Origin of the sequence: Acinetobacter sp. G11 (assembly GCF_049808495.1) — a bacterium.
Classification (GTDB): Bacteria; Pseudomonadota; Gammaproteobacteria; order Pseudomonadales; family Moraxellaceae; genus Acinetobacter; species Acinetobacter kookii.
The window spans coordinates 115,343-163,261 of the sequence record NZ_JBNCAT010000004.1; the positions used below are offsets into that span (position 1 = coordinate 115,343).

Sequence of the window (47,919 nt, forward strand, 5' to 3'; positions counted from 1 at the left end):
ACTCTGCTTTGGGTTGGGTTATTGGGTTGCCCAGTCCAAGCCTGAAGCGGAACCGACTGTTTCTGAGCGCCATCAGGATATTGCTGTGGAAAATTTTATTCACACCATTCAGCAAAAAGCACAAACTCAGCCTGAAGATCGTCCTGCATTGCAGCAACAGCTCAAAAAACAGAAGACCCAAGTCAATAGCGTTATAGATCAAGCCAGCCCTGAACAGATTGACATGTATCTGGCGCAGGCCTTTCCAGACTATGATTTATCTGGTATCCACAACAAGCGCACGTTTGCCAAGCGTCTGGTCAATGAATTTGTCGATGCAAAAAATGATCCGCATGAAGCCATGACCGGTCAGGCCAGCGTCACGGCGCAGCAACAATATGTAGCCAATCAGGTGCTGCCGAGACAGATTTATGCCGGACAGCAATTATTTGCCCATTTTGATACTTTGGGAAAAATACCGAATCATGAACAGGTTTTTGTTCGCTGGAGCAACCAGTCCACAGGTGAAGTGCTGTTTTTTATGCCGCAGCGTATCAGTGCCAGTCGGGAACAGAACTGGGTCGGTTTTAATCCTGCGAAGGGCTGGAAAGCAGGCATATATGATGTTAAATATTATCAATTGAATGATCAGCTGGCACCGATTGCCCAGACCAGTTTTAGAATTGATCAGGTCATTGATTAAACTTATAAAAATATTTGAGCATCGTTAAATGAAAGATCTGTTTTCTGAGGGTAGTCAGCGTTATAAACAGGCCCGTCCGGCTTATTCCACTCAAATTATCAAAGAAATTTTAAAGCATGTGCCTGAACGGAATTTTGCCTGGGATTGTGGGACAGGCTCAGGTCAGTTTACCCAGCTTCTGGCGCCGTATTTCGAGCATGTGGTGGCCACCGATATCAGTGGAGCCCAGTTGCAACAAGCGCCTTATTTTGAAAATGTCAGCTATCAGCTGCAAGCAGCAGAGCAGACGACGATTCCGGACCAGTCCATTGATTTGGTGACGGTAGCGCAAGCCATACACTGGTTTGACTTTGACGCATTTTATAAAGAAGTAACACGAGTACTTCAACCTCAAGGGGTGCTGGCCATCATTGGCTATGGTCTCATTCAGGTTCAGGATGCTGCAATCAATGCTTTGGTTCAACAGCTGTATGCTGAAACCCTAAAAGATTATTGGGATAGCGAACGGCGTTATATTGATGAGCTGTATCAAACCATTCCATTTCCCTTTCATGAACAGGCGGTTCCGGAGCTGCGTCTGGAATATCAATGGACAGGACAGCAACTGCTCAGTTATTTAAAGACCTGGTCAGGCCTGAAACATTACCAGGAACATAACCGGAATGACCCGCTACAGCCGATTTCAGCGGCTTTGCAAACGGCAGCTGAATATTTAGATGTAACATTTCCTGTACTTCTGCGCGTCGGAATACGAGAAAAATAAAGATTATGACGGAATTTTATGTCAGCCGAGCAATAAGTCAGGAGAAGATAAAAATCTGATTTATAGAAACATGATCCAGCATAGAACTTTCTTATCGAAGCAATTCTCATGTTTTTTAAGCGGTGAAATGAGCAGTTTTTTTAACGAAAGTTAGAATGTTCGGCCAGACCACTGGTCTGTGGCAACTGGCTGAAAGGCGCATAAACTATACAATTATAGGTGTCGACGGTTGTTTGTTTACTTCAATTCATTGTTGAGTAGAACTGCCATGAAGATCCTAAAAAAATTGTCCTGTGCAATCGTAGCGATTGCCGCAAGCTTTTCTATTTCCTCTACTTTTGCCGATATAGCAGATGCACCTGGATTAGCTCCCTTAACAGACGCCGAGTTAAGCGCTGAAACCACCCCTGTGATTGAATATCGGACTGATCCTCAAAATGAGCGAGTTTTGCAGCATAGAATTATGCAGATCCAGATGGATACGCAAAACTTTGTGGTTGATCCCACTATTTTGATGACCATCGATCTGGTTCCTGAAGCCCCTATGCCGGATATCAACAGCTTGCCATTGGCATTGCAGCAATATGTTCTGGCCATTGCCCGAGGTTTGCAGTCACCTGATCCAAGAGAAGGCCTGTATGTGCTGCTTGAGCCTTTCGGTATAGACCGTCGTGCCACCAATGTGCAAATTGCCCGAGAGCAAATCTCACTAGGGGTTTTGGAAAATGTCCCGCAAAATTAATTCATTAGGTGATTGCAACTACAGCAAAAAACTTCTTTGAATAGGAGGGTGTACCCAAGTTTGATCGCTAAAATAGCAATAAAAAAGGATGCCTGTTAATGGCATCCTTTTTTACGGTTAAAATCCGTTATGCAGATTAAGCCGCAGATTTTTTAAACCAAGAGAAGAAGCCTTTTTTCTCGGCTTTTACTTCAGTTTTAAACGCATCCGTTTTTTCAGCCACGGCTTCTTTGACTTCAGCTGTTTTTTCTACAGTAGCATCTTTTGCAGCAACTGTTTTAGCCGCAGCGGTATCTGTTACTTGTGCAGTTTTAGCAACGGTTGCATCTTTCGCTTCAACTGCTTTTGCTACCGCTGCATCTTTAGCTGCTACAGTTTTGGCTACAGCAGCTTCTTTAGCGACTTCTGTTTTGTGAGCAGCAGTTTGAGTTGCAACGACCGCTTTTTCTTTAGCTGCTACAGTTTTAGCTACAGTGGCATCTTTTGCATGAGCTGTTTTAGTTAGGGCTGCATTTTTGGCGGCTCCAGTTTTATGGGCAGCAGTTTTAGACATGGCAGCCGCTTTATCTTTAGTTACAGCAGCAGTGTTTTGAACTGCAGCCGCTGTTTTTGCCACATCTGCTTTTACATGTGCTTTTGCAGCAGCAACTTTAGCCGCCGGAGTGGTTTCTACAGCAGTAGCAGCCATAGCCGATGTTGTACCGGCAACTAAAGCGATAACTACAGCAGTTTTAATGGTATTCATGTTGGTTACTCAATCGTGAGAATAAAGAGGTTTTTTGTACGGGTTATTTTAACGCTCAAGAGCCTTACTTTTTCTGGCTGAACAGCTTGTAGATGTTTAATTGTGTGAATATTCCACTAAATTTACAGAGTGATAACATGATGTTGCGAATGGGTTACATTAATGTTGAGTTTTTTGTCCTATTCCGGTTTAATTCAATAGAAATTGATATTTTTAACATTTGTAATCATTGAGTTTTTCTTGGGTTTTACCGGTTAAAGCGAGCATGCTGTTGAACAAAGGAATCTTATCTTTTGAAGCATGACAGTTTTGCAATAGAGTTGTCATTTGCCTTTCAAATTCGTTTGCTAGATTAAAACAGTCGCAAAGATCACGACATGAAATCTAGGCAGGTGAGTCATGAAAACCCTACATGTTTTTGATGATATTCAGCATGTATACAGTGAATTTGTTGAAAATAAAAAATACCCGAAACTGGAAAGCCTGAACAATTGGGGTAAAAACCTTCTTTTCTTTAACCAATATTTCCAGATGATAGAAGACTGGCATCATACCGAACAGATTGTGATTCAGTTCAATCAGCAATATTTTAGTCTGGATACGGGCAGTGCACCTGATTTTATGGATAAAGAAAAATATATGGAATGGCTGCGCGAACAACTGTCGCAGTAAAAACCGAAGTATCTTTATTTTTCTTTTTTTAAAGACCGTCAAACTGTCCGTACCGGGCAGTTTTTTGTTTTTTAATAGGGTGCTTGGTTTGCCTGAATGGAATGCGATTGGCTTATTTTAATCTGCTGTTGAACGGGCTATGCTAAAACATACATCATCAACTGATTAATTTCAGCCCGACCACCGATGCTTTGGAGCGCAGTCTTTTATGCAACAGCTTATGTATTATAAAGAACTTCCTGTCTGGACACAGCAGACTATTCCGCAAGGGTTTAAAAAACAGCACAATACCAAAGCCGGTACCTGGGCAAAACTGACGGTATTCAAGGGCGAGCTGCATTTTGCCATGCTGGATGAATTTGGCAACGTACAGTCCGAGCATGTCTTTAGCCCAGAGCAGCAGCCTCCGTTTATTGAACCGCAGGCGTGGCATAAAATTATTTCTGCCAGTGATGATGTGCAATGTCAGCTACGGTTTTACTGTCTACCACAGGATTATTTCACTAAAAAGTATCAGCTTTCACCCACGCACTCGGAAATTTTAGCTGCTACGCCGTATTTACAAGGTGGTCGTGCTTTGGATGTCGGCTGCGGGCAGGGGCGAAATGCGCTGTATTTGAGTCAGCATAGTTTTGAGGTGGATGCCTGGGACGTCAATGAAAAGAGCCTGCAAACCTTAAAGCAGATTATTCAAAGCGAGCGAATTGATAACATTCAGGTACAGCAGCGTGATTTAAATGCAGACCCAAGTATTAGTGGCCGTTATGACTTTATTTGCTGTACCGTGGTGATGATGTTCTTGCAGGCCCAAACGGTTAGACCTTTGATTGCACAGATGCAGCAAGCAACCGAAATAAATGGCTTTAACCTGATTGTCTGTGCGATGGATACCGATGATATTCCTGCGCAGCCTGACTTTCCTTTTACGTTTAAAGCAGGCGAGTTAAGTGCCTTGTACGCGGGCTGGAAGATTGTGAAATACAATGAAAATGTCGGTGAGTTGCATCGGGTAGATGATGAAGGGAAGCGTATAAAACAGCATTTTGCAACATTGTTGGCGCAGAAAGTAGATGATTTATGAATAAAATAGTTGATAGATATTTCCATAAATTTTTGATTATTAAATTCTATCTATAGAAAATCGTATAGTTGGATGATATGTTTATTTTATTAAATACTTATTTTTAATTAATTACTTAAATTTATTGAAATATATATGAAGACTAACGAAAGAATCGAAAAAATTTTACAGCACTTGTCTGAAAATATGTATGAACGTGAACATATTATTGCCTTAACTTTCTTGGGAGCTCTTTCAGGAACTAATACATTCTTGCTTGGTTCACCAGGTACAGCTAAAAGTTTAATATCTAGAAAAGTTGCGCAGGCTTTCCATAAGCCTAAATATTTTGAATATTTAATGAATCGTTTTAGCACGCCTGAGGAAGTCTTTGGTCCAGTTTCTATCAAAGCACTAAAAGAAGATAAATATACGCGTAAGATCGAAAACTATTTGCCAAATGCAGACTTTGCATTCTTGGATGAAATTTGGAAATCAAGTCCTGCAATTCTAAATGCCTTATTAACCTTAGTAAATGAAAAAATTTTTAAAAATGGAGATGAGATTGTTAATGTGCCATTAAAGGCGTTGGTTTCTGCTTCAAATGAGATACCACCTGAAAATCAAGGTTTAGAAGCTCTTTATGATCGTTTTATTTTAAGAATTATTGTTAATCCTATTGAAGATAAAGACAACTTTCTAAATCTAATTGGTAGTAAACCGAGTTCATCAAATGTTGATATTGATCCACAGTTATTGATTAAAGAAGATGAGTGGAAAACATGGTTAGATGAAATTCATGAGGTGATTTTCAGCTCAGAAATTAATAATGTCATTTTAATGATCAGGAAGTTAATTTCAGAATTACCTGAAGATCAAAAAATTTATGTGTCTGATCGTCGTTGGCAAAGAGCTGCATATTTGTTAAAAGCAGCAGCCTTTTTTAATGGACGTAAAGAGGTTTTATTAAGTGAAATTTTTCTACTTAAATACTGTCTATGGAGTAAAGAAGAAAATTTTTCCAAAATTAACCACATTATTGAAAAATCAATTGGTCTAATGGGTATAGATAGTGGGGTTGAGACAAGTTCATTAATAGAACAAGTACAAAAATTAGAAAAAGAAATTACAGAGGAACTTTATTATTCGGAAGATATATATTTGACATACACAATATCAGGTAAAGACTATTTTAAATTCCAGTTTTCTAATCAAGACATATATATCAGCATTGATTTGAAAGGACAGGATAAAGATTTTCATCCAATTGATATTAATGGAAATGAATTTAGACGTTATTCATGTAATTTTAATAAATCTGGTACATGTACAATTAAAGAACCTGGGTATTACAGTAGAGAAGAAAAGAAAACACCTAAAGTACAATTTAAAAAGGGAACTAAAAAGAGTCAAGTGAATGCTAGGTTAATTGAGGCTTTAGAAACTGAAGTAGATAGTAAGTTGTATAGCTTTAAGAAAGCCTTGAATGCAGTAAATAAATGTAATGAAAAATATAAAGAACAATATGACTCTATGTTTATTACAAGTAAGGAGTTAACTTTTTTATTGCAAAGTATCAAAAAACAAATTGAAAGCCTTGAAACCCATATTCAAGATTGTGAGCGTTTAAAATCATTATGCGACAACTAGACCTATTTCAAGATACAAAGCAAAGCATTGAAAAAGAGTTGGTGCATAAAAAGCTAGACCATTGGTTGGATCATCAAAAAATTCAAATGAATTTAGATGATCAGACCAAGACTTGGGTAACAGATGCTAGGCGTAAACTTCAGCTTGAAAATCCTTTTAAGCCATATTCTGATGTCTATGACAAATTGTTAAATCAAGAGGACATAGAATTAAATCAGGCAATCGACTTATATCGTGATTTTTTTAAATTTTCGGGTCTTCCTGATTCTAGTCACTTTTGGAGAAAACAATCTCAAGATGCCGACAAAGATCGCAAAAAATTAAAAAATCACTTGTTCAAAGATTGGAAAAAGAATCTAGATGAGCAGATTGCTGATTGGGAGCTAAAAAAACTAGATGAGCTTCGCCATTTGTTATTCGAGCAATTACTAGAACAAATGAGAAATTTGGAAGAACTCAAAAAAATTACTGATCAATTAGGTTTGGAGCCAGGTATTTTTTTAGATTATTCGAATGGTCGGCTTACTGCTCAAGACATGCAGCAGTTTAAGAGTTGGGCTGAGTATTTAAGGAACAACGATACACTCAAAATAATTCTAGATGTATTAGGTAAGATTCAAGACGCTCATATTGCTCAAGAAAAAATTGAAATTTCACAGCAACAAAAGATCGAAACCCTTGTCACTGATATTTATTCTTGTGAAGAAATAGTCGGCATTCGTATGGGGCGAGATTTAGAGTTTGTGTTGCCATCTGAGCTCGCATTGCTTTCAAATACAGAGACCGAAGTGTTGTTTGATTTAAAGTATATTGAAGGCAATTTGATGTGCTTTGAAATGCAGGGCTTGCAATCTACTAGTCAGAATATAGAGTGTATTTCTTACGGTAGTATCAATAGCAAAGGACCAATGATCCTTTGTATTGATACAAGTGGTTCAATGCAAGGTACACCTGAATTTATTGCAAAGGCTGTTGCTTTATATTTTGCTAGTGAAGCAATGAAGGAAAAAAGAGCATGTTTTCTCATTAATTTTTCTACTTCAATTCAAACTTTGGAATTAACCCGACCACAAGGACTCAACACTTTAATTGAATTTTTAAAGATGTCATTTCATGGTGGAACTGATGTAGCTCCAGCTCTTGATTTTGCTTTAGGTTTATTAAAAAAGAAAAACTATAAACGTGCAGATTTGTTAGTGGTTTCAGATTTTGTAATGGCAACTTTAGCTCAAGAACAACATCAAAAAATTCAGTCTGCGAAAGAAAAAGGAAACCAATTTTATTCTTTAGTGATTGGTAACTCTCCGATTAGTCAATTTTCTCGTGAATATTTTGATCGAGAGTGGTTATTTAATCCTAGAAATAGTTCAGTGTCCGAAATAATTAATTTATTGAGATAAAAGAAACCCCGCAATAAGCGGGGTTTCTTTTTATCGCAGTATTTAATTAAGCATTAAACACGTTCGATAATAGTCGCGATACCTTGACCTAGACCAATACACATGGTCGCAAGACCGATTTGTGTATCTTGCTGTTCCATTACGTTCAACAACGTTGTTGTGATACGCGCACCAGAACAGCCCAATGGGTGACCCAGCGCAATCGCACCACCGTTCAGGTTCACACGGTCTTGCTGGTCATAAATGCCTAAGCCTTTAAGAACCGACAAACCTTGTGCAGCGAACGCTTCGTTTAACTCAAAAGTTTGGATGTCAGCAATCGACAAGCCCGCACGTTTAAGCGCTTTTTGCGTTGCAGGAACTGGACCAAAGCCCATGATCGCAGCATCACAGCCTGCAACCGCCATAGAGCGGATTACAGCACGTGGTTTAAGACCAAGCGCTTGAGCACGTTCAGCAGACATAAGCAACATAGCAGAAGCACCGTCAGACAGTGCTGAAGATGTCGCAGCAGTTACTGTACCGCCTTTCGGGTCAAATACAGGACGTAACGCCTGGAACGCTTCAAGGTTGGCATCCGGACGAATCACTTCGTCAACGTCACACAGGATTTTGAAGCCATTTTGGTCATGGCCTTCAACACCAATAATTTCGTTTTTGAAACGGCCTTCTTGCGTTGCAGCCCAAGCGCGGCGGTGTGATTCCACACCAAACGCATCCTGTTCTTCACGAGTAATGCCGTTCATGCGACCCAACATCTCAGCGGTTAAGCCCATCATGTTAGACGCTTTTGCATAGTGTTTAGATGCTTCCGGGTTAATGTCGATACCGTGCATCATGCCCACGTGGCCCATGTGCTCAACACCACCGATGATGAAGATATCACCTTGGTTAGTCGCAATTTGCGCAGCAGCCGTGTGGATGGCCTGCATAGAAGAACCACACAGACGGTTGACGGTTTGACCTGCAACAGTCTTCGGAAGATCGGCCAGTAACGCGATGTTACGGCCAATGTTCATGCCTTGTTCAAGCGTCTGGTTGACACAGCCCCAGATCACGTCTTCAACTTCGTTGACATCAAACTGGTTACGAGCAACCAAAGCGCGAACCAATTCAGCAGACAAGCTGTCAGCACGTACATTGCGGAACATACCGTTTTTGGTTTTACCCATTGCTGAACGTACGCCATCAACGATGACAACGTCACGCGGATTTAAAGTAGCCATTCACGTTGCTCCTTAACCGTAGAATTTTTTGTTGTTAGCAGCCATGTCGCGCAACATTTGTGGCGCTTCATAAGCCTTACCTAAGTGAGCGTATTTGTCGCAAAGTGCAACGTATTCAGCAACACCAGTTTGGTCGATGTAACGGCATGGACCACCGCGGAATGGAGGGAAACCTACACCCATAATCATCGCCATATCTGCTTCAGACGGCGTTGCAACAATGTTGTCTTCCAGGCAACGAACCGTTTCGTTACAGAAAGTTAGCATCATGCGGTCAATGATTTCCTGAGCATCAAACTCGCGTTTTTCCGCAGTTGCAACGGATGCCACAAGTTCGTACGCAGTTGGATCAATCACTTTGGCTTTCTTGCCTTTTTTGTCCAGTTCGTACTTGTAGAAACCAACATCGTTCTTTTGACCCAAACGTTTTGCTTCATACATGGTCTGGATTGAACCTTTGAAGTCCGGCTTCATACGGTCAGGGAAACCTTCCGCCATCACTTCTGCACCGTGAACGCCTGTATCAATACCAACAACGTCCATCAAGTAAGCAGGACCCATCGGCCAGCCGAAGCGTTCCATCACTTTGTCGATTTGCTGGAAGTCAGCACCATCTTTAAGTAATAGGTCAAACGCACCGAAGTAAGGGAACAATACACGGTTGACCAGGAAGCCCGGGCAGTCATTCACCACGATTGGCGTTTTACCCATTTTCTGAGCAAGAACCACAGTGGTTGCAATCGCTTCAGCCGAGGTTTTTTCACCACGGATCACTTCGACCAATGGCATCATGTGTACCGGGTTAAAGAAGTGCATGCCCACGAAGTTTTCAGGACGTTCCAGGTTTTCAGCCAGACGCGTGATTGAAATTGTAGAAGTGTTGGAAGCAATGATCGTGTTTTCACGAACTTTTGCTTCAGTTTCTTTCAGAACGATGCCTTTGACTTTTGGATTTTCAGTCACAGCTTCAATCACGATGTCGACGTCTTTGAATTCGTCATAGCTTAAAGTTGGACGGATGCGCGCAAGTGTTTCACCCATTTGCGCAGGTTTCATTTTCTTGCGTTCAACTTGTTTCGTTAAAAGACCATTGGCTTCTTTCATACCCAAAGCAAGTTGTGGGTTGCCAATATCTTTCATGATGATTGGTGTGCCTTTGCTTGCCGCCTGGTAAGCAATACCACCACCCATGATGCCCGCGCCTAGAACGGCTGCCTGGTTAACCGGGTGCGCACCTTTTTCATATTTCTTGGAAGTTTTCTTCACGATCTGGTCGTTGATGAATAAACCGATCAACGCGCCCGCTTGTGGCGTAATCGCAGCTTTTGCAAAGCCTTCAGCTTCTACTTTTAATGCTTCATTACGTGGAAGGCTTGCACCTGCCTGTAATGAATCAAGAAGAAGTTTAGGCGCAGGGTATTGAGCCGGATTTGCTTTCGCAAGCACCGCACCTTTTGCCGTGTTGAATGCCATCATTTGTTCAAGCATATTCAACTTAACAGGGTCCAGTTTTTCCTGACGTTTTGCTTTCCAGGCCAAACGGCCAGCAATCGCCTGTTTCACCAGGTCAATTGCAGCGTCCGTAAGTTTGTCCGCAGCCACAACCGCATCCACAGCACCGTCTTTCAGCGCAGCAGCAGGTTTTTTCGGATTCGCCATCGCCATCCATTCAACCGCATTGTCGATACCGATGACACGGCTTAAACGAACCGTACCGCCGAAGCCCGGGAAAATGCCGAGTTTGATTTCAGGCAGGCCGACTTGAGCCGCTTCTGACATCACGCGGTAGTCACACACCAGGCACATTTCAAAGCCGCCGCCCAATGCCATACCATTGATTGCAGCAACTTTAGGAATCTCTAAATCTTCAAACGCATTGAAGATGTCGTGAACAGGCAATGCCCAATCCACAATCGCTTTTTCGCCTTGTGCGAAGTTGTCACCGAATTCAGTGATGTCAGCACCAACGATAAATGTTGATTTACCTGAGGTAACGATCAAACCTTTAATGGCGCTATCTGCTTTTACAGCTTCGATAGCAGCCTTAAAATCTTCAAGCGTTGCACGGTTAAATTTGTTGACCGACTCACCTTGTAAGTCAAAGCGGAATTCTGCAATTCCGTCCGAAAGCATTTGGACGGTAATGGCATTGCCAGCGTGGATCATGCCTGATCTCCTTTATTTTGGAGGACTTCTAAGTTGATGTTGTGAAGCATGTACGCCTTTTTTCCTGCGTACATTTATGCTTCGCCAATCTTACGATAACTATATCCAAAAAGAACATAACAAGTTGTATCAAGCCGTGACGCTAGGGTCATCAATTTTTTTCAACAAATCCTGAGGCTTGGCAACCCTATTTTTACTGTAGCTATTAAAAATGTAATGAACTTTTTGTTTAGATTAAGGTTTTCTAATAATGTCGTGCTTATTTATAGCGGGTACAAGTGTGCTATTTCAAGTTTTTTATGGCCTTGTTTTGGTCAAAATAGTCAATCGATCCCAATTTTCAGTGCAGCGGAGGGAGCTTGAAACTGAAGTAAAAGTGACATATTTGTAGTCAAATACCTGTTTGAGTATTTGACTACAAGCATTAGGATAACAAGGATTATTCGGGCTGAATGATCAATTGCCCATCTGCATAGCTTAAAGTGAGCTGTGTTTTTTCCGGATAATTTAAAAAATACACCGCCAGAATCGGTTCCAGTTCAGTGCGCATTTTGCGGGCCAAATGGCGTGCACCAAAACGGATATCATGATCTTTATAAAAGTGTGCTTTGGCGGCTTCGGTCAAAACCACCTGACGTTTTTGATGCTGCAGGCGCTGATTCAGTTTTTGCAGTTCAATGTCCACCAGTTTCGGTAGGGCATCATCCTGTACCGCCTGATAATGGAGGGTGCGGTCAATCCGGTTTAAAAACTCGGGATCAAACTTGCGGTACATGACTTTTTCAATAATGCTCCGGGTCGGCATTTTTTTCAGACACAAATCCTGCATTTTCTTCGGCAAGAAATTCAGTTTATCCAGATATTGCTGCGCGGCTTGCGCTCCGACATTGCTGGTCATAAAGATCATGCAGTTACGAAAGTCGATGGTTTTGGTGCCTGAAGTGAGGGTGAGTTTTCCTGTATCCAGAACATTCATTAAACCGCGAATCACTTCTGTGGAGGCTTTTTCCAGCTCATCAAACAGCACAATGCCCGGACGGGTATGGCTACCTGCAATGGCAGTTTCATCAAACAGGCTATGACCTTCTTTGGAGCCGACATAGCCCGGAGGGGCACCGGTAATGGCAGCGGCATAATGTTCTTGCGCCAGGGTGTTCATATCGATGCGGCAGAAGGCATCCGGACGGCCATAGATGGCTTCACTGATTAAACGGACCGTTTCGGTTTTACCGACACCGGTCGGGCCGAGCATCAAGGTCACGGACAAGGGACGCTCGGGGCTGGAAAAATCGGCTTTGACCACATGCAGCATTTTTTCAATTTCATGCAGCGCGGCATCCTGTCCAATAATACGCTGCTTCAGCAGCTGCATGACTTCAAGCGGTTCAAAATGAAAACGCGGCTTGCCAATCAGTTTATCTTTTTCAGATGTGCTATGCGTTGCAGTAACGGGTTTGACAATATGCATGGCGTGACTGGTGGTCGTCATTCAGTTTGATCCAAATTATTCAGATGACTTGAGCATAGCAAAATAAGCGCAATTGACTTATAGCTTTTAGCAATCATGTGATTGTTGGAACTTTGCATGATGGTGATAAAAATAGGACATTGGCTTGAAAATGGCGTGAAAACCATCACATCATGTAGCAAAGCTTATCCAATTTAAATCAGGCTGAATGTGAACGAAAACGCACGAGAACATATTGAAAAGATTCTGGCCCATATGACTACTTTACCGGGCGTTTACCGCATGCTGGGCAAAGACGGCGAATTGCTGTATGTGGGCAAGGCCAAAAATCTGAAAAACCGTGTGTCGAGCTACTTTGTCAAAACCATCGAACATCCGAAAACACAGGCTTTGGTGGCGCGGATCTATGACATTGAAACGCTGGTGGTCCGCTCGGAAACCGAAGCCTTATTGCTGGAACAGAACCTGATCAAGCTGCATCGTCCGCCGTACAACATCATGCTGCGCGACGACAAATCCTATGTCTATATTTTTGTTTCCAGCGACAAGCCTTATCCGCGTATTGCCGCCGGTCGTGGCAAAGGCAAACATCAGGTCGGCAAGTTCTTCGGGCCTTATCCGAGTGCCTATAATGCGCGGGATACTCTGGTCGTGCTGCAAAAACTGTTTAATGTGCGGCAGTGTGAAAACAGCTATTTTGCCCAACGCAAGCGTCCGTGTTTGCAGTATCAGATTAAACGCTGTAGCGCGCCCTGTGTCGGTCTGATCTCGCCTGAAGATTATCAGGAAGATGTCAAAAACTCGATTCGCTTTTTACAGGGAGATACCAAAGAACTGAATCAGGAACTGATTCAGAAAATGGAAGAGGCCGCTGAAAAGCTCGAATTTGAAAAAGCCGTGTTTTATCGTGATCGCATGGGTTTATTGCGTGATGTGCAAGCCAATCAGGCAATTTATAAACTCAAAGGGGAAGCCGATATATTGGCGATTGCCTATCATGCCGGGGTGACCTGCGTGCAGATCATGCATGTGCGCAATGGCAAAATGCTGGGCGGTAAAAGCTATTTCCCGGATATGCTGGGGGATGATCTGGGACAAATGCTTTCGGACTTCATGGCGAACTTCTATTTTCAGGTGGCCGATGAAGTGCCAGCCGAGCTGATTGTCAATGTCGAGCTTGCGGACCGCAAAGAGCTGGAACAGGCATTGCAACAGGAATTCGGCAAGAAGGTGCAGATCAAGCACAATGTTCGCGAAACCCGGGCCGAGTGGCTGGAACTGGCCAATATGAATGTGCAGCATGCCATTAAAGGCCAGCTGGCCAATCATTTTGAACTGAATGAACGCTTTCATCAGCTGGAACAGGTGGTCGGCCGTCCCGTCGACCGGATTGAATGCTTCGATATCTCGCATACCATGGGCGAAGCCACCATAGCCTCTTGCGTGGTGTTTGATTCGGGCGGTGCACGAAAACGCGATTACCGCCAGTTCGCCATTGATGATATTACCGGCGGTGATGATTATGCGGCTATGCGTCAGGCACTGACCCGCCGTTATAAAAAAGCCATGCTGCCGGATTTACTGTTGATTGACGGCGGTAAAGGTCAATTACATATGGCAATGGAAGTGATGCAGGAGCTGGGGCTGGATGCTTTTATGGTCGGGGTATCCAAAGGCGAAGGGCGTAAACCCGGTCTGGAAACCTTGCATTTCACTGATGGCACAAAAATCCAGTTGCCAGAAGACCATAAAGCCCTACATCTGATTCAACAGGTACGCGATGAAGCACACCGTTTTGCCATTACCAAACATCGGGCCAAACGCGACAAGAAACGTGGCTCATCGGTACTGGAAGTGATTCCCGGACTGGGACCGAAACGCCGCCGTGATCTGTTGACCCATTTTGGCGGCATTCAGGGCGTACTGAAAGCCTCGGAAAATGACTTGAAACTGGTGCCCGGTCTAGGCGATGTCATGGCTCGTACTATCTATAAGGTATTGCATGAATAAATTCGGACAGATTGGCCAAAGTGCTCACTGACGCGGCAGTCATTGATCATTCACAATAGTTGAAAATAAGTGAAAGATAGAGCCAATAAAAAACTCCAAAGGACGAAGGATGTCACTGCGCCAATTATTCACAACAATAGAACAGGATGAATGGGTTAATATTCCACCAGGCTGGCTACAGGGGCGTACCATTTATGGCGGACTGGTGGCCGGGATGATGATGCAAAAAGCCTTGCTCGCGGTTGCCGATGCGGAAAAACAGCTGTTAAGTACCAGTGTGACTTTTGTTGGTCCAGTACAAATGGCACCAGTCCGGTTGAGTGCTGAAATCTTGCGTCAAGGCAAATCCGTGACCACGGTTGAAGTTCGGCTCTGGCAGGACGATGCCGTACAAAGTATTTTGATTGCCAGTTTTGGGACGCATCGCCAGTCTGCGATTTCAGTGCAGCAGGAGCGACTTGCACCTGAGTTTCCAATGCCTGAACAATTAACTATTGCACAGCATCATCCTTTAGCACCGGAATGTTTTGGCCAGATGGACCTGGTCTGGGTGGATGGGCAATATCCATGTAGCGGCAGTGTCAAACCTGATTTTAGTGGCTGGATGCGTTTTAATCCGGACCGACATGACAATCGGGACATGAGCATCGCCGACTTGATGGTGGCTTTCGATATGTGGCCGCCTGGCGTCTTGCCGATGTTTAAGGCATTTGCACCGGCCAGTTCGCTGACCTGGCATGTGACCTATGTGCATCCTTTAAAAAATCAGCTGCATGATTGGTTTAAATATAAAGTATTTACCGATTATGCCGCAGAGGGTTATTCGACCGAGTATGCTCATCTTTGGGATGCAGAAAATAGACTGATTGCGATTTCCAGACAGACAGTTACCGTGTTTGCCTAGTGACACTTTATGGCAATTCGTATAAAGTGACTCTTATTAACGATGAATCCATCCTCAAAATATGTGTGGTTTTTCATTGTACATAAAGGGGAAAAATTGGCGGTGTCTATGACTACAGGTCGCATCCTGAATATTCCGAATATCTTGACTTTGGCGCGTATTGCTTTAATACCGGTTTTCTTGCTGGTGGCATACTGGCCACCTGCGGTTGGTGTTGCAGGTCATGATGCAAATGTGACTCGTCACATTATTTTAACGGCCATTTTTGTCATTGCTGCTGTAACTGACTGGTTTGATGGATATTTGGCGCGCTCACTCAATCAAACCTCCGCATTTGGCCGTTTTTTGGACCCTGTAGCGGATAAGCTCATGGTTGCGGCTGCATTGATTGTTCTGGTGCAATGGCAACCGACCATTTCTATGGCGTTTGCAGCCATTGTCATTATTTCCCGTGAAATTACGGTTTCTGCCTTACGCGAGTGGATGGCAGAGCTGGGGGCTCGTACCAGTGTGGCGGTATCGACAGTGGGCAAATATAAAACCGCTTTTCAGATGATTTCGATTTCAGTGTTCTTGCTGAACTGGCAACCGCTTGAAACGCTTGCTTATCTTCTGCTTTATACCGCAGTCATCCTGACTTTGTGGTCAATGATGATTTATTTAAAGGCGGCATGGCCTTATTTAAAACAGCCTTAGGTTCAGATTCAAAGAATTCAAAAAACGTCCTGGATGGGCGTTTTTTTATTTATCGGCTACTTTTTCAGAAGATATAGCAACGAAAATGACAGATAAAAAAAATCCTAGATTTTGGGGGAAACCTAGGATTGAAATCGGGGATATTTATATTTGTAATAAGATGGAAACCATCTACTTGAGACTAAGTATAGGGGAGGACAACAGTCAAATCATGTGTGTTATTGTATTGTAATGTATAGTTTTATTGAGAAATGTATTTTTGAATTACAGTTATTTCTAAATGTTTAAAAAGATTTATGGGATAAGTAGAATTTTTAAAATTAAAAATAAAATAGAAAATTAAAGTCGTATTCGGGTTTTTTAGGAAAGCTTAGATGAGCATTTGAAGTGCAACACCCTATTCTGGCCATCTAAAGCATGGCTTCTCGTCTTGCGGCGTGGCGGAGCAGCGTTCTTAAACTAAAAAAGGAGTCTACTGAGAGACTCCTTCATGACATTTAAAACTACGCGCTTCGCTTGTCTTGCGTAATTTTTAGAGCAGCTTAAAAAAGAAATCCCCAATAAAGGGGATTCTTTTTAGATTAAAGCCTGCGCGAGCAAAGCTCTTGCCTTGCGGCGTGGCGGAGCAGCGCTCCGCTTTATCACGCCTCAGGCTTTAGGCCTTCAGCTTTTTCCAGTGACTCATCATTATTGAAGAATTTTTCACGTTGTTCTTCAAGAAATTTCTTTGCATCTGGTTCAAACACGTTTAGGCGTTTCTCGTTAATGAGCGTCGTTTGATGCTTGAGCCACTCTTGCCAGGCCTGTTTAGATACAGTGTCAAACAGCTCCTGACCTTTTGCACCCGGGAAGGGAGCAAAGTCTAAACCTTCCATTTCTGTTTGATACTTACGGCAAAAAACTTGTCGAGACATATCCGGTTTCCTTAAGCGTAAAGTTTTTCTAAACGAGCGTAGGCACGAGCAATCGCTGCTTCAACCTGTGCAGGAGCAGTCCCACCAATGTGGTTACGCGCATTTACAGAGGCTTCAAGCGTCAATGCTTTTTCAAATACGTCCGCTTGAATCAGGTCAGAGAACTGTTGCAGTTGCTCAAGGGTCAATTCAGACAAATCCTTGCCTTCCTGAACGCCAAGTGCAACCGCTTTACCGACAATTTCATGCGCATCACGGAAAGCCACGCCATTTTTCACCAGGTAATCGGCAAGGTCAGTTGCAGTTGAGAAACCGCGTAATGCAGCTTCACGCATGATTTCGATGTTTGGAACCAGTGCAGGAATCATGTCGGCAAAGGCCATGAGTGAACCGCGAACGGTATCAATCGCATCAAATAATGGCTCTTTGTCTTCCTGGTTGTCTTTGTTATATGCCAATGGTTGACCTTTCATCAGGGTCAACAGGCTCATCAGGTCACCGTATACGCGGCCAGTCTTACCACGGATCAACTCAGGCACATCCGGGTTTTTCTTTTGCGGCATGATTGAAGAACCGGTACAGAAACGGTCTGGAATGTTGACAAATTTGAACTGCGCAGAGGTCCACAGGATCATTTCTTCAGACATACGCGACAGGTGCATCATAATTAAAGAGGCAGCAGCGTTAAATTCAATGCCAAAGTCACGGTCAGACACAGCATCCAGCGAGTTCTCACACACGGCTTCAAAACCTAAAAGCTGTGCGGTGTATTCACGCTCGATCGGATAGGTGGTACCTGCGAGTGCAGCAGAACCTAACGGCAGGCGGTTCACACGTTTACGGCAGTCGATCAAACGCTCAGAGTCACGTACCAGCATTTCAAACCACGCCATCAAGTGGTGACCAAAAGTTACCGGCTGGGCAGTTTGCAGATGGGTGAAGCCCGGCATAATGGTGTTGGTGTTTTTAGCCGCCAAGCCCAAAATACCTTTTTGCAGTTTTTCTAATAATTGAAGAATGGCATCAATTTCATCACGCACGTATAGACGGATGTCTGTTGCCACCTGGTCGTTACGGCTACGGCCAGTATGTAATTTTTTACCGGTGATGCCAATACGACTGGTCAAGCGCGACTCGATATTCATGTGCACATCTTCTAGATCAATGCGCCATTCGAAATCGCCTGCTTCAATTTCAGCTTTAATGGTGTTTAAACCGTTAATGATGTCATCACGTTCTTGTTCAGTTAAAACACCGACTTTGGCAAGCATGGTTGCATGCGCAATAGAACCTGCAATATCTTGTTTATAAAAGCGTTGGTCAAATTGAACAGATGCTGTAAATTCAGCAACAAATGCGTCAGTAGCTTCAGAGAAACGACCGCCCCACATACCCGAAGTTTGGGCTTGTGACGGATTTGAGGAATTAGAAGATGTGGTCATATCGGCTCAATAAAATAAAAAGCAGTAATTTGAACAAGAGTATAGCAAATTCAGAATCACTTGCCGAAAAACAAGTCGATCCAACTTCGACGTATACAGATGATCGGAAAAACAATGACGCCTATTTTTTTACGAAAATAGGGCATTGGCAACATCTAATTGAATTATTTATTGCCAGCAATATTTTGGCCGTCATCCTGGCACTGGCAGAGGCACAATCCTGGACGGCATTAAGCCTGAGCCGCGTATTGCAATATATGTTGTTCATTGACTGGGTTTTACTGGCTTTTGTGGCGTTGACCGAGCGTTTGCAGAGCAAAATCCAGCACTTCAGTTTTGGCCAGACCCTGGTGGTGGGCTTTATTTTGCTGCAGATGATCGTGCTCGTGACCACGGTGGTGCTGAATGGGGTTATTTTCTTTGGGCAAAATTTTCAATTCGCTCATATCACTGCGGCGGTTTTACTGGATGGCGTGGTGTTGCATCTGAGTTATGGGGTACTGATTGGTGCATTTTGTTTTCGCTATCTGTATATGCGAGAACAATGGGCACGTCAGCAAAACAGTGAATTGAATGCACGTATTCAGGCCATGCAAGCCCGGATTCATCCACATTTTTTATTTAATAGCCTAAATACCGTGATTAGTTTGATTACCATTGATCCAGATAAAGCTGAACAAATGTTACTGAATTTATCCCAACTATTTCGTGCAAGTTTTAAGGAACTTAAGCTGGTCCGCTTAAAAGATGAGATTGAGCTGTGTCAGCGTTATCTGGCCATTGAGCAGATTCGCTTGGGGAATCGCTTACAGGTAGAGTGGAAATATGAGGATGAAGTTCTATTTTCTCAGATACAAATTCCGTTATTAACTTTACAACCTTTAGTGGAAAATAGTATTTTTCATGGAGTTGAAAAAATTCTAACAAAGAGTACGATAAGCATATTGATTGAAATATTGCAAAATCAAGTCAATATAGTCATTACTAACCCTTATGCACAGGATAAAATAAATTTACGACAGGGACATGGTATTGCAGTTGAAAATGTGAAGCAGCGACTAAAGGCTTATTATGGTCGTTCTGCAACTTTTCAGACATACGAGGGGAAGGGAATATTTACCACAGTTGTGCAATATCGATATAAATAAAAAGATCATGGTTAACCTATAAAAAAAATGATGTTGACTGTGAAGGAGGAGAAATGGACATCCTGATTTGCGATGATGAACCTCTCGCTGTGGAGCGTTTGTCACGTTTAGTTACGCAACTGGGACATCAGGTGGTTGCCACTGCAAGTTATGGGCAGCAAGCAATTGAAATGACCCAATTCTATGAGCCGGATGTGGTGCTTCTGGACATTCAGATGCCTGAAATGGATGGCTTGAGCTGCGCCGAATATTTGCGCCAGCTTGATCCTATGCCCGCCATTGTTTTCTGTACTGCTTATGATGAACATGCTTTGGAGGCGTTTAAGTCGCATGCAGAAGGCTATTTGCTAAAACCGGTGATGCAGCAGGAATTGCAACAGGTATTAGATCATTTAACAAAACTGACTCAAGCACAAATGAGCAACTTAAAACAAAAAGAAGATATGGACGAACTTAATATAAAACGCCATCAGATTGTGGCAAAAACCTATCGTGGCGTAGAGCTGGTTCCTGTCGAAAATATTTATTATTTTTTGGCAGATCAAAAATATGTCACGGTACGGCATAAAAATGGCAGTGTACTGATCGATGAAACTTTAAAAGATCTGGAAAATGAATTTGGTGACCAGTTTATTCGAATTCATCGCAATGCCTTGGTTTCCGTACATTTTCTGGATGGTCTGGAAGTGATCAGTTCGGGACAGTATCAGGTGCGCTGCCGTGAACTGGAAGAGCGCCTGGCGGTCAGCCGACGTCATCTGCCCAATTTAAGAGAACGCATCCAAAAGATGTAAATCTGTTTTCATGAATTTAGGTCACATCGGCAGTGCAAATTTACTTGCATTTTCCAGTCAGCGCGTTAAGTTTACACTAATGCACTTATAGACTGTTTCTTGGATTTATGAAAATTTTGAAGATTGCAACTCGACAAAGCCCGCTTGCTTTATGGCAGGCGGAACATATTCGTGCCCGTTTGGAGGCATTGCATGCAGATCTTAAAGTTGAGTTAGTGACCTTCGTCACCCAGGGCGACAAGATTCTGGATACGCCTTTAGCCAAGATTGGTGGAAAAGGGCTGTTTGTTAAAGAATTAGAAGCAGCTCTGCTGGATGGCCGTGCCGACCTGGCGGTGCATTCAATGAAAGATGTGCCGATGAAGCTACCTGCCGGTTTGTCCCTCGCCGTGATTTGTGAGCGCGAAGATCCGCTGGATGCCTTTGTGTCGAATACTTATGCAAGTTTTGATGACTTGCCACAAGGCGCCAAGGTGGGTACATCCAGTTTGCGCCGTAAAAGCCAGATTTTAAAAGCCCGTCCTGATTTGGAGATTATTGATCTGCGTGGCAACGTGGGTACGCGTTTATCCAAACTGGATGCAGGCCTGTATGATGCCATCATTCTGGCCAGTGCCGGTTTAAAGCGTTTAGGTCTGGCAGAACGGATTCGCCATACCTTGCCAGCGGAAGTGAGTTTGCCTGCAGTTGGGCAAGGTGCACTGGGTTTGGAATGCCGTGCAGAAGATCAGGCAGTGCTGGAGCTGATTTTGCCGCTGCTACATAGCGAAACCGATGTGTGCGTACGGACAGAACGTGCCTTCAATGCCTATCTGGAAGGTGGCTGTCAGGTGCCAATTGCAGGTTATGCCATCCTTGAACAGGGTCAAATCCATATCCAGGGGCGTGTGGGAAGTGTCGATGGCAAGACCTTACTCAAGGCCGAACAAGTCGGTGAGACCGCCCAAGCTGAGCAAATTGGAGTGGCTTTGGCTCAAGAACTGTTAGCCCAGGGCGCGGGTGATTTGCTGAAAGCCCTCTATTAATATGCTGTTTATCAATACACGTCCGCAAGACCGTGCAGAAGAGTTGAGCCATGCATTACGTCTGGCTCACATTGATGTGGTGGATTTACCCTTGCTGGAGTTGCTGCCACAGGCCTGGTCAGAAGATTTATCTGCACTTTACCGGCAATTGCCGGATGCGCAGGTAATTGTGGTGGTTAGTCCCACGGCCGTGCAAATTGGCATGGCGTATTTAAAACAGTCGGGTATTACCCTGAATCAACTTCAGCATATTCAGTGGATTGCGGTCGGGGATCGCACTGCTCAGGCTTTGGCGCAATATGGTATTGCTGCGGAAGTCCCCAAAGTTGAAACATCGGAAGGAATGTTACAGCTTCCAGTTTTACAAACGCTTGATTCAGGCCAGTGTCTGGCTTTCTGGCGTGGTGAAGGGGGACGGATGTTTATGATGGACCAGTTAAAACAGCAAGGCATGCAAATTCTAAATTTTGTTTTATATGAGCGCCGTTGTCCTGTATTTACTCAGCAAGATTTAGCTAACATATTCTCTTTATTAGAAAAACAAAAACAGTATGCTATGGTGGTGAGTAGTGAAGCGGGTTGGCTAAACTGGATTCAGCTCATGCGACATCAGAAGCACCTTATTGCAAAAGGACATTATCTGGTTTTGGGGGAGCGCTTGTATCAAGTTGTTTCGAATTATAAAAAAAATCAGGCAACATGTTTTAATATCACGCGACTCACTGATTTAAAAACAGATTCAATTCTGCAGAAGCTTGTTGTTGTGCAAGGGAACACATGAAGAAAACACTCATTTTATTATTTATTTTAAGTCTGCTCTGGATTGTTAAATTGAGTTATGACTTATTTAATCTTGCTGCACAACAAACAGAATTAAATACCAGTCTGCACCGGATTGAACAGAATAATGCAAATTTAAATGATCAATTTGTTGCTTTACAGCGCAAAGTCATGCTGACAGGAGAATCGGCACCGGCCAATTCACAGGCTGCAGAGGATTTAAAAAGCATTCAGGCGACAAGTATTGATCCTGTGGTCGTGATTAAACAGCAACTTGAATTGATTGAATTTATGTTGCAGCAACAACAGTTTACTGCTGCCCTGGATAAATTAACCCGTTTAGATCAAAATCTTGAGCAATATGCCCTGGCGGCACCATTGAAGCAAAGTTTGCATCAGGTCATTGCCAAAGATCATCAGGTTATTCAGCATTTTGTCGGTGAGCGAATGGCTCAGCAAGTCAAGGTGGATAGGCTGATCCAGCAACTGGATGCTGCCTTGGCCCAGGAATTACAAGCCCCTCAATTAAGCGTGAGTCAGGCACCGGATAAACCGTTCTGGCAACGTTGGCTGCTGATTGAACCTGCAAAACAACCTGCTACGGCGCTCATGCAGCGTCCGTTAATTTTAAAAGAGGCACAGCTCCGATTGCTCATTGCTCAACAAGCCTTAAAACAGGGGCAATATTTAGAGTATCAAAAATCACTGACTGAAATTATTCAACTATTAAATCAAATCCCGGATGAGAAATCGCGACAGCTGATTCAGAATATCCAGAAGATCAAAGGATTTACGGTTGTGCCTACGCCTAGTTTAAATACGCGTGCATTATTGGGATGATGAATTCATGAAGCAGATTTTACTGGCCTATGCTTTTATCAGCCTACTTATTATCGCAGGTTTAAGTATTTTAAGTTACGGTTATGGCGCGGGTTATGTGTATTTATATTGGCGTGAATGGCAAATTCAAACCAATATCTGGATCATGTTTTTTATTCTGGCGAGTTTAAGCCTGTTAATCCAGTTAGTATGGCTGCTGATTAAACGTTATTTAACCCGGGAACAACGCAAGCTGGAAACTGTTTTTAATTTTAAAAACTTGCACCCGTATGAACAGTTGGCCGTAATTTGGTTATTGGAAGCTGCACAAGATCAGCATCAATTTATTCAAAACGTATTTTCTCAATCGGGTTTATTAAAGGGGATTATTGGTTCACGTCTGTATTGGATGCAGCAGCAATATCCGCAAGCACTGGCTATTTTAAACCAGAGTAATGCCATGGCATTTGAATTGGCGGAAATACAGCGCATAGAAATTTATCTGTCGCAAAATGATGCCGAGCAGGCATTAACCCATCTTGAGTTCTTAAATCAACATGAGCTTTCACCCTGGTTAAATGAGGTAAAAAGTGCCTATGATTTAAGATTAACCAGTTTATGGGAAAAGTTTGCCATTCAGTTTCCCTGGATGTATTTACGCTCGACTAAATATGGACATCTGGGCACAGAAAAAAAACGGGAATGGCTACAGCAGTTATTGGTAAATTTTGATCAGGCCAGTATCGAAAGTTTGCAAAATTTGCAACAGCGCTATTTAGACTTACAAGACCAGATTTATAGCCGTGATTATGAAATTAAAGTGTTATGGTTAAAGCTATTATCACGTATGCCGGAAATGAGCCAGCAGCATGAAGCCTTGGTATTGCATTTACTGGATCAACAGTTTAATCAAGACGTTTTTTATTTGTGGTTCCAGCAGCAATTATTAAAGCAGAGCCCGGATTATTTAATGGTTGAGCAACGGATTGACTATTGGGAAAGTAAATATCCTTCTTTACCGGTATTTGCCTTTGCCAAATGGCATGTCTATACCGCTACGGCAAGAACAGCTGAAGCTGATCAATTACTTGAGTTATACCCAGATAACGTGATGATGAATTATTTAAGAATTAAATCTACTTTAAACGGTCAGGATGACTTGATTAAACAGTTAAATTTAATTTTTGAAAATAATGCAAATTTTGTTGAAATAAAAATATAAAGGTAAGAAATATGCTCACCCTGTCCGATTATCCGGTGATTTATGATCAGTCTGTTGCCTGGGGGGATATGGATGCCTTTGGGCATGTAAATAACGTGATGTATTACCGTTATATCGAAAGTGCCCGCATTTTTTATATGGATGCCTTGAGTATTTTTGAACAGGATGTTTATACGGTGGTGGCAACCAACCAGTGCAAATATATCAGTCCGCTATTTTATCCAGACCGGCTTAAAATTGGGGTGCGTGTTGAAGAAATTCGTAATAGTGCATTCCGGATGAGCTATTTATTATGGAGCGAGTCACAACAAAAAACTGTTGCCGTAGCAGAGGCGGTGATTGTCTGTGTAAATAAGCAGAGTATGCTTAAAGCGGAAATACCTGAAATCATTCGTCATAAAATCACAGAAATTGAATTAAGTGTGAATCATTTGATTTGAAAACATTTAAAGCGAATGACCTGTAAACTGTAAAAAATGTGAAATCTGTTTTAAAGATTGTTGTTATTTAAAAAAATTGTATTGAATGTTTTAAATAATAAAAATATTATGAGCTGGTTTTAAATAAAAAAATATAAAGTTTATTGTGGAGTTAATATGATGCCGGATATTAGTAATTTATCTGTTGAAGAGTTAAAGCGTTTACAAGTTGAAGCGGAAGCATTAATTGCTTCTAAAAAAGATCAGGCGGTTGAAGATGCTTATCAGCAAATTTTAGATATTGCCGATAATGTAGGTTTAAGCATTGAACAGATTTTAGAGTTTGGTGCAAGCAAACGTAAGAAAAGTACACGCAAATCTGTAGAGCCGCGTTATCGCAGCAAAAAGAATTCAGCGGATACCTGGACAGGACGTGGCAAACAACCTCGCTGGCTGGTTGCAGAACTTGAAAGTGGTGCAAAGCTGGAAGATTTTCTCATCTGATGGAAATATTCATCAGATAGTCATCCAACTGGATTAAATTAAAAAAACCAGGCTTTTAAGCGTGGTTTTTTTTTATGTCTATTTTTATCACTTGGAATTGGCGTTGAGAAAAAAGTGTGCATAATGGGGATAGAAATATAATATTAGCGTTAAGGGAAGAATAATTGATTATGTGGGTCGTGATGGGATGATAAATAAACCCAAATATATCACGTGGTGGATTTTCTCCATCAGTGTCTTTTTCATGTTCGTATTACTCCAAATTCCAGCGGCTTGGCTCATTTCAAAATTTTATAAAAACAACCAGGTCTTGCAAAATGTAAGCGGTAATATTTGGCAAGGGCAGGCTGATTGGCAGAAGGGGAATTTAACCGGATCGTTGAGTTGGAAAACACGTCCTCTGGATATTTTTTTGCTGCGTTTAGGGGCAAACATAGAGGTACATAGTGGGAATACCCAACTGGATGCTGTTGTTGGCTATGGTTTTGGCAAAAAAATCATGGTTCATGACTTGAATGGTCAGGTTGCACCGGAAACGCTGAAACATCTGGTGGAATGGCAGTGGCCGGCCAATGCCATTCAATTGCAGGATATTCATTTTAATTTTAAAAAAGAACAGGGTTTTGCTCGGGCTGATGGTCAGTTGCAATGGGTGGGGGGGGAGCTGGTTTATAATTATGCCCAGCGTCAGGATCAAATGAATATTCCTTCCTTGAAAGGAAAATTGTCGGATGAAAATAATAAGCTGCTCTTTGATATACGGGATCAGCGTGATCAAAAACTGATGGCATTGGAGCTGGATCAAAACTTGATGCTTGATGTGCAATTGACTCAGCGTCTGCTGCTGAATATTGCTTCTTATAATGGAAAAGCTGGTTTGGATACCTATGTAGTGAGTTCGCGCCAACCTTTGTTTAAAGGTGGCCTCTAATGAATCAGTGGCTAGAAAAAATTCAACAATTCAACTGGAAACAGGCGGACCGGATTGCGCCTTTATTCTTGGTTCTGCTGATTTTATATTTATGCTGGAAGTTGGCAAACATTTTCTGGCTGCTGGTGGCGCCGCCTCAGGTCATGCAGCTGGATCGTGTTGAACTGGGCTCACAGCAGCCGCAGGTACCCAATATTTCTTCATTTGCCCTGTTTCAGGAAGCGGGCAGAACAGCTGCGGCAGAAGATACTGCCAATTTGATTTTGCAAGGTGTGGTGGTTGGTTATCCAAATCAATTTTCCTCGGCAGTGATTAAAGTCAATGATCAGTCAGATCGCTATCGGGTCGGCGAAAATATTGCCCCGACCTCTTATCAGCTGGCTGAAGTGTATTGGGACCGGGTGGTGTTGCGTCAAAGTAATGGGGCTACGCGAGAACTGCAATTTAAAGGTATGGAAAATGGTCTGGATCAAAGCATTGTTCCGCCGGTAGCAACAAACAGCTTGCCGATGAATAATCAGACCACACCGCCTATGCCCAGCCAGGAACAAAATGCTTTAGGGCAGGCAGTACAGAAAATACAGGAAGACCGCGATCAGTATTTAAAAGATATGGGGGTCAATGCAGCGAGTGGAGGCTATGAAGTTACGGCAAGAACACCGGCAGCATTGCGCAGTAAGTTGGGGCTACAACCCGGTGACCGGATCATGTCTTTAAATGGACAGGCTGTGGGGCAGGGGCAAAGTGATGCCCAGTTGCTGGAACAGGCTCGACGTGAAGGTCAGGTCAAAATAGAAATAAAGCGTGGTGATCAAGTGATGACCATTCAACAAAATTTTTAAGTGATGCATCGTCACCTTACAGGATTAGGAAGCACGGAACTTTATGGCTTTATTTAATCATCATCGTCCAGTTTGGGCTTTATTCGCGGCTGCACCCCTGATTGCTATGGTGAGTACCTCTACTCAAGCACAAACATGGAAAATCAACTTACGAGATGCTGATTTAACTGCATTTATTAATGAAGTAGCTGATATTACCGGGAAGAATTTTGCTGTTGATCCACGTGTGCGCGGCAATGTCACGGTCATTTCCAATAAGCCTTTAAATAAAGCCGAAGTCTACGATCTGTTTCTGGGCGTATTGAACGTGAATGGTGTGGTCGCCATTCCTTCAGGCAATACCATCAAACTGGTTCCAGATAGCAATGTTAAAAGTTCCGGTGTGCCTTTTGACAGCAAGCACCGTGCGACTGGGGACCAGATTGTGACACGGGTGATCTGGCTGGAAAACACCAACCCGAATGACCTGATTCCTGCCATCCGTCCATTGATGCCGCAATTTGCCCATTTGTCGGCAGTGGCTGGAACCAATGCACTGATTGTGTCAGACCGTGCCAGCAATATTTATCAGCTGGAAACCATTATCCGTAATCTGGATGGTACCGGACAAAATGACATTGAAGCGGTGAGCCTGCAATCTAGTCAGGCTGAAGAAATGATTGGTTTGTTGGAATCCATGAGCTCTACCGGTGCAACCAGAGATTTAAAAGGTTCCCGTATCCGTATCATTGCAGATACCCGCACCAACCGCATTGTATTGAAAGGTGACACCGCAACACGCAAACGCATCCGCCAGATGATTGAAATGCTGGATGTACCGGCAGCAGATCGTTTGGGTGGTTTAAAAGTGTTTCGCTTAAAATATGCCAGTGCCAAAAACCTGGCGGAAATTTTACAGGGCTTGGTGTCTGGTCAGTCGTTATCCGGTTCATCCAATTCAAATAGTTCATCAAACAATAATGTGATGAACAATTCAAACAATAACAATTCGGGCAGTAGCTCATCCAGCAGCAGTTCTTCCAGTATTTCGACCCCAAGTATTAATCTGGGTGCAGGATCAAACAGTAGCAATCAGAATAGCATCACCAGTTTTAATGCTAATGGCGTCAGTATTATTGCTGATGACAGCCAAAATTCATTGGTAGTGAAAGCTGATCCACAACTGATGCGTGAAATTGAATCCGCCATTCAGCAGCTGGATATCCGTCGTCAACAGGTCCTGATTGAAGCCGCCATTATTGAAGTGGAAGGCAATGATGCCGATCAGCTGGGTGTGCAGTGGGCTTTGGGTGATCTGACCAACGGCGTCGGCTTAATCAACTTTAGCAATGTCGGTGCAAGTATTGCCGAGCTTGCCGCTGGATATGTAACCAGTGGTGCGGCAGGTGCTGCGGCCAAATTGGGCACCGGTACTTCATTGCTGCTTGGAGATTATAAAGAAGGTGATAACGGTTCACGCAAACTGTATGGCGCATTGATTCAGGCCCTAAAAAGCAAGACCAAGTCCAATCTGCTGTCCACACCTTCCATTGTCACCATGGACAATGAAGAAGCCTATATTGTGGTGGGACAGAACGTTCCGTTTGTGACCGGTTCCGCAACCACGACTTCCGCAGGGTTGAATCCGTATACCACGGTAGAACGTAAGGATGTTGGTGTCACTTTAAAGGTGGTGCCGCATATTGGCGAGGGCGGTTCGGTTCGTCTTGAAGTCGAGCAGGAAGTTTCTGCGGTGCAGGACAAAGGTCAGGCGCAGGATCTGGTCACCAGCAAGCGTGCCATTAAAACCTCGATTCTGGCTGAGCATGGGCAGACCATTGTGTTGGGTGGCTTAATTTCCGATAACTCGATTCATTCGCGTCAGTCGGTACCAGGTTTGGGGGCAATCCCAGGTCTGGGGCGTTTATTCCGTGCCGATGCCAAATCCAATGAGAAGCGCAATTTGCTGGTGTTTATCCACCCAACCATTGTTGGAGATAAGAATGATGTGCGCCGTTTGTCGCAGCAGCGTTATAGCCAGTTGTACAGCTTGCAGTTGGCCATGGATCGGGATGGCAGTTTTGCCAAATTGCCGGAAAATGTAGAAGACATTTATCAGCAGCGAATTCCGGTCACGCCATCGGCACCGAAAGCTCCTCTTTATCAAACCCTGCCATCCGCAACCCAGAATCAGCCGAATGCAGCTACGTTTAGCACACCGGTTGCAATTGAGCCGGTCGTGCAGAAACAAAAAGTTAGTGTGCCGGTGACTGAGGTTAAAAAAACCAAAAATACCGTGACCACGACTACGATTCGTTCGGGTTCTTAACAGCGTGGTTTAAGAATTGAATATTTGCCGTGATATGATGATGAAAAATCACAAAGAGAAGTGCATTTCATGACTTGGAAAATACAAGCAATTACCGGTGAATTAACGGGACAGGAAATCAGCATCGACCGTGATATGTTGGTCGGTCGCCATCAGAGCGCAGATATCGTGTTGCAGGCGGGGGAAATTTCCCGCAAGCATGCGGCTTTCTTGCTTAAAGACCAGGCCTTATGGCTGCAAGATTTGAATTCATCCAATGGCACCTTCGTCAATGACTTGCGTATTGAGCATGAAACCCTGTTAAAAGAAGGGGATATCGTTCAGTTCGCAGGTTTGAAATTTTCCGTGCTTGCACCTGCTAAAGACATTGAGCCTGCTTTAACTGAAACAGAAAGTGTGCCGACCAGCGCACAACCTGCAGAAGCAGTGGCAGTTTCTGAGACTGCGGCAGCAGAACCGGTTGAGCCAGCAGCAAAGACTGCAGCGCAGCAAATGAATGATCAGGGCATGCCGGAACTGACCGAGCGTGATGCCAATGTCCAGCTGAGCCGTGATGGTATGCCACAAGGGGTTGCCATCCCGAAACCGGCACCGATTCCTGAAGGTGTGGACCTGAGTGCCATTCCCGAGAAGCAAAAGCCAATTGCGGTTGAAACACCAGTATCCCGTGTAGAGCAGGTCAAAGAGGAGCAGAAAAATGCATCCGTGGGCCTAATCTCCATTGTTGTATTGATTATTCTGGCAATCATTGCCTGGTTATTCTTTAAATAAGCCTGCATGCGACATACAATGAAGGCATGCAATCGCATGCCTTCATTGTATGGGTATGGGTTAAAATAAATCGTGAGAGGGAAATGATGTCTGTAGCAAAACTTGCAAGCCGTGAACTGATTTTATTTGACCTGGATGGCACTTTAGTTGACTCAGCATCAGATCTATACCGGGCCATGAACATGAGCCTGAATGCCTTGCAATTACCGAGCGTGACTGAGGAGCAGGTGCGCACCTGGATTGGCAAGGGGACCTCTGTTTTTTGCCATAGCACTTTGCAATATCTCACCGGAAAGGTGGACCCTGCGCAGCATCAGCAATTGTTGACGACTTTTTTAAATATTTATAATGCAGACCCCTGTGTGGATACCCAGCCTTTTAAAGGGGTGGTTGCATTTCTTGATTGGGGCTTAAGCAACAATAAGCAAATGATTTGTGTCACCAACAAACCCGAACAGCCGGCACGTGCGATTGTTGAGGCGCTGGGCTTGAGTCATTATTTTGTGGATGTGATTGGCGGGGACCGTTTTGAAGAGCGGAAACCCCATCCTCGGCAGCTACTGTTTTGTGTTGATGAGTATGATGTCACTGCGGCAGAAACCTTAATGATTGGTGATTCCAGCAATGATGTGGAAGCAGCAAGACGTGCAGGAGTTGATTGTATTGTGGTGAGCTATGGCTATAATCATGGTGAAGATATTCATGATTGCCAGCCGCAACAAGTGGTTGATGATTTAACAGAATTACTCGCGCAATAAGTGAAAATTGAGGATGACGGAATGAGAAATTTTATGGTTTTTCGATGGCGAAACTAAGTCAGACTACAGGAAAACAAACGTAAACCAGCCATATCGAAAACATATAGAGAATACTCATGACAACTCAAGCTCAATTCCAACAGTTACAATCTGAGGGTTATAACCTGATCCCGGTTTATCGTCAGCGTTTGGCCGATACTGAAACCCCATTATCTGTCTTTGCGCGTCTGAAAGACCACAGTCAGGCCTATCTGTTTGAATCGGTTGAGGGTGGAGAAAACTGGGCGCGTTATTCCATTATCGGTCTCGGTGAGTCCACTGTTTTTTCATGCAATCGCGGTGTATTAACCGTTCAGCAGGTGGATGGTTCTGTTGATACTCAGCCATGTAGCGATCCATTCCAATATATCCGTGATTTTCAGGCGCAGTTCCATGTGCCGACCCAAAAAGATTTGCCTGATTTGCCGAGCTTCACCGGGGGGCTGGTGGGCTATTTTGGCTATGACTCGGTACGCTATATTGAACCGCGCCTAAAAAATGTGCCTGAAGCCGATCCGGTGGGCTTGCCAGATATCTGGATGATGCTGTCTAAAACCGTCATTGTATTTGACAATTTAAAAGATACCTTGTTCCTGATTGTGCATGCGGATGTCAATGAGCCTGAAGCCTATGCTAAAGCTCAAGCGCAGCTAGATAAATTGGAAGAAATACTGGCAACACCCATTAGCCTGCAAGCCAAAAAACATACCGCTCCCCATTTTGAGTCTTTGACCGGGCATGACAAGTTTATCGAGTCGATTGCCAAGGTGAAGGAATATATTAAAGCGGGCGATGTGATGCAGGTGGTGCCGGGGCATCGTATGGTCTCGGACTTCGATGGTGAGCCTTTACAGGTGTATCGTGCACTGCGTCATCTGAATCCATCGCCGTATCTGTTCTTGGTACAAGGCCAGACTTTAGATAATCAAAAGCCATTTCATATTGTCGGATCTTCACCAGAAATTTTATCACGCCTGGAAAATGGCATCGCGACCGTTCGTCCTTTGGCAGGTACACGTCCACGCGGCAAAACCAAAGAAGAAGATTTGGCGCTTGAGCAAGATTTACTGTCCGATGAAAAAGAGATTGCCGAGCATTTGATGCTGATTGACTTGGGTCGTAACGATGTCGGGCGTGTGTCAAAAATCGGTAAAGTGCAGGTTACCGATAAAATGGTGATCGAACGTTATTCGCACGTCATGCATATTGTCTCGAATGTGCAGGGTGAAGTCCGTGATGATGTCGATGCGCTGGATGTGTTTAAAGCCACTTTCCCGGCAGGGACGCTTTCAGGCGCACCCAAAATCCGTGCCATGGAAATTATTGACGAAGTCGAGCCGGTCAAACGCGGAATTTTTGGTGGCGCTGTAGGTTATTTAGGCTGGCATGGTGAAATGGACATGTCGATTGCCATTCGAACCTGTGTAATTCGTGAAAATAAGGTTTATGTTCAGGCTGGGGCAGGTCTGGTTTATGACTCAAATCCTGAATCTGAGTGGAATGAAACCCAGATAAAAGCTCGCGCAGTGATCAAAGCGGTTGAATTATCATCAAACGGGTTGATTTTATGAGTTTTTGACGGTTTTTTTGAAAAAAACACTTGCACGGATTCTAAGTTTTGCTAAACTGCACACCGTTCCGATACGAAACGTACGAAACACTAAGAAACGCCGGCATAGCTCAGTTGGTAGAGCAACTGACTTGTAATCAGTAGGTCCACAGTTCGAATCCGTGTGCCGGCACCATCTTAGAAAGTTTGAGTAGTGGGGTAAAAGAACGACACTGAAGTAAGTGTAAAATGGTGAGATTCCCGAGCGGTCAAAGGGAACAGACTGTAACTCTGTCGCGTAAGCTTCGAAGGTTCGAATCCTTCTCTCACCACCAATTTTAAGACTTCAATAAGTGGTTTGTACCAACATCGTGCGGGAGTAGCTCAGTTGGTAGAGCGGTAGCCTTCCAAGCTACATGTCGCGAGTTCGACCCTCGTCTCCCGCTCCATTGAAGTTTTTATTTGCTCTTATAGCTCAGTGGTAGAGCACTCCCTTGGTAAGGGAGAGGTCTCGAGTTCAAATCTCGATAAGAGCTCCAGATACAGTTTGGCAACATTGTTGCAAAAATTTTAAAAAGCAGGCTTATTAGTCTGCTTTTCAAGTATTGGGTGTTTGGTTTTTAAAGCGATAAGTCGATGCTGAGTTTTACTCAGAATTGTGTTCGACGTAAACGAGGAATATAAACATGGCTAAGGCTAAGTTCGAACGTAATAAGCCACACGTAAACGTGGGCACAATTGGTCACGTCGACCATGGTAAAACTACTTTAACTGCTGCAATTGCAACTATCTGTGCAAAAACTTACGGCGGTGAAGCGAAAGATTACGCAGCAATTGACTCTGCACCAGAAGAAAAAGCACGTGGTATTACAATTAATACTTCACACGTAGAATACGATTCTCCAACTCGTCACTACGCTCACGTAGACTGCCCAGGACACGCCGATTATGTTAAAAACATGATCACTGGTGCTGCTCAGATGGACGGTGCGATCCTTGTATGTGCTGCGACTGACGGTCCTATGCCACAAACTCGTGAACACATCCTTTTGTCTCGCCAGGTAGGTGTACCTTACATCCTTGTGTTCCTGAACAAATGTGACCTTGTAGACGACGAAGAGCTTCTTGAGCTGGTTGAAATGGAAGTTCGTGAACTTCTTTCTACTTATGACTTCCCTGGTGATGACACTCCTGTTATCCGTGGTTCAGCTTTGGCTGCACTTAACGGTGACGCTGGTCAATACGGCGAGTCTTCAGTTCTTGCTCTTGTTGAAGCGCTTGACTCTTACATCCCAGAACCAGAACGTGCAATCGACAAAGCATTCTTGATGCCAATCGAAGACGTATTCTCAATTTCTGGTCGTGGTACAGTAGTAACTGGCCGTGTTGAATCAGGTATCGTGAAAGTAGGCGAAGAAGTTGAAATCGTAGGTATTAAAGACACAGTTAAAACAACTGTAACTGGCGTTGAAATGTTCCGTAAACTGCTTGACGAAGGTCGTGCAGGCGAGAACTGTGGTGTTCTTCTACGTGGTACTAAACGTGAAGACGTTCAACGTGGTCAAGTATTGGCTAAGCCAGGTACAATCAAGCCGCACACTAAATTCGATGCAGAAGTATACGTACTTTCTAAAGAAGAAGGTGGTCGTCACACTCCATTCCTTAACGGTTACCGTCCACAGTTCTATTTCCGTACAACTGACGTAACTGGCGCAATCCAGTTGAAAGAAGGCGTTGAAATGGTTATGCCTGGTGACAACGTAGAAATGTCAGTAGAATTGATCCACCCAATCGCAATGGACCCAGGTCTACGTTTTGCGATCCGTGAAGGTGGTCGTACAGTTGGTGCTGGTGTTGTTGCTAAAGTAACTGCATAATAGCAACCATAAGTTAAATTACAGATCGGGGACTTAAGTTCCCGATTTGTACTGTAGGTCAGTAGTTCAATTGGTAGAGCGTCGGTCTCCAAAACCGAATGTTGGGGGTTCGAGTCCCTCCTGGCCTGCCATTTTTTTAAAAAAAAGCTTGATGCTGGTTAAATTGTCATATAATAAGTCGCGAAGCCTACGACGAGTACAAAAATGTCGAATGATAAATCGCGTGACGCATTAAGCGAAGCGCCAATTCCACAAAGAAATAATTCTGCTGAAGTTGTTAATTCTGGTTCCCCTTTAGATATTGTTCTATGGGTTATCGCATTGATTTTATTAATCGGTGCAGCCATGGTGGGTCAGTATTTGCCAGCGTATTGGGCACCTGCCAACAATGTTTGGGTGCGCGTTGGAGTAATTTTGGCTTGTATCGTAGTGGCTTTAGGTTTATTATACGCCACCCATCAAGGCAAAGGCTTTGTTCGTTTGTTGAAAGACTCTCGAATTGAGCTGCGTCGTGTGACTTGGCCGACTAAGCAGGAAACAGTGTCCACATCCTGGCATGTTCTTGCTGTTGTTGTAATCGCTGCCATTGTTTTGTGGTGTTTTGATTACATCTTGGGCTGGTTAATGAAGTTTTTTATCGGGTAAAAGAGCTATGAAACGTTGGTACATTATTCATGCCTATTCAGGTTATGAAAAACAAGTGATGCGTTCACTTAATGATCGAATCCAGCGTAGCGCTGTAGCCGATAGCTTTGGTGAAGTCCTGGTTCCTACCGAAGAAGTGGTAGAGATGAAGGATGGCAAGAAGCGTAAATCAGAGCGTAAATTCTTTCCTGGCTATGTATTGGTCGAAATGGAAATGAATGATGATACCTGGCACATTGTTAAAGAGTGTCCAAAAGTATTGGGTTTCATTGGTGGTACAGCAGAGAAACCTGCACCAATTACGCAAAAAGAAGCTGATGCGATTCTTGCACGTGTACGCAATACTGGTGAAGCGCCTCGTCCTAAGACGATGTTTGAGCCAGGCGAAGAATTACTCGTTATTGATGGTCCATTCACAGACTTTAAAGGTGTGGTGGAAGAAGTTCTTTACGAGAAGTCACGTTTAACGTTGACAATCAATGTATTCAATCGTCCAACTCAGGTTGAGCTCGAATTTCGTCAAGTCGAAAAAGCGAACTGATTTAAGCTGGATTGAAAACGCCCGATTTGTTATGGATCGGGCATTGTTGTTGTAACAGTTTTGTTACGTGAATAATGTTGGGGAGCCTAGCGGCGTTTGTACCCAGAGGTAATTTGAAATGGCTAAGAAGATTGACGGCTATATCAAGCTGCAAGTTCCAGCTGGTAAAGCGAATCCATCTCCACCGATTGGTCCTGCACTAGGTCAACGTGGTGTTAACATCATGGCATTCTGTAAAGAATTCAATGCTGCAACACAAAAAGTTGAACCAGGTCTTCCAATTCCTGTAGTGATTACTGTGTACAACGACAAGTCGTTCACATTCATCATGAAAACTCCACCTGCTGCTATTCTTCTTAAGAAAGCTGCTGGTATTCAAAAGGGTTCAGCTGTACCGAACAAAACTAAAGTTGGTAAGTTGACTCGCGCTCAGTTAGAAGAAATTGCGACTACTAAAGAACCAGATTTAACTGGTGCTGATTTAGACGCACGTGTACGTACCATTGCTGGTTCTGCGCGTTCTATGGGCTTGGAAGTGGAGCTATAAGACATGGCAAAGTTAACTAAACGTCAAAAAGCCATTGCTGCTGCTGTAGAAGCAAACAAAGTTTACACTTTGGAAGAAGCAGTACAAGTTTTAACTAGCCTTCCTGCTGCTAAATTCAAAGAATCTTTGGATGTATCAGTAAACCTAGGTGTTGACCCTCGTAAATCTGACCAGGTTGTTCGTGGCGCGACTACACTTCCTGCAGGTACAGGTAAAACTGTACGTGTTGCTGTGTTTGCTCAAGGCGCTGCTGCTGAAGCTGCTAAAGCTGAAGGCGCAGACATCGTTGGTTTTGATGACCTTGCTGAAAGCATCCAAGCGGGTAACCTTGACTTTGACGTAGTCATTGCTGCTCCAGATGCAATGCGCGTTGTAGGTAAACTTGGTACGATTCTTGGTCCACGTGGCTTAATGCCAAACCCTAAAGTGGGTACAGTAACTCCTGACGTAGCTGGCGCGGTTAAAAACGCTAAAGCTGGTCAAGCACGTTACCGTGTAGACAAAGCGGGTATCATCCACGCTGCGATCGGTCAAGTTGGCTTTGAAGCTGCTGCTGTTCGTCAAAACGTTGAAGCTCTTGTAGCTGACCTTAAGAAAGCAAAACCTGCTACTTCTAAAGGTGTTTACATCAAAAAGATCACTTTAAGCTCAACTATGGGTCCTGGTCTTACTATTGATGTAGCAAACGTAACTAACTAAGTTTGACTTAGAAAAGAATTTTAAAGCCCTGAGTAAGTTTTAAAGCACTGCTTTAAAACTTACGCAAGAAAAACTGGTTTCGGTTCTCTTGTGTAGCTTAGGCAAACTTTGAATTGATAAATGTAAATTTGTCAGCGTCAAAGACCTCGGGCGAGGGAAGTTCTTCGGAGCTCACTTCTTAAAAGTCCAGTCCGAGTAGACGCGGTGGTGTGATTTGTTCATCCTCCGCGTGTAAGTCCAGTGATGGCCTTACGAATTGGGAGTGTACTTCTTTGTAAGTGCATAAATCACCGTTAGGAGGTTTTACAATGGCTCTTCTTATCGAAGGCAAAAAACAGATCGTAGCTGAAGTAGCTGAAGTTGCTTCTACTGCATTTGCTGCTGTTGTTGCTGACTACCAAGGTTTAACTGTTGAGCAATTAACTGCTCTTCGTGTTGAAGCTCGTAAACTAGGTGTTCACACACGTATCGTGCGTAACACTTTGGCTAAACGTGCTCTTCAAGATACTCAATTCAATATCTTGAATGACAACCTTGTTGGCCCAACAATCTTAGCTTTCTCAACTTCTGAAGACGACATGGGTGCTGCTGCTCGCTTGTTTGAAGAATTTGCTAAAACGAACAAAGCATTTGAACTTAAAGCTGCTGCATTTGACGGCAAAGTTTATCAAGGTGCTGAAGTTAGCGTTATCGCAAACCTTCCAAACCAAGAAAAAGCGCTTACTATGCTTGCAAACGTTCTTCAAGCTCCTATTTCGAAATTGGGTCGCCTTATTACTGCGCTCAAAGAGAAAAACGAGTCAGAAGCTGCATAAGCTTAAATTTACTTTCACACCATTCAATCCCCATTTGGAGTTATTCTCATGGCTTTAACTAACGAAGAAATCCTAAACGCAGTAGCTGAAAAAACTGTTCTTGAACTTGTTGAACTTATTTCTGCTTTCGAAGAAAAATTCAACGTATCTGCTGCTGCTGTAGCTGTTGCTGCTGCTCCTGGCGCTGCTGCTGCTGCTGAAGAACAAACTGAATTCAACGTTGAGTTGACTTCTTTTGGTGCTAACAAAGTAGCTGTAATTAAAGCAGTTCGTGAAATCACTGGTCTTGGCTTGAAAGAAGCTAAAGACATGGTTGAAGGCGCTCCTTCAGTTCTTAAAGAAGGCGTTTCTAAAGAAGAAGCTGAAGAGCTTAAGAAAAAACTTGAAGAAACTGGTGCTACAGTTACTGTTAAGTAATTTCGATCGGGGTCTAATTTTAAATTGACCCCAAAAATTGGCTGATGGCTCTTGGGTCATCAGCCTTTTTGCGTTACAATTATCGGCTCGATTTTTGTTTGATTGGTGTAAAAAAGCATCAATTATTATAATAATCAATAATATCAAATGTTTATCAATATTTTTTATATTTGAAAATATTGCTAAGCGTTTTAATACCACTAAAAATTGCAGCATTTGTAAAAAGTGGTGGCCATATCGGCCTGTGTAATTCCTTCTAGGTCCGTTCTGCAGGCGGGCTTAGTTTACTTTCCGAGGACTCCAGATGGCATACTCATATACCGAAAAGAAACGGATCCGTAAGAATTTTGGTAAATTGCCTAGCGTCATGGATGCTCCGTACTTGCTCGCGATTCAGGTCGACTCGTACCGAACATTCTTACAAGATGGCAAAACACCAAAAAACCGCGAAGATATCGGTCTCCAAGCCGCATTTCGTTCAGTTTTTCCTATTGAAAGTTATTCTGGCAATGCTGCTTTAGAATTTGTTGAGTATAGTCTTGGTAAGCCTGAGTTTGACGTGCGTGAATGTATTTTACGCGGTTCAACTTATGCAGCACCAATGCGTGTAAAAATTCGTTTGATCTTGAAAGATCGCGAAACCAAATCAATTAAAGACGTACGTGAACAAGAAGTGTACATGGGTGAAATGCCGCTCATGACAGAAAACGGTACTTTTGTCATCAATGGTACTGAGCGTGTAATCGTATCTCAATTACACCGTTCACCAGGTGTGTTCTTTGACCACGATAAAGGCAAAACACATTCTAGCGGTAAAGTTCTTTATTCTGCACGTATCATTCCTTACCGTGGTTCATGGCTGGATTTCGAATTCGATGCCAAAGATCTGGTCTACGTTCGTATTGACCGTCGTCGTAAATTGCTTGCGACTGTGGTTCTTCGTGCCTTGGGTTATAGCAACGAACAAATCCTGGACATGTTCTACGAAAAAGTACCTGTGTATCTTGACATGGGTAGCTACCAGATTGACCTGGTTCCAGAACGCCTGCGTGGCGAAATGGCGCAATTCGATATTGCCGACAACGACGGTAAAGTGATTGTAGAGCAAGGTAAACGTATCAATGCGCGTCACGTACGTCAAATGGAAGCTGCTGGCTTGACCAAGCTTTCAGTTCCTGATGAGTACCTGTACGAGCGTATTACTGCTGAAGACATCACCTTGCGTGATGGCGATGTGATTCCAGCCAATACTGTATTGAGCCATGAGATCATGGTGAAATTGGCTGAAGGCGGCGTAAAACAATTTAACGTATTGTTCACCAATGACATCGACCGCGGTTCATTCATTGCTGACTCTTTACGTGCCGATACAACCACTGGTCGCGAAGAAGCACTGGTAGAAATCTACAAAGTGATGCGTCCAGGCGAGCCACCAACAAAAGAAGCTGCTGAGAACCTGTTCAACAACCTGTTCTTCTCTTCTGAACGTTATGACTTGTCTCCAGTCGGTCGTATGAAGTTCAACCGTCGTTTGGGTCGTCCTTACGAAGTCGGTACTGACCAGAAGTCTCGTGAAGTTGAAGGTATCTTGTCTAACGAAGATATCACTGATGTACTTAAAACATTGGTTGAAATTCGTAACGGTAAAGGTGAAGTCGACGATATCGACCATTTAGGTAACCGTCGTGTTCGTTCTGTTGGTGAAATGACAGAAAACCAGTTCCGTGTTGGTCTGGTTCGTGTAGAACGTGCTGTTAAAGAACGTTTAAGCCAAGCTGAAACTGACAACCTGTCTCCGCAAGATTTGATCAACGCGAAACCTGTTGCTGCTGCAATCAAAGAATTCTTTGGTTCAAGCCAGTTGTCTCAGTTCATGGACCAAAACAACCCGTTGTCTGAAATTACACACAAACGTCGTGTATCAGCACTCGGTCCTGGTGGTTTGACACGTGAACGTGCGGGCTTCGAAGTACGTGACGTACATCAAACTCACTACGGCCGTGTGTGTCCAATTGAGACGCCTGAAGGTCCAAACATTGGTTTGATCAACTCATTGTCTGTATATGCGAAAGCAAACAATTTCGGTTTCCTGGAAACACCTTACCGTAAAGTGGTTGAAGGCCGTGTAACGGACGAAGTTGAATACTTATCTGCAATTGAAGAAGTAGGTACTGTGATTGCACAGGCCGACTCTGGTGTAGATAAAGATGGCAACCTGACTGAAGAATTCGTTTCTGTACGTCACCAAGGTGAATTCGTACGTATGCCTCCTGAAAAAGTGACGCATATGGACGTATCAGCTCAGCAGGTTGTATCTGTTGCAGCATCACTGATTCCATTCCTTGAACACGATGATGCGAACCGTGCATTGATGGGTTCAAACATGCAACGTCAGGCTGTTCCTACGTTGATTGCCGACAAGCCGCTTGTTGGTACCGGTATGGAAGCAAACGTAGCGCATGACTCAGGTGTATGTGTTCTGGCGAAACGTGGTGGTCGCATCGAATTTGTAGATGCTTCTCGTGTTGTTATTCGTGTCAACGAAGACGAAATGGTTGCGGGTGAAGCGGGTGTAGATATCTACAACCTGATCAAATACACACGTTCAAACCAGAACACCTGTATTAACCAGAAAGTTCTGGTGAAACTGGGTGATCAAGTTGGTCGTGGTGACGTACTTGCTGATGGTCCATCAACTGATGGCGGTGAATTGGCACTGGGTCAAAACATGCGCGTAGCGTTCATGACTTGGAACGGTTACAACTACGAAGACTCGATCTTGTTATCTGAACGCGTTCTTCAAGAAGACCGTTTAACGTCGATTCACATTCAGGAATTGTCATGTGTGGCGCGTGATACCAAGTTAGGTGCAGAAGAAATTACTGCCGATATTCCTAACGTTGGCGAAGCTGCACTGTCTAAACTGGACGAATCAGGTATTGTTTACATCGGTGCTGAAGTAACAGCGGGTGACATTCTTGTAGGTAAAGTAACGCCTAAAGGTGAAACGCAGTTAACTCCGGAAGAAAAACTGCTTCGTGCAATCTTCGGTGAAAAAGCAGCTGACGTGAAAGACTCTTCTTTACGCGTGTCTTCAGGCGTGAAAGGTACTGTAATTGACGTTCAAGTGTTTACACGTGACGGTCTTGAAAAAGACGAACGTGCTCAAGCAATTGAAAAAGCGCAATTGGATGCTTACCGTAAAGACTTGAAAGAAGAATTCAAAATCTTCGAAGAAGCAGCGCGTGAACGTATTGTTCGCTTGTTGAAAGGTCAGGAATCTAACGGTGGCGGTACCACTAAACGTGGTGACAAGCTGACTGAAGAAGTATTGTCTGGTTTAGAGCTGGTTGACTTGCTGGATATCCAGCCAAGTGATGAAGCGATCGCTGAGCGCTTAACTCAAATTCAAGTGTTCTTGAAAGAGAAGAGCCAAGAGATTGACGAGAAATTTGCAGAGAAAAAACGCAAACTTTCTACTGGCGATGAACTGACTACTGGCGTATTGAAAGTGGTTAAGGTTTACCTTGCCGTTAAACGTCGCATCCAGCCGGGTGATAAGATGGCTGGTCGTCACGGTAACAAGGGTGTTGTATCAAACATTCTACCTGTTGAAGACATGCCGCACGATGCCAACGGTGTACCTGTAGACGTGGTGCTTAACCCGCTAGGCGTACCGTCACGTATGAACGTGGGCCAGATTCTGGAAACTCACTTGGGTATGGCAGCGAAGGGTCTGGGTGACAAGATCGACAAGATGCTGAAAGAGCAACGTACCGTGCTTGAGCTTCGTGACTTCCTGGACAAGATCTACAACAAAGTTGGCGGTCAGCAAGAAGATCTGGACAGCCTGACTGATGATGAAATCTTGGCATTGTCAGGTAACCTTCGTAAGGGTGTTCCTTTAGCGACTCCTGTATTCGATGGTGCTGAAGAATCGCAAATCAAAGAATTGCTTGAACTTGGTGGCATTTCACGTACCGGTCAAACTGTATTGTATGATGGTCGTACCGGTGAGCGTTTTGACCGTCCAGTAACTGTAGGTTACATGTACATGCTGAAACTGAACCACTTGGTTGATGACAAGATGCATGCGCGTTCTACAGGTTCTTACTCTCTAGTAACGCAACAACCATTGGGTGGTAAAGCCCAGTTCGGTGGTCAGCGTTTCGGTGAGATGGAAGTCTGGGCACTGGAAGCATACGGTGCAGCTTATACGCTTCAAGAAATGCTTACTGTTAAGTCGGATGACGTTGAAGGCCGTACCCGCATCTATAAGAACATTGTAGATGGCAACCATTATATGGATCCGGGCATGCCTGAATCGTTCAACGTATTGACTAAAGAGATCCGTTCTTTAGGTATCAACATTGAACTGAAAAATGGTGACTAATTAAATCCCCCTGACCCCCTTTTCCAAAGGGGGAAAGTTCCCCCTCTTTATTAAAGAGGGGCTAGGGGAGATTCCAAATTTCAGTTAAAAAACAATATTTGTGACCCAGTTGTGAAGTGAAAATCTCCACAACACACGGAGAAAAAAATTGAAAGACTTGCTCGATATCATGCGCAAAAAGACGGATTCTGATGGTCATGCTCCAGTAGAGTTTGATCGCATCCGTATTGGTCTTGCGTCACCAGAAATGATTAAGTCATGGTCTCATGGTGAAGTTAAAAAGCCAGAGACAATCAACTACCGTACCTTCAAACCTGAACGTGACGGTTTGTTCTGTGCCAAAATTTTTGGTCCAGTCAAAGATTACGAATGCTTGTGTGGTAAATACAAGCGTATGAAATACAAAGGCGTCATTTGTGAAAAATGTGGCGTTGAAGTAACAACTGCGAAAGTTCGTCGTGAACGTATGGGTCACATCGAATTGGCTTCTCCAGTTGCACACATCTGGTTCCTGAAATCATTACCAAGCCGTATCGGTTTGCTTCTAGATATGACTTTACGTGATATCGAACGCGTATTGTATTTCGAATCTTACGTTGTAACTGATCCAGGTATGACTCCGCTTGAGAAATACCAGCTTCTGAACGATGAAGAATACTTCACGGCGCTAGAAGAACACGGTGATGAATTCAGCGCGAAAATGGGTGCAGAAGCTGTTCAGGACCTGTTGAAAGACATCGATCTTGAAGCTGAAATTTCACGTCTGCGTGAAGAAATTCCAAACACAACTTCAGAAACGAAGCTTAAAAAAGCATCTAAACGTCTGAAGTTGATGGAAGCATTCAAAGAGTCAAACAACAAGCCTGAATGGATGGTGTTAACTGTATTGCCAGTTCTTCCACCAGACCTTCGTCCGTTGGTTCCTCTTGAAGGCGGCCGTTTCGCGACTTCTGATTTGAACGATCTTTACCGTCGTGTGATCAACCGTAACAACCGTTTGAAACGTCTTCTTGACCTTGCGGCTCCAGACATCATCGTACGTAACGAAAAACGTATGTTGCAAGAGTCTGTAGATGCATTGCTGGATAACGGTCGTCGTGGTCGTGCAATTACCGGTTCGAACAAACGTCCGCTTAAATCTTTGGCAGACATGATCAAAGGTAAACAAGGTCGTTTCCGTCAAAACTTGTTGGGTAAACGTGTTGACTACTCTGGCCGTTCGGTAATTACTGTAGGTCCATCTTTACGTTTACACCAATGTGGTCTTCCGAAGAAGATGGCACTTGAACTGTTCAAGCCATTCATCTTTGCGAAACTGCAAGCGTCTGGTCAAGCAACAACCATTAAAGCTGCGAAGAAAATGGTTGAACGCGAAACACCGGAAGTTTGGGACGTTCTTGCTCACGTGATCCGTCAACATCCTGTGATGTTGAACCGTGCGCCAACCCTTCACCGTTTGGGTCTTCAAGCATTTGAACCGACCCTGATTGAAGGTAAAGCCATCCGTCTACACCCACTCGTATGTGCTGCGTTTAACGCCGACTTCGACGGTGACCAAATGGCGGTACACGTACCATTAACGCTTGAAGCTCAGTTAGAAGCGCGTGCGTTAATGATGTCAACCAACAACATCTTGTCTCCTGCGAACGGTGAGCCAATTATCGTACCTTCTCAGGACGTGGTCTTGGGCTTGTATTACATCACGCGTGATGCGATCAATGCCAAAGGTGAAGGCATGGTGTTTGCGGATACTGACGAAGTAAACCGTGCACTTGCAACAGGTCAGGTAGACTTGCACGCTCGCGTTAAAGCACGTGTACACCAGACTGTAATTGATGACAATGGCAACCGTGAACAACAAACCATTATTGTTGATACAACGCCTGGTCGCTGCCTGCTTTGGGAAGTTGTTCCTGAAGGTATGGACTTCCAGCAAATTAACCTTGAGATGACCAAGAAAAACATCTCTAAGTTAATTAACTCTTGCTACCGTAAACTGGGTCTGAAAGATACCGTTATCTTTGCTGACCAGTTGATGTACCTGGGCTTCCGTCAAGCGACGCGTTCTGGTGTATCTGTTGGTATGGAAGACATGCTGATTCCACCAGCGAAATACTCGATCATCGAAAAAGCAGAAGTTGAAGTTCGTGAAATCGAACAGCAATTCGAACAAGGTTTCGTAACTGCCGGTGAACGTTATAACAAGGTAGTCGATATCTGGGCGCGTACCAACGACCAGGTTGCTAAAGCGATGATGGACAACTTGTCTTTCACTACTGTTAAGAACAAACAGGGCGAAGACGAGAAACAGAAATCATTCAACAGTATCTACATGATGTCTGACTCGGGTGCCCGTGGTTCCGCAGCTCAGATTCGTCAGTTGGCAGGTATGCGTGGTTTGATGGCGAAACCGGATGGTTCGATCATTGAAACCCCAATTAAAGCCAACTTCCGTGAAGGTTTGACCGTACTTCAGTACTTCATCTCGACACACGGCGCGCGTAAAGGTTTGGCCGATACAGCACTTAAAACAGCAAACTCTGGTTACCTGACCCGTCGTCTGGTAGACGTAGCGCAAGACTTGGTAATCACCGAGCCTGATTGCGGTACTTTAGGCGGTCTGGTGATGACTCCGTTCATTCAGGGCGGTGACGTAATCGAGAACTTGGGTACTCGAGTATTGGGTCGTGTTGTTGCCGAAGACGTGAAGAAAGTCGGTTCTGACGAAGTGATTCTTCCACGTAATACCTTGATTGACGAAAAAATTGCTGCCTTCCTTGAAGAGGCAGGTGTCGATGAAGTTAAAGTACGTTCAGTCGTTTCTTGTGAATCTACCTTCGGTGTATGTGCGAAATGTTACGGTCGTGACCTTGCACGCGGTCACTTGGTGAATCCAGGTGAATCTGTAGGTGTAATGGCTGCCCAATCAATTGGTGAGCCAGGTACACAGTTGACCATGCGTACGTTCCACGTGGGTGGTGCTGCGAGCCGAACTTCTGCTGCCAACAGCGTACAAGTTCGTAACAAGGGTACAGTACGTTTCCACAACGTGAAGACAGTACAACATGCCAAAGGTCACCTGGTATCAACTTCACGTTCAGGTGAAATCGGTATTGCGGATGACTTAGGTCGTGAACGTGAACGCTATAAACTTCCTTACGGTGCATCTATCTTGTTGAAAGATGGTGAAGCTGTTGAGGCAGGCGGTATCGTGGCGACTTGGGATCCACATACACATCCACTTGTGACAGAAGTTGCTGGTAAAGTACGTTTCAGCCAGATCGCTGATGGCGTAACTGTGACCTCGAAAACTGATGATGCAACAGGTATGACCACAATCGAAATCTTGCCAGTGACTTCACGTCCTGCGTCAGGTAAAGATTTGCGTCCTGCAGTTGTGCTTGACACAGTTGATGGTGGCGAACAGTTCTACTTCTTGCCACAAAACACGATTCTTTCTGTTCGTGATGGCGAAACGATTGGTGTGGGTGATGTCATTGGCCGTGTACCACAAGAATCTTCACGTACCCGTGATATTACCGGTGGTCTGCCACGCGTAGCTGACTTGTTCGAAGCACGTAAACCGAAAGAGCATGCAATTCTTGCTGAAATTTCTGGTGTGGTAAGCTTCGGTAAAGAGACCAAAGGCAAGAACCGTCTGGTGATCACTCCGGATGATGGCTCTGAGATCTACGAAGAGTTAATTCCGAAATGGCGTACCATCAACGTGTTCGAAGGCGAGCATGTGAACCGTGGTGAAACCATTTCTGATGGTCCGCAGAACCCGCATGATATCTTACGTCTGAAAGGTGAAGTGGCGTTGACCAATTACATCGTGAACGAAGTTCAGGACGTATACCGTCTGCAAGGTGTAAAAATCAACGATAAACACATTGAAGTCATCGTGCGTCAAATGTTGCGTAAAGTCGACATCACTGACGGTGGCGATACCAGCTTCATTAAAGGCGAACAAGTGGATTACATCCGCGTGATGCAAGAGAACCAAGCTGTTCTTGCGCAGAACAAGTTCCCTGCTAAGTTTGAACGTCAATTGATGGGTATTACCAAAGCATCGCTTTCTACTGACTCGTTCATCTCTGCTGCATCGTTCCAGGAAACAACACGTGTGTTAACTGAAGCGGCTGTAACAGGTAAAGAAGATGATTTACGTGGCTTGAAAGAAAACGTTGTTGTGGGTCGTCTGATTCCGGCTGGTACTGGTCTGGCTTACCACTTGGAGCGTCGTCGTCAAGAAGCAGAAGCTGCAGAACATGCACTTGTAAATGACTTCTCTGATGTAGACCAAGCATTAAGCCAAGCATTTAACCAAGAATTCTAATTCGACGTTAAATGACGAATAAAAAGACGCCTTCGGGCGTCTTTTTTTATGCACTTATTTTGGGAGGAGGTTTTAGGGTCTACGCGGAATATCAAATGTGTTTATCGAAAGATAAGCTCTCTTAATTAATACTGAAATCGTTTCTAGATTGAATGAGATTGAAATAAGCTCATTTCTCCGTAGCGGAATGGTTTTGAATAAACTGATTTACCGCTTGAGTATAGGAGTTATTTTGTCCAAGTGACTGGTTGATTTCCTTGTGTGAAAGTGGGACAGGCAATAACTGGGCTTTAGTGCCTAATTTTTGTGCCTGTTGAATAAATTGCTGTGCCTGGGTACAGGGCTGGTCTGGCCGAATGGTGGAGCATACCGCGAGAAATGCCGGTAAAGTCTGGTGCAGTTGAGAGATGGGAGAAAGCGCTTTCCAGTTTGAGGGATGATTTCCAAAGGCCTGATCATAAAACCGTGCATGTCGGGTTTGCATAATGGTTTCGACATTATAGGCAGCACTGTCTAACGCCACTGTGGCAAGCCAGGGCTGGGGCTGCGATGTCAGCCAGAGGGGGCGCGTGCTGAGCAAGCTGACCAAGTGTGCGCCTGCTGAATGTCCCATCAGAACCAAACGTTTAGGGTCGGCACGCCAATTTTGAGCCTGATTTTGGATATGGATGAGTGCTTCTGCAATATCCTGGGTTTGTTGTTGTACGGTGACCTCAGGAACCAGTCGATAGTTGAGGGAAATAAATATCCAGTTGTGTTTGTTCCAATAAGACCTTTTGTTTTTGACTACAGCAGCATTATTTTTATCGCCAATGCTCCAGGCTCCACCATGGACCATCACCATGATCGGTACTGGCGTTTTATCTGTGAAAGCTTTGGTGGGTAAATAAACATCCATGACTTGTTGAGCAGAAGGACCATAAGCCATATTTTTCATGATCTTGGTTGTATTCATTAAACGGGTATCAGACGAATTCGGATAGGCCAGTGAATTGCAACACAGCAATGTAAATATCAGGTAAAGGCATTTTTTCATTTTATTGATCCTTCTCATTTAAATAATTTTAAATGAAGCCGCTGTTTAAAATTTTTGGTGGTGTTTCAAAAAGTATGCTAGCGTTAAACAAATCCGTTATTAAGGTAAAAGAAAGTCAAATCAAAGGCTTTAAAATGATTTTCGAGCTTTTTAGAAAAGTT

Annotated in this window: 40 protein-coding genes, 5 tRNA genes and 1 pseudogene (1 of these 46 running past the window's edge); 38 read left to right on the forward strand and 8 right to left on the reverse strand. The window is 43.8% G+C overall.

Annotated features, from left to right (window positions below):
- From ACPUEY_RS03065 to ACPUEY_RS03075, 3 genes are all read left to right on the forward strand, one after another.
- Window positions 1–682, forward strand: the 3' portion of a protein-coding gene (locus ACPUEY_RS03065; RefSeq protein ID WP_425121104.1) for a hypothetical protein. The gene continues 32 nt to the left of window position 1, outside the view; the window shows 682 of its 714 coding nt (coding positions 33–714); its start codon lies off the left edge, out of view; the stop codon is at window positions 680–682.
- 28 nt (window positions 683–710) lie between these two features.
- Window positions 711–1,445, forward strand: coding sequence for a class I SAM-dependent methyltransferase (locus ACPUEY_RS03070; protein ID WP_425121105.1), 735 nt, complete (start codon window positions 711–713; stop codon window positions 1,443–1,445).
- A gap of 268 nt (window positions 1,446–1,713) precedes the next feature.
- Entirely contained in the window at window positions 1,714–2,187 is a 474-nt protein-coding gene (locus ACPUEY_RS03075) for a hypothetical protein (protein ID WP_425121107.1), read from the forward strand.
- Window positions 2,188–2,323: 136 nt separating this feature from the next.
- Here the strand turns inward: ACPUEY_RS03075 and ACPUEY_RS03080 are convergent, their stop codons facing one another.
- The gene (locus ACPUEY_RS03080; protein ID WP_425121108.1) at window positions 2,324–2,932 is read right to left on the reverse strand and encodes a hypothetical protein; all 609 of its coding nucleotides are present in this window, start codon (window positions 2,930–2,932) and stop codon (window positions 2,324–2,326) included.
- Window positions 2,933–3,331: 399 nt separating this feature from the next.
- On the opposite strand from ACPUEY_RS03080, the gene ACPUEY_RS03085 reads away from it, so the two are divergent.
- The 4 genes from ACPUEY_RS03085 to ACPUEY_RS03100 all read left to right on the forward strand — a co-directional run bounded on the left by ACPUEY_RS03085 (window position 3,332) and on the right by ACPUEY_RS03100 (window position 7,714).
- Window positions 3,332–3,604: a hypothetical protein gene (locus tag ACPUEY_RS03085; RefSeq protein WP_425121109.1), complete on the forward strand. Its 273-nt coding sequence runs from the start codon at window positions 3,332–3,334 to the stop codon at window positions 3,602–3,604.
- Window positions 3,605–3,812: 208 nt separating this feature from the next.
- Window positions 3,813–4,685 (forward strand): SAM-dependent methyltransferase TehB, encoded by an 873-nt coding sequence (gene tehB / locus ACPUEY_RS03090; RefSeq protein WP_425121110.1) that lies wholly within the window; start codon window positions 3,813–3,815, stop codon window positions 4,683–4,685.
- 135 nt (window positions 4,686–4,820) lie between these two features.
- The gene (locus tag ACPUEY_RS03095) at window positions 4,821–6,314 is read left to right on the forward strand and encodes an AAA family ATPase (protein WP_425121111.1); all 1,494 of its coding nucleotides are present in this window, start codon (window positions 4,821–4,823) and stop codon (window positions 6,312–6,314) included.
- A complete protein-coding gene (locus tag ACPUEY_RS03100) occupies window positions 6,302–7,714 on the forward strand; it encodes a VWA domain-containing protein (protein ID WP_425121112.1) in 1,413 nt (470 codons plus the stop codon). Before ACPUEY_RS03095 ends, ACPUEY_RS03100 begins: the two co-directional genes overlap by 13 nt.
- 53 nt (window positions 7,715–7,767) lie before the next feature.
- Here ACPUEY_RS03100 and fadA read toward each other — a convergent pair whose 3' ends face one another.
- The 3 genes from fadA to ACPUEY_RS03115 all read right to left on the reverse strand — a co-directional run bounded on the left by fadA (window position 7,768) and on the right by ACPUEY_RS03115 (window position 12,595).
- Window positions 7,768–8,940, reverse strand: a complete 1,173-nt coding sequence (gene fadA, locus ACPUEY_RS03105) for an acetyl-CoA C-acyltransferase FadA (RefSeq protein WP_425121113.1) — start codon at window positions 8,938–8,940, stop codon at window positions 7,768–7,770.
- Between the two features lie 12 nt (window positions 8,941–8,952).
- Complete coding sequence (fadB, locus tag ACPUEY_RS03110; protein ID WP_425121114.1) at window positions 8,953–11,106, reverse strand: fatty acid oxidation complex subunit alpha FadB; 2,154 nt, start codon at window positions 11,104–11,106, stop codon at window positions 8,953–8,955.
- Between the two features lie 439 nt (window positions 11,107–11,545).
- The gene (locus tag ACPUEY_RS03115; protein ID WP_425121115.1) at window positions 11,546–12,595 is read right to left on the reverse strand and encodes an AAA family ATPase; all 1,050 of its coding nucleotides are present in this window, start codon (window positions 12,593–12,595) and stop codon (window positions 11,546–11,548) included.
- Between the two features lie 189 nt (window positions 12,596–12,784).
- Between ACPUEY_RS03115 and uvrC the strand changes: the two genes are divergently transcribed.
- From uvrC to pgsA, 3 genes are all read left to right on the forward strand, one after another.
- The gene (gene uvrC, locus ACPUEY_RS03120; protein WP_425121116.1) at window positions 12,785–14,584 is read left to right on the forward strand and encodes an excinuclease ABC subunit UvrC; all 1,800 of its coding nucleotides are present in this window, start codon (window positions 12,785–12,787) and stop codon (window positions 14,582–14,584) included.
- Window positions 14,585–14,693: 109 nt separating this feature from the next.
- Window positions 14,694–15,488 carry an acyl-CoA thioesterase gene (locus ACPUEY_RS03125; protein WP_425121117.1) on the forward strand — a complete coding sequence of 265 codons (795 nt, stop codon included), beginning with the start codon at window positions 14,694–14,696 and terminating at the stop codon, window positions 15,486–15,488.
- 108 nt (window positions 15,489–15,596) lie between these two features.
- Window positions 15,597–16,184, forward strand: a complete 588-nt coding sequence (gene pgsA, locus ACPUEY_RS03130; RefSeq protein ID WP_425121118.1) for a CDP-diacylglycerol--glycerol-3-phosphate 3-phosphatidyltransferase — start codon at window positions 15,597–15,599, stop codon at window positions 16,182–16,184.
- Between the two features lie 641 nt (window positions 16,185–16,825).
- Here pgsA and ACPUEY_RS03135 read toward each other — a convergent pair.
- Both ACPUEY_RS03135 and argH read right to left on the reverse strand, forming a co-directional pair.
- The gene (locus ACPUEY_RS03135) at window positions 16,826–17,098 is read right to left on the reverse strand and encodes an oxidative damage protection protein (RefSeq protein ID WP_086196454.1); all 273 of its coding nucleotides are present in this window, start codon (window positions 17,096–17,098) and stop codon (window positions 16,826–16,828) included.
- Window positions 17,099–17,109: 11 nt separating this feature from the next.
- Entirely contained in the window at window positions 17,110–18,540 is a 1,431-nt protein-coding gene (argH, locus tag ACPUEY_RS03140; protein ID WP_425121119.1) for an argininosuccinate lyase, read from the reverse strand.
- On the opposite strand from argH, the gene ACPUEY_RS03145 reads away from it, so the two are divergent.
- The 28 genes from ACPUEY_RS03145 (at window position 18,531) to rpoC (ending at window position 46,722) form a co-directional block, all read left to right on the forward strand.
- Window positions 18,531–19,688, forward strand: coding sequence for a sensor histidine kinase (locus ACPUEY_RS03145; RefSeq protein ID WP_425121120.1), 1,158 nt, complete (start codon window positions 18,531–18,533; stop codon window positions 19,686–19,688). The genes argH and ACPUEY_RS03145 overlap by 10 nt on opposite strands.
- A 53-nt stretch (window positions 19,689–19,741) precedes the next feature.
- A complete protein-coding gene (locus tag ACPUEY_RS03150; protein WP_425121121.1) occupies window positions 19,742–20,482 on the forward strand; it encodes a LytR/AlgR family response regulator transcription factor in 741 nt (246 codons plus the stop codon).
- A 107-nt stretch (window positions 20,483–20,589) separates the two neighbouring features.
- Window positions 20,590–21,507: a hydroxymethylbilane synthase gene (hemC, locus tag ACPUEY_RS03155; RefSeq protein ID WP_092821030.1), complete on the forward strand. Its 918-nt coding sequence runs from the start codon at window positions 20,590–20,592 to the stop codon at window positions 21,505–21,507.
- A gap of 1 nt (window position 21,508) precedes the next feature.
- Window positions 21,509–22,288 carry a uroporphyrinogen-III synthase gene (locus ACPUEY_RS03160; RefSeq protein WP_425121122.1) on the forward strand — a complete coding sequence of 260 codons (780 nt, stop codon included), beginning with the start codon at window positions 21,509–21,511 and terminating at the stop codon, window positions 22,286–22,288.
- A complete protein-coding gene (locus tag ACPUEY_RS03165) occupies window positions 22,285–23,127 on the forward strand; it encodes a hypothetical protein (protein WP_092821034.1) in 843 nt (280 codons plus the stop codon). Before ACPUEY_RS03160 ends, ACPUEY_RS03165 begins: the two co-directional genes overlap by 4 nt.
- Window positions 23,128–23,134: 7 nt before the next feature.
- Window positions 23,135–24,328: a heme biosynthesis protein HemY gene (locus ACPUEY_RS03170; protein ID WP_131273157.1), complete on the forward strand. Its 1,194-nt coding sequence runs from the start codon at window positions 23,135–23,137 to the stop codon at window positions 24,326–24,328.
- An 11-nt stretch (window positions 24,329–24,339) separates the two neighbouring features.
- Entirely contained in the window at window positions 24,340–24,768 is a 429-nt protein-coding gene (locus tag ACPUEY_RS03175) for an acyl-CoA thioesterase (RefSeq protein WP_425121123.1), read from the forward strand.
- A 156-nt stretch (window positions 24,769–24,924) separates the two neighbouring features.
- The gene (locus ACPUEY_RS03180; RefSeq protein WP_092821042.1) at window positions 24,925–25,251 is read left to right on the forward strand and encodes an H-NS family nucleoid-associated regulatory protein; all 327 of its coding nucleotides are present in this window, start codon (window positions 24,925–24,927) and stop codon (window positions 25,249–25,251) included.
- Window positions 25,252–25,438: 187 nt separating this feature from the next.
- A complete protein-coding gene (gene gspN, locus ACPUEY_RS03185; RefSeq protein WP_261183362.1) occupies window positions 25,439–26,182 on the forward strand; it encodes a type II secretion system protein N in 744 nt (247 codons plus the stop codon).
- Entirely contained in the window at window positions 26,182–27,024 is an 843-nt protein-coding gene (locus ACPUEY_RS03190) for a type II secretion system protein N (RefSeq protein WP_425121124.1), read from the forward strand. The genes gspN and ACPUEY_RS03190 overlap by 1 nt, the downstream gene beginning before the upstream one ends.
- 43 nt (window positions 27,025–27,067) lie before the next feature.
- Window positions 27,068–29,332, forward strand: a complete 2,265-nt coding sequence (gene gspD / locus ACPUEY_RS03195) for a type II secretion system secretin GspD (protein WP_425121125.1) — start codon at window positions 27,068–27,070, stop codon at window positions 29,330–29,332.
- 69 nt (window positions 29,333–29,401) lie between these two features.
- Entirely contained in the window at window positions 29,402–30,103 is a 702-nt protein-coding gene (locus ACPUEY_RS03200) for an FHA domain-containing protein (protein WP_425121126.1), read from the forward strand.
- A gap of 86 nt (window positions 30,104–30,189) precedes the next feature.
- Window positions 30,190–30,861, forward strand: coding sequence for a phosphoglycolate phosphatase (locus ACPUEY_RS03205; RefSeq protein ID WP_131273166.1), 672 nt, complete (start codon window positions 30,190–30,192; stop codon window positions 30,859–30,861).
- Window positions 30,862–30,977: 116 nt separating this feature from the next.
- The gene (gene trpE / locus ACPUEY_RS03210) at window positions 30,978–32,471 is read left to right on the forward strand and encodes an anthranilate synthase component I (RefSeq protein WP_261183366.1); all 1,494 of its coding nucleotides are present in this window, start codon (window positions 30,978–30,980) and stop codon (window positions 32,469–32,471) included.
- Between the two features lie 98 nt (window positions 32,472–32,569).
- Window positions 32,570–32,645 (forward strand) — tRNA-Thr (locus ACPUEY_RS03215).
- 55 nt (window positions 32,646–32,700) lie between these two features.
- A tRNA-Tyr gene (locus tag ACPUEY_RS03220) sits at window positions 32,701–32,784 on the forward strand.
- Window positions 32,785–32,822: 38 nt separating this feature from the next.
- Window positions 32,823–32,898 (forward strand) — tRNA-Gly (locus ACPUEY_RS03225).
- A gap of 15 nt (window positions 32,899–32,913) precedes the next feature.
- Window positions 32,914–32,988, forward strand: a tRNA-Thr gene (locus ACPUEY_RS03230).
- A gap of 147 nt (window positions 32,989–33,135) precedes the next feature.
- A complete protein-coding gene (tuf, locus tag ACPUEY_RS03235) occupies window positions 33,136–34,326 on the forward strand; it encodes an elongation factor Tu (protein WP_131273151.1) in 1,191 nt (396 codons plus the stop codon).
- A gap of 55 nt (window positions 34,327–34,381) precedes the next feature.
- A tRNA-Trp gene (locus ACPUEY_RS03240) sits at window positions 34,382–34,457 on the forward strand.
- Between the two features lie 73 nt (window positions 34,458–34,530).
- Window positions 34,531–34,971 (forward strand): preprotein translocase subunit SecE, encoded by a 441-nt coding sequence (gene secE, locus ACPUEY_RS03245; RefSeq protein ID WP_092820249.1) that lies wholly within the window; start codon window positions 34,531–34,533, stop codon window positions 34,969–34,971.
- Between the two features lie 7 nt (window positions 34,972–34,978).
- Window positions 34,979–35,512: a transcription termination/antitermination protein NusG gene (gene nusG / locus ACPUEY_RS03250; RefSeq protein WP_086197255.1), complete on the forward strand. Its 534-nt coding sequence runs from the start codon at window positions 34,979–34,981 to the stop codon at window positions 35,510–35,512.
- A gap of 118 nt (window positions 35,513–35,630) precedes the next feature.
- Window positions 35,631–36,059: a 50S ribosomal protein L11 gene (rplK, locus tag ACPUEY_RS03255; protein ID WP_034587972.1), complete on the forward strand. Its 429-nt coding sequence runs from the start codon at window positions 35,631–35,633 to the stop codon at window positions 36,057–36,059.
- A gap of 3 nt (window positions 36,060–36,062) precedes the next feature.
- A complete protein-coding gene (gene rplA / locus ACPUEY_RS03260; RefSeq protein ID WP_092820248.1) occupies window positions 36,063–36,758 on the forward strand; it encodes a 50S ribosomal protein L1 in 696 nt (231 codons plus the stop codon).
- A gap of 308 nt (window positions 36,759–37,066) precedes the next feature.
- Entirely contained in the window at window positions 37,067–37,573 is a 507-nt protein-coding gene (rplJ, locus tag ACPUEY_RS03265; RefSeq protein ID WP_004813562.1) for a 50S ribosomal protein L10, read from the forward strand.
- Window positions 37,574–37,621: 48 nt separating this feature from the next.
- On the forward strand, window positions 37,622–37,990 hold the full coding sequence (rplL, locus tag ACPUEY_RS03270) for a 50S ribosomal protein L7/L12 (RefSeq protein WP_092820247.1): 369 nt from the start codon (window positions 37,622–37,624) through the stop codon (window positions 37,988–37,990).
- A gap of 304 nt (window positions 37,991–38,294) precedes the next feature.
- Window positions 38,295–42,383: a DNA-directed RNA polymerase subunit beta gene (gene rpoB / locus ACPUEY_RS03275; RefSeq protein ID WP_425121128.1), complete on the forward strand. Its 4,089-nt coding sequence runs from the start codon at window positions 38,295–38,297 to the stop codon at window positions 42,381–42,383.
- 148 nt (window positions 42,384–42,531) lie between these two features.
- Window positions 42,532–46,722 (forward strand): DNA-directed RNA polymerase subunit beta', encoded by a 4,191-nt coding sequence (gene rpoC / locus ACPUEY_RS03280; RefSeq protein WP_131273149.1) that lies wholly within the window; start codon window positions 42,532–42,534, stop codon window positions 46,720–46,722.
- Window positions 46,723–46,891: 169 nt separating this feature from the next.
- On the opposite strand, the gene ACPUEY_RS03285 is transcribed toward rpoC, so the two are convergent.
- On the reverse strand, window positions 46,892–47,758 hold the full coding sequence (locus ACPUEY_RS03285; RefSeq protein ID WP_425121129.1) for an alpha/beta hydrolase: 867 nt from the start codon (window positions 47,756–47,758) through the stop codon (window positions 46,892–46,894).
- Between the two features lie 83 nt (window positions 47,759–47,841).
- Window positions 47,842–47,919: pseudogene (locus ACPUEY_RS03290) on the reverse strand (IS1 family transposase); the annotation flags it as partial.

What these genes read in the sequence shown, in the direction of transcription:
- ACPUEY_RS03100 (WP_425121112.1), top strand. Translation starts at nt 6,302, where the DNA reads ATGCGACAACTAGACCTATTTCAAGATACAAAGCAAAGCATTGAAAAA.
- ACPUEY_RS03200 (WP_425121126.1), top strand. Translation starts at nt 29,402, where the DNA reads ATGACTTGGAAAATACAAGCAATTACCGGTGAATTAACGGGACAGGAA.
- rplA (WP_092820248.1), top strand. Translation starts at nt 36,063, where the DNA reads ATGGCAAAGTTAACTAAACGTCAAAAAGCCATTGCTGCTGCTGTAGAA.
- ACPUEY_RS03150 (WP_425121121.1), top strand. Translation starts at nt 19,742, where the DNA reads ATGGACATCCTGATTTGCGATGATGAACCTCTCGCTGTGGAGCGTTTG.
- tehB (WP_425121110.1), top strand. Translation starts at nt 3,813, where the DNA reads ATGCAACAGCTTATGTATTATAAAGAACTTCCTGTCTGGACACAGCAG.
- argH (WP_425121119.1), bottom strand. Translation starts at nt 18,540, where the DNA reads ATGACCACATCTTCTAATTCCTCAAATCCGTCACAAGCCCAAACTTCG.
- ACPUEY_RS03070 (WP_425121105.1), top strand. Translation starts at nt 711, where the DNA reads ATGAAAGATCTGTTTTCTGAGGGTAGTCAGCGTTATAAACAGGCCCGT.
- nusG (WP_086197255.1), top strand. Translation starts at nt 34,979, where the DNA reads ATGAAACGTTGGTACATTATTCATGCCTATTCAGGTTATGAAAAACAA.
- rplJ (WP_004813562.1), top strand. Translation starts at nt 37,067, where the DNA reads ATGGCTCTTCTTATCGAAGGCAAAAAACAGATCGTAGCTGAAGTAGCT.
- secE (WP_092820249.1), top strand. Translation starts at nt 34,531, where the DNA reads ATGTCGAATGATAAATCGCGTGACGCATTAAGCGAAGCGCCAATTCCA.
- hemC (WP_092821030.1), top strand. Translation starts at nt 20,590, where the DNA reads ATGAAAATTTTGAAGATTGCAACTCGACAAAGCCCGCTTGCTTTATGG.
- rplK (WP_034587972.1), top strand. Translation starts at nt 35,631, where the DNA reads ATGGCTAAGAAGATTGACGGCTATATCAAGCTGCAAGTTCCAGCTGGT.
- ACPUEY_RS03085 (WP_425121109.1), top strand. Translation starts at nt 3,332, where the DNA reads ATGAAAACCCTACATGTTTTTGATGATATTCAGCATGTATACAGTGAA.
- rplL (WP_092820247.1), top strand. Translation starts at nt 37,622, where the DNA reads ATGGCTTTAACTAACGAAGAAATCCTAAACGCAGTAGCTGAAAAAACT.
- ACPUEY_RS03285 (WP_425121129.1), bottom strand. Translation starts at nt 47,758, where the DNA reads ATGAAAAAATGCCTTTACCTGATATTTACATTGCTGTGTTGCAATTCA.
- ACPUEY_RS03145 (WP_425121120.1), top strand. Translation starts at nt 18,531, where the DNA reads ATGTGGTCATATCGGCTCAATAAAATAAAAAGCAGTAATTTGAACAAG.
- ACPUEY_RS03180 (WP_092821042.1), top strand. Translation starts at nt 24,925, where the DNA reads ATGATGCCGGATATTAGTAATTTATCTGTTGAAGAGTTAAAGCGTTTA.
- fadA (WP_425121113.1), bottom strand. Translation starts at nt 8,940, where the DNA reads ATGGCTACTTTAAATCCGCGTGACGTTGTCATCGTTGATGGCGTACGT.
- fadB (WP_425121114.1), bottom strand. Translation starts at nt 11,106, where the DNA reads ATGATCCACGCTGGCAATGCCATTACCGTCCAAATGCTTTCGGACGGA.
- ACPUEY_RS03190 (WP_425121124.1), top strand. Translation starts at nt 26,182, where the DNA reads ATGAATCAGTGGCTAGAAAAAATTCAACAATTCAACTGGAAACAGGCG.
- ACPUEY_RS03095 (WP_425121111.1), top strand. Translation starts at nt 4,821, where the DNA reads ATGAAGACTAACGAAAGAATCGAAAAAATTTTACAGCACTTGTCTGAA.
- tuf (WP_131273151.1), top strand. Translation starts at nt 33,136, where the DNA reads ATGGCTAAGGCTAAGTTCGAACGTAATAAGCCACACGTAAACGTGGGC.
- ACPUEY_RS03165 (WP_092821034.1), top strand. Translation starts at nt 22,285, where the DNA reads ATGAAGAAAACACTCATTTTATTATTTATTTTAAGTCTGCTCTGGATT.
- ACPUEY_RS03175 (WP_425121123.1), top strand. Translation starts at nt 24,340, where the DNA reads ATGCTCACCCTGTCCGATTATCCGGTGATTTATGATCAGTCTGTTGCC.
- ACPUEY_RS03125 (WP_425121117.1), top strand. Translation starts at nt 14,694, where the DNA reads ATGTCACTGCGCCAATTATTCACAACAATAGAACAGGATGAATGGGTT.
- gspN (WP_261183362.1), top strand. Translation starts at nt 25,439, where the DNA reads ATGATAAATAAACCCAAATATATCACGTGGTGGATTTTCTCCATCAGT.
- ACPUEY_RS03075 (WP_425121107.1), top strand. Translation starts at nt 1,714, where the DNA reads ATGAAGATCCTAAAAAAATTGTCCTGTGCAATCGTAGCGATTGCCGCA.
- pgsA (WP_425121118.1), top strand. Translation starts at nt 15,597, where the DNA reads ATGACTACAGGTCGCATCCTGAATATTCCGAATATCTTGACTTTGGCG.
- ACPUEY_RS03115 (WP_425121115.1), bottom strand. Translation starts at nt 12,595, where the DNA reads ATGACGACCACCAGTCACGCCATGCATATTGTCAAACCCGTTACTGCA.
- ACPUEY_RS03170 (WP_131273157.1), top strand. Translation starts at nt 23,135, where the DNA reads ATGAAGCAGATTTTACTGGCCTATGCTTTTATCAGCCTACTTATTATC.
- ACPUEY_RS03160 (WP_425121122.1), top strand. Translation starts at nt 21,509, where the DNA reads ATGCTGTTTATCAATACACGTCCGCAAGACCGTGCAGAAGAGTTGAGC.
- ACPUEY_RS03135 (WP_086196454.1), bottom strand. Translation starts at nt 17,098, where the DNA reads ATGTCTCGACAAGTTTTTTGCCGTAAGTATCAAACAGAAATGGAAGGT.
- ACPUEY_RS03205 (WP_131273166.1), top strand. Translation starts at nt 30,190, where the DNA reads ATGTCTGTAGCAAAACTTGCAAGCCGTGAACTGATTTTATTTGACCTG.
- gspD (WP_425121125.1), top strand. Translation starts at nt 27,068, where the DNA reads ATGGCTTTATTTAATCATCATCGTCCAGTTTGGGCTTTATTCGCGGCT.
- trpE (WP_261183366.1), top strand. Translation starts at nt 30,978, where the DNA reads ATGACAACTCAAGCTCAATTCCAACAGTTACAATCTGAGGGTTATAAC.
- rpoB (WP_425121128.1), top strand. Translation starts at nt 38,295, where the DNA reads ATGGCATACTCATATACCGAAAAGAAACGGATCCGTAAGAATTTTGGT.
- ACPUEY_RS03080 (WP_425121108.1), bottom strand. Translation starts at nt 2,932, where the DNA reads ATGAATACCATTAAAACTGCTGTAGTTATCGCTTTAGTTGCCGGTACA.